At 53.4% G+C, this 55,071-nt stretch carries 58 protein-coding genes, 1 tRNA gene and 2 pseudogenes (1 of these 61 only partly in view); 34 read left to right on the top strand and 27 right to left on the bottom strand.

Annotated features, from left to right (window positions below; genetic code table 11):
• Positions 1-1,250, bottom strand: the 5' portion of a protein-coding gene (locus ABSG49_RS09135; RefSeq protein WP_424025819.1) for a phosphoadenosine phosphosulfate reductase domain-containing protein. Its footprint begins 163 nt before the window's first position; only the first 1,250 of its 1,413 coding nucleotides appear in the window; the start codon lies at positions 1,248-1,250; the stop codon falls past the left edge of the window.
• 147 nt (positions 1,251-1,397) lie between these two features.
• Between ABSG49_RS09135 and ABSG49_RS09130 the strand changes: the two genes are divergently transcribed.
• The 3 genes from ABSG49_RS09130 to ABSG49_RS09120 all read left to right on the top strand — a co-directional run bounded on the left by ABSG49_RS09130 (position 1,398) and on the right by ABSG49_RS09120 (position 3,741).
• A complete protein-coding gene (locus tag ABSG49_RS09130; protein ID WP_424025818.1) occupies positions 1,398-1,658 on the top strand; it encodes an MrpF/PhaF family protein in 261 nt (86 codons plus the stop codon).
• Entirely contained in the window at positions 1,655-2,023 is a 369-nt protein-coding gene (locus ABSG49_RS09125) for a monovalent cation/H(+) antiporter subunit G (RefSeq protein WP_424025817.1), read from the top strand. Before ABSG49_RS09130 ends, ABSG49_RS09125 begins: the two co-directional genes overlap by 4 nt.
• Positions 2,024-3,438: 1,415 nt before the next feature.
• A complete protein-coding gene (locus ABSG49_RS09120) occupies positions 3,439-3,741 on the top strand; it encodes a hypothetical protein (protein ID WP_424025816.1) in 303 nt (100 codons plus the stop codon).
• Between the two features lie 370 nt (positions 3,742-4,111).
• Here ABSG49_RS09120 and ABSG49_RS09115 read toward each other — a convergent pair.
• Positions 4,112-4,183: transfer RNA gene (locus ABSG49_RS09115), tRNA-Gly, on the bottom strand.
• 101 nt (positions 4,184-4,284) lie between these two features.
• Positions 4,285-4,656 carry a VOC family protein gene (locus ABSG49_RS09110; RefSeq protein ID WP_424025815.1) on the bottom strand — a complete coding sequence of 124 codons (372 nt, stop codon included), beginning with the start codon at positions 4,654-4,656 and terminating at the stop codon, positions 4,285-4,287.
• A 150-nt stretch (positions 4,657-4,806) separates the two neighbouring features.
• On the opposite strand from ABSG49_RS09110, the gene ABSG49_RS09105 reads away from it, so the two are divergent.
• Together ABSG49_RS09105 and hemA are read left to right on the top strand one after the other, a co-directional pair.
• Complete coding sequence (locus ABSG49_RS09105; protein WP_424025814.1) at positions 4,807-5,433, top strand: precorrin-2 dehydrogenase/sirohydrochlorin ferrochelatase family protein; 627 nt, start codon at positions 4,807-4,809, stop codon at positions 5,431-5,433.
• A complete protein-coding gene (gene hemA, locus ABSG49_RS09100; protein ID WP_424025813.1) occupies positions 5,426-6,700 on the top strand; it encodes a glutamyl-tRNA reductase in 1,275 nt (424 codons plus the stop codon). Before ABSG49_RS09105 ends, hemA begins: the two co-directional genes overlap by 8 nt.
• Positions 6,701-6,996: 296 nt before the next feature.
• Here hemA and ABSG49_RS09095 read toward each other — a convergent pair whose 3' ends face one another.
• Both ABSG49_RS09095 and ABSG49_RS09090 read right to left on the bottom strand, forming a co-directional pair.
• Positions 6,997-7,596, bottom strand: coding sequence for a nitroreductase family protein (locus tag ABSG49_RS09095; RefSeq protein ID WP_424025812.1), 600 nt, complete (start codon positions 7,594-7,596; stop codon positions 6,997-6,999).
• A 99-nt stretch (positions 7,597-7,695) separates the two neighbouring features.
• Positions 7,696-7,938, bottom strand: coding sequence for a DUF2769 domain-containing protein (locus ABSG49_RS09090; protein WP_424025811.1), 243 nt, complete (start codon positions 7,936-7,938; stop codon positions 7,696-7,698).
• Positions 7,939-8,021: 83 nt separating this feature from the next.
• Here ABSG49_RS09090 and ABSG49_RS09085 point away from each other — a divergent pair, with 83 nt between their 5' ends.
• Positions 8,022-8,753 carry a flavodoxin family protein gene (locus ABSG49_RS09085; protein ID WP_424025810.1) on the top strand — a complete coding sequence of 244 codons (732 nt, stop codon included), beginning with the start codon at positions 8,022-8,024 and terminating at the stop codon, positions 8,751-8,753.
• A 12-nt stretch (positions 8,754-8,765) separates the two neighbouring features.
• Here ABSG49_RS09085 and ABSG49_RS09080 read toward each other — a convergent pair whose 3' ends face one another.
• Entirely contained in the window at positions 8,766-8,894 is a 129-nt protein-coding gene (locus ABSG49_RS09080; RefSeq protein ID WP_424025809.1) for a hypothetical protein, read from the bottom strand.
• 16 nt (positions 8,895-8,910) lie between these two features.
• Between ABSG49_RS09080 and hemB the strand changes: the two genes are divergently transcribed.
• From hemB to ABSG49_RS09050, 6 genes are read left to right on the top strand one after another with little or no spacing between them, the layout of a single operon-like run.
• Positions 8,911-9,873, top strand: a complete 963-nt coding sequence (gene hemB, locus ABSG49_RS09075) for a porphobilinogen synthase (RefSeq protein WP_424025808.1) — start codon at positions 8,911-8,913, stop codon at positions 9,871-9,873.
• Positions 9,863-11,113: a glutamate-1-semialdehyde 2,1-aminomutase gene (gene hemL, locus ABSG49_RS09070; RefSeq protein ID WP_424025807.1), complete on the top strand. Its 1,251-nt coding sequence runs from the start codon at positions 9,863-9,865 to the stop codon at positions 11,111-11,113. The genes hemB and hemL overlap by 11 nt, the downstream gene beginning before the upstream one ends.
• A complete protein-coding gene (gene hemC / locus ABSG49_RS09065; protein WP_424025806.1) occupies positions 11,104-11,997 on the top strand; it encodes a hydroxymethylbilane synthase in 894 nt (297 codons plus the stop codon). The genes hemL and hemC overlap by 10 nt, the downstream gene beginning before the upstream one ends.
• Positions 11,987-12,745, top strand: coding sequence for a uroporphyrinogen-III C-methyltransferase (cobA, locus tag ABSG49_RS09060; RefSeq protein WP_424025805.1), 759 nt, complete (start codon positions 11,987-11,989; stop codon positions 12,743-12,745). Before hemC ends, cobA begins: the two co-directional genes overlap by 11 nt.
• Positions 12,746-12,747: 2 nt before the next feature.
• The gene (locus ABSG49_RS09055; protein WP_424025804.1) at positions 12,748-13,200 is read left to right on the top strand and encodes a phosphate-starvation-inducible PsiE family protein; all 453 of its coding nucleotides are present in this window, start codon (positions 12,748-12,750) and stop codon (positions 13,198-13,200) included.
• Positions 13,197-13,421, top strand: coding sequence for a hypothetical protein (locus ABSG49_RS09050; protein ID WP_424025803.1), 225 nt, complete (start codon positions 13,197-13,199; stop codon positions 13,419-13,421). Before ABSG49_RS09055 ends, ABSG49_RS09050 begins: the two co-directional genes overlap by 4 nt.
• Positions 13,422-13,742: 321 nt before the next feature.
• On the opposite strand, the gene ABSG49_RS09045 is transcribed toward ABSG49_RS09050, so the two are convergent.
• The 3 genes and pseudogenes from ABSG49_RS09045 to ABSG49_RS12275 form a co-directional block, all read right to left on the bottom strand.
• Positions 13,743-13,916 (bottom strand): hypothetical protein, encoded by a 174-nt coding sequence (locus tag ABSG49_RS09045; RefSeq protein ID WP_424025802.1) that lies wholly within the window; start codon positions 13,914-13,916, stop codon positions 13,743-13,745.
• Positions 13,917-14,082: 166 nt separating this feature from the next.
• Positions 14,083-15,258, bottom strand: a complete 1,176-nt coding sequence (locus tag ABSG49_RS09040; RefSeq protein WP_424025909.1) for a proteasome-activating nucleotidase — start codon at positions 15,256-15,258, stop codon at positions 14,083-14,085.
• 216 nt (positions 15,259-15,474) lie between these two features.
• Positions 15,475-15,585 (bottom strand): annotated as a pseudogene (locus ABSG49_RS12275) (hypothetical protein); the annotation flags it as partial.
• Here ABSG49_RS12275 and ABSG49_RS09035 point away from each other — a divergent pair.
• Positions 15,533-16,030: pseudogene (locus tag ABSG49_RS09035) on the top strand (multiprotein bridging factor aMBF1); the annotation flags it as partial. The pseudogenes ABSG49_RS12275 and ABSG49_RS09035 sit on opposite strands and share 53 nt — an antisense overlap.
• Positions 16,031-16,097: 67 nt before the next feature.
• On the opposite strand, the gene ABSG49_RS09030 reads toward ABSG49_RS09035, so the two are convergent.
• Positions 16,098-16,556: a hypothetical protein gene (locus ABSG49_RS09030; RefSeq protein WP_424025800.1), complete on the bottom strand. Its 459-nt coding sequence runs from the start codon at positions 16,554-16,556 to the stop codon at positions 16,098-16,100.
• Positions 16,557-17,307: 751 nt separating this feature from the next.
• Between ABSG49_RS09030 and ABSG49_RS09025 the strand changes: the two genes are divergently transcribed.
• On the top strand, positions 17,308-17,670 hold the full coding sequence (locus ABSG49_RS09025; protein WP_424025799.1) for a hypothetical protein: 363 nt from the start codon (positions 17,308-17,310) through the stop codon (positions 17,668-17,670).
• A gap of 139 nt (positions 17,671-17,809) precedes the next feature.
• On the opposite strand, the gene ABSG49_RS09020 is transcribed toward ABSG49_RS09025, so the two are convergent.
• Positions 17,810-17,989: a hypothetical protein gene (locus tag ABSG49_RS09020; RefSeq protein WP_424025798.1), complete on the bottom strand. Its 180-nt coding sequence runs from the start codon at positions 17,987-17,989 to the stop codon at positions 17,810-17,812.
• A gap of 333 nt (positions 17,990-18,322) precedes the next feature.
• Here ABSG49_RS09020 and ABSG49_RS09015 point away from each other — a divergent pair, with 333 nt between their 5' ends.
• Positions 18,323-19,381, top strand: coding sequence for a zinc-ribbon domain-containing protein (locus ABSG49_RS09015; RefSeq protein ID WP_424025797.1), 1,059 nt, complete (start codon positions 18,323-18,325; stop codon positions 19,379-19,381).
• A gap of 305 nt (positions 19,382-19,686) precedes the next feature.
• Positions 19,687-20,091 carry a pyridoxamine 5'-phosphate oxidase family protein gene (locus ABSG49_RS09010; RefSeq protein WP_424025796.1) on the top strand — a complete coding sequence of 135 codons (405 nt, stop codon included), beginning with the start codon at positions 19,687-19,689 and terminating at the stop codon, positions 20,089-20,091.
• A gap of 65 nt (positions 20,092-20,156) precedes the next feature.
• Here ABSG49_RS09010 and ABSG49_RS09005 read toward each other — a convergent pair whose 3' ends face one another.
• The 3 genes from ABSG49_RS09005 to ABSG49_RS08995 all read right to left on the bottom strand — a co-directional run bounded on the left by ABSG49_RS09005 (position 20,157) and on the right by ABSG49_RS08995 (position 22,687).
• Positions 20,157-20,315, bottom strand: a complete 159-nt coding sequence (locus ABSG49_RS09005; RefSeq protein ID WP_424025795.1) for a hypothetical protein — start codon at positions 20,313-20,315, stop codon at positions 20,157-20,159.
• Between the two features lie 27 nt (positions 20,316-20,342).
• Positions 20,343-21,176, bottom strand: a complete 834-nt coding sequence (locus ABSG49_RS09000) for a slipin family protein (RefSeq protein WP_424025794.1) — start codon at positions 21,174-21,176, stop codon at positions 20,343-20,345.
• A 506-nt stretch (positions 21,177-21,682) separates the two neighbouring features.
• Positions 21,683-22,687, bottom strand: a complete 1,005-nt coding sequence (locus ABSG49_RS08995) for a transcription initiation factor IIB (RefSeq protein WP_424025793.1) — start codon at positions 22,685-22,687, stop codon at positions 21,683-21,685.
• A 457-nt stretch (positions 22,688-23,144) separates the two neighbouring features.
• On the opposite strand from ABSG49_RS08995, the gene ABSG49_RS08990 reads away from it, so the two are divergent.
• The 4 genes from ABSG49_RS08990 to ABSG49_RS08975 all read left to right on the top strand — a co-directional run bounded on the left by ABSG49_RS08990 (position 23,145) and on the right by ABSG49_RS08975 (position 24,794).
• Positions 23,145-23,432, top strand: a complete 288-nt coding sequence (locus ABSG49_RS08990) for a hypothetical protein (protein WP_424025792.1) — start codon at positions 23,145-23,147, stop codon at positions 23,430-23,432.
• A 550-nt stretch (positions 23,433-23,982) separates the two neighbouring features.
• Positions 23,983-24,156, top strand: a complete 174-nt coding sequence (locus ABSG49_RS08985; protein WP_424025791.1) for a hypothetical protein — start codon at positions 23,983-23,985, stop codon at positions 24,154-24,156.
• A gap of 96 nt (positions 24,157-24,252) precedes the next feature.
• Complete coding sequence (locus tag ABSG49_RS08980) at positions 24,253-24,555, top strand: DUF4258 domain-containing protein (RefSeq protein WP_424025790.1); 303 nt, start codon at positions 24,253-24,255, stop codon at positions 24,553-24,555.
• On the top strand, positions 24,552-24,794 hold the full coding sequence (locus tag ABSG49_RS08975) for a type II toxin-antitoxin system MqsA family antitoxin (protein ID WP_424025789.1): 243 nt from the start codon (positions 24,552-24,554) through the stop codon (positions 24,792-24,794). The genes ABSG49_RS08980 and ABSG49_RS08975 overlap by 4 nt, the downstream gene beginning before the upstream one ends.
• Positions 24,795-25,362: 568 nt before the next feature.
• Here the strand turns inward: ABSG49_RS08975 and ABSG49_RS08970 are convergent.
• Positions 25,363-25,560: a hypothetical protein gene (locus tag ABSG49_RS08970; protein ID WP_424025788.1), complete on the bottom strand. Its 198-nt coding sequence runs from the start codon at positions 25,558-25,560 to the stop codon at positions 25,363-25,365.
• Positions 25,561-25,803: 243 nt separating this feature from the next.
• Between ABSG49_RS08970 and ABSG49_RS08965 the strand changes: the two genes are divergently transcribed.
• Positions 25,804-26,448 carry a class I SAM-dependent methyltransferase gene (locus ABSG49_RS08965; RefSeq protein ID WP_424025787.1) on the top strand — a complete coding sequence of 215 codons (645 nt, stop codon included), beginning with the start codon at positions 25,804-25,806 and terminating at the stop codon, positions 26,446-26,448.
• Positions 26,449-26,539: 91 nt separating this feature from the next.
• Here ABSG49_RS08965 and ABSG49_RS08960 read toward each other — a convergent pair whose 3' ends face one another.
• The 6 genes from ABSG49_RS08960 to ABSG49_RS08935 form a co-directional block, all read right to left on the bottom strand.
• Positions 26,540-26,836, bottom strand: a complete 297-nt coding sequence (locus ABSG49_RS08960; protein ID WP_424025786.1) for a hypothetical protein — start codon at positions 26,834-26,836, stop codon at positions 26,540-26,542.
• 473 nt (positions 26,837-27,309) lie between these two features.
• Positions 27,310-27,705, bottom strand: a complete 396-nt coding sequence (locus ABSG49_RS08955; RefSeq protein ID WP_424025785.1) for a response regulator — start codon at positions 27,703-27,705, stop codon at positions 27,310-27,312.
• Positions 27,706-28,440: 735 nt separating this feature from the next.
• Positions 28,441-29,874 carry an MATE family efflux transporter gene (locus ABSG49_RS08950; protein ID WP_424025784.1) on the bottom strand — a complete coding sequence of 478 codons (1,434 nt, stop codon included), beginning with the start codon at positions 29,872-29,874 and terminating at the stop codon, positions 28,441-28,443.
• 13 nt (positions 29,875-29,887) lie between these two features.
• Entirely contained in the window at positions 29,888-31,096 is a 1,209-nt protein-coding gene (locus tag ABSG49_RS08945) for an ABC transporter permease (protein WP_424025783.1), read from the bottom strand.
• The gene (locus ABSG49_RS08940) at positions 31,093-31,758 is read right to left on the bottom strand and encodes an ABC transporter ATP-binding protein (protein WP_424025782.1); all 666 of its coding nucleotides are present in this window, start codon (positions 31,756-31,758) and stop codon (positions 31,093-31,095) included. The genes ABSG49_RS08945 and ABSG49_RS08940 overlap by 4 nt, the downstream gene beginning before the upstream one ends.
• 10 nt (positions 31,759-31,768) lie before the next feature.
• A complete protein-coding gene (locus ABSG49_RS08935; protein WP_424025781.1) occupies positions 31,769-32,935 on the bottom strand; it encodes a COG1361 S-layer family protein in 1,167 nt (388 codons plus the stop codon).
• A gap of 221 nt (positions 32,936-33,156) precedes the next feature.
• Here ABSG49_RS08935 and ABSG49_RS08930 point away from each other — a divergent pair, with 221 nt between their 5' ends.
• From ABSG49_RS08930 to ABSG49_RS08920, 3 genes are all read left to right on the top strand, one after another.
• Entirely contained in the window at positions 33,157-34,008 is an 852-nt protein-coding gene (locus ABSG49_RS08930; RefSeq protein WP_424025780.1) for a TrmB family transcriptional regulator, read from the top strand.
• Between the two features lie 849 nt (positions 34,009-34,857).
• Entirely contained in the window at positions 34,858-35,079 is a 222-nt protein-coding gene (locus ABSG49_RS08925) for a type II toxin-antitoxin system HicB family antitoxin (RefSeq protein ID WP_424025779.1), read from the top strand.
• Positions 35,079-35,339 (top strand): type II toxin-antitoxin system HicA family toxin, encoded by a 261-nt coding sequence (locus ABSG49_RS08920; RefSeq protein ID WP_424025908.1) that lies wholly within the window; start codon positions 35,079-35,081, stop codon positions 35,337-35,339. Before ABSG49_RS08925 ends, ABSG49_RS08920 begins: the two co-directional genes overlap by 1 nt.
• A 39-nt stretch (positions 35,340-35,378) precedes the next feature.
• Here ABSG49_RS08920 and ABSG49_RS08915 read toward each other — a convergent pair whose 3' ends face one another.
• The 3 genes from ABSG49_RS08915 to ABSG49_RS08905 form a co-directional block, all read right to left on the bottom strand.
• The gene (locus ABSG49_RS08915) at positions 35,379-35,750 is read right to left on the bottom strand and encodes a hypothetical protein (protein ID WP_424025778.1); all 372 of its coding nucleotides are present in this window, start codon (positions 35,748-35,750) and stop codon (positions 35,379-35,381) included.
• A gap of 100 nt (positions 35,751-35,850) precedes the next feature.
• On the bottom strand, positions 35,851-36,222 hold the full coding sequence (locus tag ABSG49_RS08910) for a hypothetical protein (RefSeq protein WP_424025777.1): 372 nt from the start codon (positions 36,220-36,222) through the stop codon (positions 35,851-35,853).
• Positions 36,223-36,433: 211 nt separating this feature from the next.
• Positions 36,434-37,084 (bottom strand): flavodoxin family protein, encoded by a 651-nt coding sequence (locus tag ABSG49_RS08905; RefSeq protein ID WP_424025776.1) that lies wholly within the window; start codon positions 37,082-37,084, stop codon positions 36,434-36,436.
• Between the two features lie 210 nt (positions 37,085-37,294).
• Here ABSG49_RS08905 and ABSG49_RS08900 point away from each other — a divergent pair, with 210 nt between their 5' ends.
• Entirely contained in the window at positions 37,295-38,149 is an 855-nt protein-coding gene (locus tag ABSG49_RS08900) for an SAM-dependent methyltransferase (RefSeq protein WP_424025775.1), read from the top strand.
• A gap of 910 nt (positions 38,150-39,059) precedes the next feature.
• On the opposite strand, the gene ABSG49_RS08895 is transcribed toward ABSG49_RS08900, so the two are convergent.
• The gene (locus tag ABSG49_RS08895; protein WP_424025774.1) at positions 39,060-39,752 is read right to left on the bottom strand and encodes a toll/interleukin-1 receptor domain-containing protein; all 693 of its coding nucleotides are present in this window, start codon (positions 39,750-39,752) and stop codon (positions 39,060-39,062) included.
• Between the two features lie 126 nt (positions 39,753-39,878).
• Between ABSG49_RS08895 and ABSG49_RS08890 the strand changes: the two genes are divergently transcribed.
• A complete protein-coding gene (locus tag ABSG49_RS08890) occupies positions 39,879-40,547 on the top strand; it encodes a hypothetical protein (protein WP_424025773.1) in 669 nt (222 codons plus the stop codon).
• Positions 40,548-42,218: 1,671 nt separating this feature from the next.
• Here ABSG49_RS08890 and ABSG49_RS08885 read toward each other — a convergent pair.
• Entirely contained in the window at positions 42,219-45,761 is a 3,543-nt protein-coding gene (locus ABSG49_RS08885) for a hypothetical protein (protein WP_424025772.1), read from the bottom strand.
• Positions 45,762-46,292: 531 nt separating this feature from the next.
• On the opposite strand from ABSG49_RS08885, the gene ABSG49_RS08880 reads away from it, so the two are divergent.
• The 8 genes from ABSG49_RS08880 to aroC are packed head-to-tail and all read left to right on the top strand — an operon-like array spanning position 46,293 to position 54,122.
• Complete coding sequence (locus ABSG49_RS08880) at positions 46,293-47,084, top strand: 2-amino-3,7-dideoxy-D-threo-hept-6-ulosonate synthase (RefSeq protein ID WP_424025771.1); 792 nt, start codon at positions 46,293-46,295, stop codon at positions 47,082-47,084.
• A gap of 3 nt (positions 47,085-47,087) precedes the next feature.
• A complete protein-coding gene (locus ABSG49_RS08875; protein WP_424025770.1) occupies positions 47,088-47,873 on the top strand; it encodes a 2-amino-3,7-dideoxy-D-threo-hept-6-ulosonate synthase in 786 nt (261 codons plus the stop codon).
• Positions 47,870-48,856: a 3-dehydroquinate synthase II gene (locus tag ABSG49_RS08870; RefSeq protein WP_424025769.1), complete on the top strand. Its 987-nt coding sequence runs from the start codon at positions 47,870-47,872 to the stop codon at positions 48,854-48,856. Before ABSG49_RS08875 ends, ABSG49_RS08870 begins: the two co-directional genes overlap by 4 nt.
• 2 nt (positions 48,857-48,858) lie before the next feature.
• Positions 48,859-49,683 (top strand): prephenate dehydrogenase/arogenate dehydrogenase family protein, encoded by an 825-nt coding sequence (locus ABSG49_RS08865; protein ID WP_424025768.1) that lies wholly within the window; start codon positions 48,859-48,861, stop codon positions 49,681-49,683.
• Positions 49,680-50,477: a prephenate dehydratase gene (locus ABSG49_RS08860; RefSeq protein WP_424025767.1), complete on the top strand. Its 798-nt coding sequence runs from the start codon at positions 49,680-49,682 to the stop codon at positions 50,475-50,477. The genes ABSG49_RS08865 and ABSG49_RS08860 overlap by 4 nt, the downstream gene beginning before the upstream one ends.
• Positions 50,474-51,739 carry a 3-phosphoshikimate 1-carboxyvinyltransferase gene (gene aroA, locus ABSG49_RS08855; RefSeq protein ID WP_424025766.1) on the top strand — a complete coding sequence of 422 codons (1,266 nt, stop codon included), beginning with the start codon at positions 50,474-50,476 and terminating at the stop codon, positions 51,737-51,739. The genes ABSG49_RS08860 and aroA overlap by 4 nt, the downstream gene beginning before the upstream one ends.
• A complete protein-coding gene (gene aroE / locus ABSG49_RS08850) occupies positions 51,736-53,127 on the top strand; it encodes a shikimate dehydrogenase (protein WP_424025765.1) in 1,392 nt (463 codons plus the stop codon). The genes aroA and aroE overlap by 4 nt, the downstream gene beginning before the upstream one ends.
• On the top strand, positions 53,124-54,122 hold the full coding sequence (aroC, locus tag ABSG49_RS08845) for a chorismate synthase (protein WP_424025764.1): 999 nt from the start codon (positions 53,124-53,126) through the stop codon (positions 54,120-54,122). Before aroE ends, aroC begins: the two co-directional genes overlap by 4 nt.
• A 113-nt stretch (positions 54,123-54,235) precedes the next feature.
• Here aroC and ABSG49_RS08840 read toward each other — a convergent pair whose 3' ends face one another.
• Positions 54,236-54,733, bottom strand: coding sequence for a hypothetical protein (locus tag ABSG49_RS08840; RefSeq protein WP_424025763.1), 498 nt, complete (start codon positions 54,731-54,733; stop codon positions 54,236-54,238).
• Positions 54,734-55,071: the final 338 nt, after the last annotated feature.

The following is a 55,071-nucleotide window of genomic DNA, read 5'->3' as shown; positions in this document are numbered from 1 at the left end:
GCCATATCGCTGGACGGGCACATGAAACAACCGATCCGGTCGAGCCGGTGCCGGTACAGGGCATTGTACGGTGCCTGCTCCCGCAGGATGTACAGCCAGACATGGAGGGCGGTCCAGTTGTGGATCGGCGCTGCGGAGAGCTGGGTCTGCACGTTCCTGTTCCTCCACACGCGTTCGCTCTGGGCCCGGGCGGCCGACTCGTACCGCCGCTGGCCGATAAAGGAGAGGCATTCCCCCCACCGCTCCCGTATGAGATCGGCAACCGGTGTCAGCTTGCAGACCTTGCAGCACCAGCGGGCATTGACCGCGGGCGGCCCCTGTGTCGCGAAGGTCTCCCAGAATGTGTTGATACCGTTGGTACGGAGTACCTCAAGGCCGAACTTTTCAGCGACCTCCCTGACATTCGTATAGGTTTCCGGGAACTCGAGACCTGTATCGGCGAAGAGCATCGGGACCTTGCCGATCGCCTTCATGACCACGAGCAGGGTTGCAAGACTGTCCTTTCCCCCGGAATAGGAGACGTTTGCCACACGATCAGGGTTTCGTCCGGACACCGATTTCACAAATGCAACGGCTTCCGATTCCGCTGCATCCAGGACATTCGCGTTCGCCCGGACCACGTCATCCCACGTGGCAGGGCCGGGCACGAGCTGCGATGCGATGTTCCGCCGGGTCCGGACAACGGAGCCTTTCCCCATCGCCCGTGCCGTTTCCGCATCCACCTTTGCCCTGCCGACACCGATACAGGTCCCGTCCCGGGCAAGGATGAAGACCTCGTCCCCGGCCCGGATAGTACCGTCGATGGATACCAGCCCGGGGGCGAGGACGCTCATCCCCTGGTCGCGGATGAACGGGACTGCGTCATCGCTCACGACCATGAAACGCTTCGCAGGGGTGAAGAGCCGGCAGGCCTCGGGCCGGGGGACCGGTTCCCACCGGCGTTCGTCCGGGAAATACCGGATAATGCCGGCAATGCCGCCGCCCACGATCACCTCCTCCATCCGGTCCTTGTCGGGCACTTTGTTCAGGAGCGCGATATGGCCCTCCGGTATAAGCGGCGCACCGAAATGATCGTTGTAAATCCGGTTGATGAGCGCGATATCGTCGGGGAATGCAGGGCGTGCATCGCCCGGAGGGGTGACCGGAACCTCGCGGGTCTCGGCACCGCAGGCGCAGTGCTTTGACAGGACCGGTGCGTGACAGGCGTCGCACCAGCGGAGCAGGATTCTGCCAAGATAAGAGGGGCGCATCTCTCCACTCATACGCTTTGTGAAAATAAAAACCAGCGTTCCGTGCAGCAGGGCAACATACCTGCGCGCACGCACTATTTTCGGTTCAGGTGAGGGTACATGCGGGAGTATTGATAAATACCCCTCTTTCCCACAGTTATGGTAGACATGATTGATACCTGGCTGTTTGCCGCATTCTGCCTGGTGCTCCTTATGGTGGGGGTACTCTTTCGCATGCTCCGCACAAAGACCCGGCACGACCGGTACATTGCGGCAATGGTTGCAGTCATGGTCGGTTCTGCGGCGGGACTTACCCTGAGTATCGGGAAGGGGACGCTCCTTGTCCTTGATGTAACGATCGTCCTTGCCCTCCTCTGTTTCGCCGGTATTATTGCAGGGGCAAAGTTCTCCGGGGGTGCCGGTGCATGAGTACACTTGCTGCCGACATCCTTATCTGGATACTTCTTGCGGGAGGTGTCGGGTTTGGGGTGCTGGGGTATGTCGGCCTGTTGATCTTCCCGGATGTGAAAAGCCGGATGTTTACAGCATCGCGTGCCACGCTGATCAGTGTCAGCCTGGTTACCCTTGCAGTCATCATATTTGGTATCAACGGGTTTCTTGGCAGTGGCGGTGACCTGTATACTGCACTGGTTATCCACACCCTCTTCCTGTTCGGTGTGCTGGCAATTGCAAATGTATTCATTTACCGGATCATCCTCGAACAAATCCCGCTCCCAAATTTCTGTCGTGATGAATCCGGTGAGAATAAGCCCGCCGGCAGGAATAAAGAATAATCAGTTTTTTTTTTGAAATCCCGTGTTTTTTTGGGATGTTCCTTTTGCAGGGCGGACAGGATCACGCAGATTGCCGTCCGGATTCCCGGAAAACCCCGACGAGTTTCAGAATGAACTGTTTTTTCATAGTTTTGCGGTGGGTACGTATGAGGAAATAGGTTGTTGATCCAAAAATGTGCGGGCGGTCGCGGTCCTTGCCCCAAAAAATGGTTCCGGCACCCCGGCATAATGCGCGGTTCTCCCCGGAAGAAAAGTGCCGATCCGCGCACTAAATCCTGTGATTATCACGTGAATTTGGAAACCGGGCAAAATCTGAAGGATTGCGCATTTCGTGATGTATCGCTTTGATAATCAGTTTTTATGAAAAAGGTGTCAGTTTCCATTGAACAAAGTGATGGTTTATAGTGATTCTATGCTCAAAAATGCCAATGCGACCAAAATATTTATTAATGGATAAATTAAGAGAAAATATAACCCTTTCCGGTAGGAGGTGGATACCAACATGGCAGCAGCAAAGAAGGCGGCTAAGAAGCCGGAAGCAAAGAAGCCCGCAAAGAAGGCGGCAGCAAAGAAGAAATAATCTTTGCATACAACACGAACACTTTTTTTGATGAAATTTGTTGGAATAGTTTCCTGGAAGATTCATTGTTATTTCATCAATCCGGCGCACTAACACAATTATTTCCTGATCTGTTCCATACTGGTAAAGATCATTTCATTGGTTACGTGACCGGGCCGTGGTCCCATGATCCCGGAACAGGATTTCAACGGACCCTGCTTGAAAATGTCTGAAACTGCAATGCAGTTTCAGCAGCCGCTTGGGAGCGGTTTTTTCAAACAGACTCTTGTTGAAAATTTTTGATCGCAACCCTGATCGCATTTGAAAACCTGATCCGGATCAACCGGACCTCGCAAATTTTTTTTATCAGACTTTGATTGAAAATTTTTGAGCAGACCTTGATTGCAAAAAGTTAAACAGATCTGTATGAATATGGAATCAGAAAAATTACATCCGTCGTGAGAAAAACAGACCCAGCGATCAGACCCTGCTCAAAATTTTTCCGGCAGACCTTACGTAAATTTTTTCCAGCAGACTCTGCTTGAAAAAAGTGGGTACAAAGTCGAATCGATTTTGATACCCACTTGCTGGAATTGCTTCGCAGTGTCCAGCATTTTTAACCGGACCTTGCTTGAAAAATTTTAACCACGCCCTCTCCACCCCTGCTTGAAATCTGCGAGCTGATTAACCAGACCCTGCTTAAAAAATTTTGATCGGACTTTGATTGAAAAAAGTTAAACAGATGTACCTATCCAACACAGAGCGATGCCTTATGCACGCACCGGTTTACCTGCGACCCACATCGGCCCATATTAAAAACGCTACCTTTTTCGCTCCTGCGCTGGTATGATCCCCTATGGCAGCTGCAACTTACGTGATCAAACAGTTCGGCATCGTCAGTGTCGGGAAGTTCTTTGCGATCCTTGGTATCATCTGGGGATTTATTATGGGAATCTTTGTCGCTGCAGGGGTCGGCAGCATGGGATACCTGATGGGGACCCAAGCACTCGGGATTGTCGGGGGCCTTGTCGCTCTGGTTTTCATGATCATAATCGGCGGAGTCTTCGGGTTCATCGGCGGGGTCATTGTTTCCGTTGTCTACAACATCGTGCTCGGTGCGAGTGGTGGCGTGGAGATGGATCTGGAAGTGAAGGGATAGATCTAATTCACTTTTTAATCCTCATTTAGTAGCGATGCCTGACGCGTAAAACGCCTCGTCGGGACTCGAAGAACGCTGATGCGTTCTTCTCTTGTCTCATCTCTGAAGAGACTCGACATTTTACGCTACACACTTACCTGCTTTCGTGCTCAAAACAGGATCTTGCCCGCAGTGGCCCCTATGATGTGGCTGAGCGACTCCAAGTCGAAGCCTGATGGCTTCTCCAATCGCCCCTCGCTGATGCGACGGTCGATTCTGCGGAGCAGGGAGGGGGAAGAATCGCAACAGGAATACCTTTCAGAGATGTAAAATTCCCAAAATAGACTCCGGATAATACGTTCAAGTACCGGAAAAACTGGTGCAGAAAAAGTGCGCCGACCGGGACTCGAACCCGGGTTTAGGCGTTGGCAACGCCTAGTGATAACCACTACACTATCGGCGCAGTGTGCTCTACAATGTGGGAATTCAAATGATTTAAGTATATCGAAGAAAAGGACGGCCGGATGAACCCCGGGCAGGGTGCGGGATTTCGCGGAACGACGGTTATGCAGGCCGCTGCAACAGGCCGAGGATGTTGCCTTCGGTGTCCTTCATGACCGCAAAGAAGCCGACCGTTTCTATCCCGGTCCTTGGCATCACGATGGTGCCGCCGAGCCTCTCTATGTTTGCAAGGATAGTTTCGAGATCCTTTACCAGCACGAAGTTCATGATCGGGCCGGGCACGTGACGCTTGTAGAGACCGCCAGCGTGCATGGTTCCTTCCTCCGGATCACCGGTCTGGATGGTCTGCCGCTGCATTTCCGGGTACGGGAAGTCCGCGGCCGGTTCGATCTTCCAGCCAAGCAGCGACGAGTAGAATTTCTTTGCCCGGTCTACATCATCGGCCGGGATATCGAAGAACCCGATGTTTGCCATGGTCCGGTATGGTACCTCCGGGCAATATGTAATTTTCTTTTCCTTCACCCAAGAAAACCGCAATGTCCTGTGCCTGAGATACCGGCTGCCGGGAAAAACCCGTGATGAAAAAGTAGGGTTTTTGAGTATAATCGCCCTATCTTAGAGCAGATGATCCCTCTCTTTGTGGACTGTTCCGGCAGGCGCATTGTGATCTTCGGAGGGGGGGCTGTGGCCGCACGGAAGGCAGCCTATTTTTCCGGGAATGCCGATATTACTGTCGTCAGCCGGTCGTTTGTTCCGGCATTCGACGAACTGAAAATTACCCGGCAGGAACTCGATCTCGCCAAGGCCACCGGCACGAAACTCGCGCATATCCTCACGGGAGCGTTCCTTGTCATCGCCGCAGTCTCCGACCCTGAGGTCAACAACCGGATCGGCAGGCTCTGCAAGGCAACGGGAATCCTCTTCAACAATGCCAATGGTGAGACCGGCGATGTGATCCTCCCGGCTGTTTCCCATGGCGAGAATTACACGCTTGCAATAAGCACCGGCGGGAACAGCCCGGCCGTCTCCCGGTACATCCGCGAGCAGATCGAGGATACCTTCCCGGCGCTGGATGCGATGATCGCGCTCCAGGATCGGTTGCGGGAAGTGCTGAAAGTCCAGGTGCCCGACCAGAAAAAACGCTCTGCGATCCTCGCAAAAGTCCTGCACGACCCGGCAGTATGGGCCGCTCTTGCATCCGGCCGGTCCGATGTATGGGAAGATATCCGTACGAGGTACCTCCATGGCTGACCCGGTCGTCCCGCTCGCCATTGCCGGCGTGAGCCACCACACGGCCCGGGTGACCACCATCGAGGCGTTCCGGTTTGCCAATGAAGAGGAGTTCCTCGCCGCGGCACGCGACCGTTTCGGCGGGGTACTGCTGCTGCAGACCTGCAACCGTGTGGAAGTGATCGTTGAGGGCGATGCGGCAGCACTCCGGGCATTCCTTACCGGGCATGGCAGGAAGGAGTTCTTCGTCCATGACGGGCCGGGTGCACTGCGACACCTCTTTGCCCTCGCCTCCGGCATCGACTCGATGATCGTGGGCGAGGACCAGATCATCGGCCAGCTCAAAAAGGCGCTCTCGGATGCACAGGAAGCCGGGACCGCAAGCCCGTTCCTCGAGACCTGCATCAACAAGGCGATCCATGTCGGGATCGAGGTCCGGAGGCGCACGCTTATCAACCGGGGTTCCGTCTCCATCGGCTCCGCTGCCGTCCAGCTGGCCGAGGCGGAGATCGGCACCCTTGCCGGGAAACATATCCTCGTGGTAGGCAGCGGCGAGATGGGGCTTCTCGTTGCACAGGCCCTCGCAGCAAAACACCTGACAGCGATGTATGTCGCGAACCGGACCTACAAGCGGGCCGAGATCCTTGCCGGCAAAATTGGCGGCAAGGCCGTGAAGTTCAACGAGCTCTACCACTACATCACGCTCTCCGATGTTGTGATCTCCTGCACCTCCGCCCCGCACCCTGTCATCCACAAAACGGAACTCTCCCATGCTATGAGGGAGCGCTGCTGGCCGGTGGAGGGGCACCCCCGCCCGCTCATCCTCGTCGACATCGCCCAGCCCCGTGACGTGGAAGACGGGGCCGGGACCATTGATGGCGTCCGGCTCTACACGATCGATGATCTCCGGACAGTCAACGAGCAGACCATGACCACCCGGAAGGCCGAGGCGGACCGGGCACACGGTTTTGTCGAGGCCGAACTCGCCCTCTTCCTCCGGCACCTCAACCGGAAATCTGCCGATGAGTACCTCGCCTCGCTCTATACCTGGGCCGAGACCGTGCGGGTCCGGGAGCGGGAACGTGCCATCTCCCGGATGGGGTCACCGGATGAGAAAACAACCGGGATCGTTGATGACCTGACCCGCGTCCTCACCAAAAAACTCCTCACGGACGCGACCTTCTCCATCCGCACGAGCGCCGAAGAGGGCGATCTTGTGGCAGCCGAAGCGCTGGTCCGGGCGATCACCCGCGGCGATCGCATCGAACAGGATCCGCCAAAGGAATGAGCGACGGATCAACCCCAGTCTCCAGATTCTGTATATATCATCGGTCCTCTCTTCTGACACGGGATTGAGGCTTACATCCAACAATAAGGATGAACGCCGCCGCCTCCGACGGGGCGCCCCCGCGGCAGTTCAACGACGGTTAAAAAAAGTGCGAAAATTACCTGCAAATTTATTGAAAACCTCCTTGCCCAGCGAGGCCCCGACGAGGCGGCCGAGCGACTCCCTGCGAAGCAGGGAGGGGAGACATCGTAAGTACTATTACGGGTCACGCTGGTTATTCACCAAAAAAATTCATATCAAAAGAACACTTCTTCCCGGGGAAGCCGCCATTTCGGGTGCGGCTTATCGACCGCATACCCGACGGCACAGAGGACAACCGGGACGTATTCATCCGGCAGGAAGAGGACTTCGGCAAATGCGACCGGGTCGAACCCTCCCATAGGGCACGAATCGATGCCGAGGGATTTTGCCCCGTTCACTGCGTTCCCGAGCGCGATATGGATCTGCTCCCGGGCAAACGTCATGCGCTGCTCCGGGCTCATCGAGCCGATATAGCCTTTCATCATGGCGGCATACTGCTGGACCATCCCGTTGGGAATACCGGTCGCCTCCATCCCTGCGACCACCTTTTCCACCAGGTGTTCCAGTTCCGTATTGGCACAGAAGACGAGGAGATGCGAGCAGGTGGTGATCTGCGGCTGGTCATTGGCATGCGGGCGGAGGTTTGACTTGATCTTGCTTGCCGTCACCACCTTGATCTTCCACGGCTGCAGGTTGAATGCGGAGGGTGAATAGCGGATGATGTCGAGAAGCGCAAACAGTTTCTGCTCGTCGATCATACGGCCGTCAAACTGCTTGGTTGCATACCGTTGCATGACAATATCCTTAAATTCCATGTTCTCTCCAGTCAGGTTCGCTGTCACTGTAGTTCCTGTTGGATTTCCGGATAAAAAAGGGTGAGCCCTGTCATGGGATAATGGGCGATGGCGCCCGGGTCACTGCTGTTCCTGTTCTGCACCTTTGATGCAATAATAGGCTTTTTTCAGGCCGAGAATCGCCCGGACCGGACAGGTAGGACAGATGCACCCTCTCTTCTCAAAGATGCAGTCCGGGCTCTTTCCGGTCACACAGAACAACAGCTCGCTGCCTGCCCGCATGCATTCAGTATAGCTCGGGCAGGGCTCGCAGATGCATTTCCTTTTGTTCTCATCGATGATCTTCTGCCGGTTATCGCTCATTGCTGTCTCCCCTCCATCCTGGTCCGGGATATCATCATCCGGATCAATAACTAGATTATCCCCATCTTCATGATAATTAAATCATGCCTGCCCCGCTTGTAGGAAGAAAGTTTGGCGTCAATATCGTCCCGGTCCCGGACAAGGACACCTGCCGGCAGATCCACGTGCTTGGTATCTCGGGATCGAGCCGCCAGCAGCCGGAGATGAGCAAATCCGAGCGTCTCCTTGACCGTGCTCTCGGGCAGTACCGGGAGTACGGGTGCCAGACAGAATTTATCCGGCTCAAGGACCTGAAAATTTATGATTGCGAGGGAAATTACTCCGAGAACCCGGCGTACTGCACCTATCCCTGCCAGAGCACGCTCAAGTACGAGGACGACCAGATGCAGCGGGTCTATGACGCGGTCCTTGCCTGCGATATCCTGATCCTCGCAACCCCTATCCGCTGGAACAACCATTCGGCGCTCATCCAGAAATTTGTCGAGCGCATGAACACGATCGAGAACCAGTACTCGTGGTTCGGGAACCGGATGATACAGAACAAGGTCGCAGGCCTGATCATCATCGGCCATGTCGACGGCATCCAGCACGTAGCCGGCAACCTCATGAATTTTCTCTCCTGGCTCGGGTTTCATATTCCCGAGGTGGCAATTGCATCCTGGGTGGGGGAAAATGACGAGGACACCACAAAAGACTGGGACCTGATCGAGAAGAACAAGTATACCCGGGAGGACCTCAGTAACCTCGTTGCAAGCGCGCTCAGGCTGGCGTGCGCCCTGAAGCGGCACGGCGCGGAAGAGCGTGCAGGCACGTAAGCGAAACCCCCATCACCTCTCCTGTTTTATCGGACCTGTTCCAGGGGCCCTCTTGTGGCTGCTCATGGATACTATACCATAAATACCATGGATTTTCAAAATGTAATCATCAGAACCAACAGGTGGTGGCACAACGAGCATTTTTCCAAAACGCCGGATGAGGAGATCACGGTCCCGGAATATCCAGCCGCTCCTGCGCGAGATCAGCCTCTCGAAAACTGATCTGATCGCTCCCCTTTTTGTCGACGAACTGATCACAGCCCCCCGGCCGATCGAGGCGATGCCCGGCCAGTTCCGGTACCCCGTCAGCGGCATTGCCGGCGTGGCATCAGCCCTCTGGAAAAAAGGTATCCGTGCCATCCTGCTCTTTGGGGTCCCGAAGGAGAAAGACTCCGGGGGGACGTCCGCGTATCTCCCGGAAGGTGTCGTGCAGCAGGCGGTCCGCAGGGTCAAGGCGGAAGTGCCGTCGATGGTTGTCATAACGGACGTATGTGCCTGCGAGTACACGGACCACGGCCACTGCGGGATCGTGGGCGAGACCCGGTGCGGCCCTGACCTGCTCAACGACCAGTCCCTCATCCTGATGAATAAGATTGCTCTCAGCTATGCCGAGAGCGGTGCGGACATCGTTGCCCCGTCCTGCATGCTGGACGGGATGGTGGGGTCCATCCGGACGGCGCTCGACGATGCAGGGTTCGAGGAAGTCCTGATCATGTCCTATTCCACCAAGTTTGCCTCGGCACTGTACGGCCCGTTCCGGGAGGCGGCCGATTCCGGTTTTACGTTTGGCGACCGCTCGACCTACCAGCTCAGTCCCGGCAACAGCCGCGAGGCATTCCTCGAATCGCAGATGGACGCGGACGAGGGGGCCGACATCCTGATGGTGAAGCCGGCGGGGTTCTACCTCGATGTACTCTCGGAAGTAGCGACGATTGGCCTGCCGGTCGCCGCGTACCAGGTGAGCGGGGAATACTCGATGATAAAGTGTGCCGCGAAGAACGGCTGGCTGAACGAGCGGGAGACCGTACTCGAGAGCCTCACCTGTATCAAGCGGGCGGGCGCCGACCTGATCATCACCTATTTTGCAGGCGAGGTTGCCGGGTGGCTGGATGAAGAATAAGTCGAGCAGCGATCTTTTCGCGCTGGCAAAAACCCTGATGCCCGGCGGTGTCAGCAGCCCGGTGCGTGCAATCAGGCCCTACCCGTTCTATACGACCCGTGCACACGGTGCGCACCTGGAGACCGCGGACGGGACAACGCTCATCGACTGCTGCATGGCCTACGGACCGCTGATCCTCGGACACGCGAACCCGCTGATCCGGAAGGCAATCGAGGGCCAGCTGGAGAAGGGCTGGCTCTACGGCACACCATCTCCCCTTGAACCGGAGTTCGCGAAACTGCTCACGGATGATCACCCGGGCATGGACATGGTGCGGTTCGTCTCGAGCGGTTCGGAGGCGACGATGGCCGCGATCCGGCTCGCCCGGGGGTTCACCGGGAAGAAGGATATCGTGAAGGTCGAGGGCGGGTTCCACGGGGCGCACGATGCGGTGCTGGTCAGGGCAGGGTCCGGTGCGACCACGCTGGGTGTCCCGGACTCGGCGGGTGTCCTTGCCGATCTCGTGGCCCATACGCGGCAGGTCACCTACAATGATCCCGAAGCGCTGGAATCCGTCCTATCAGCCCACGATGACGTCGCCGCGCTCATTATCGAACCGGTACTGGGCAATATCGGGCCCATCCTGCCGCAGGACAACTATCTCCGGGAGATCCGGGAGATCACGAAGGCCCATGACGTGCTCCTGATCTTCGACGAGGTGATCACCGGCTACCGCATCGGCATTGGCGGGGCCCAGGTGAAGTATGGCGTGCGGCCGGATCTGACCACGCTCGGGAAGATCATTGGCGGCGGCCTGCCCATCGGCGCCTTTGGCGGGCGGCGGGAGATCATGGAGCAGATCGCACCGCAGGGCCCGGTGTACCAGGCCGGGACCTTCTCGGGCAACCCGCTCTCGCTTACGGCCGGGATCGCGACCCTGCGGTACCTGCACGACCATGCGTCCTTTTATCAGGATCTCGAACAGAAGACGCGGGGCCTTGAGGAATCCATGGGCGGGATGACGGGCGGCTCGTTTGTCCGGCTCGGCTCGATGTTCAAGTACTTCTTCCGCAGCGTCCCCCCGCAGAACTACCGCGAGGTGAAGGAATGCGATACCGCTGCCTTCGGCGCGTTCTGGAAACGGATGCTGGATGCGGGCATCTTCCTCCCGCCCTCGCAGTTCGAGACCAACTTCCTCTCCGCAGCGCACTCCGACCGCGATCTCTCCGCACTGGCACAGGCGTACACAAAATGTCGATAAAAATCGGGACCCGGGGCAGCAAGCTGGCCCTTGCACAGACCGAGACGGTCATAAAAAAACTGGGCACGCTCGGCATTGAGACCGAGAAAGTGATCATCAGTACGCAGGGCGATACTACCACGCAGGTGCCCCTCCACCAGATCGGGGGACAGGGCGTTTTTGTCCGGGCGCTGGACGATGCGATCCTTGCCGGGACCATTGACTGTGCCGTGCACAGCATGAAGGATATTCCCGCGTACCGGCCGAGCGGCCTTTTCACCGCCGCCGTGCTCAAGCGTGATTCTCCTGCGGACTACATCGCCCACAGGGTGTCACTGGGTAACGTGCGGGTCATCGGGACATCGAGCACCCGCCGGCGCGCCCAGCTCCTCCGGCACGACCCTGACATCACGATCAGGGACCTCCGCGGGAACGTGGACACCCGTATCCGGAAGATGAGCGCCGGCGAATACGATGCGATCATCCTCGCCGAGGCGGGGCTCACCCGGCTTGGGATCCGGATCCAGGGTGAACGGCTCCCCCCGGAGAAGTTCGTCCCGTCGCCTAACCAGGGCACGATTGCCGTGGTCAGCCGGGCCGACCCGTCGCTGATGGAAATACTCTCAGCTCTCGACCACCCGCAGACCCGCACCGATGTGATCATCGAACGGGCGGTGATGGAGCAGCTGGGCGGCGGCTGTTTCACTCCCTTAGGCATCTACTGCCGTGACGGCCACCTCATCGCCGAGGTCCTCTCGCTCGACGGGAAACGGACGGAACGGATCGATACCGTCATTGAGACTGTTGAGCAGGCACGGGAACAGGGCCGGCAGCTGCGGTCGAAAGCACAGGACCTCATCGACGAAGCATACAAAAAACTGGGGATTTTCGTACATGAACGGTAAAGTGTATCTGGTGGGTTCGGGACCCGGAAGCGTTGGCCTCCTGACGCAGCGGGGACGGGATGTGATCGATGCGGCGGACGTGGTGCTGTTCGACCAGCTTCCCGGCGAGGATATCCTCTCAACACTCCCGGCCCGGGCCGAGAAGATCGACTGCGGCAAGTACGGCGGGAAGCATACTCTCGAGCAGGACGAGATCGAGGCACTGATGGTCGACCGGGCACAGAAAGGGAAGATGGTGGTCCGGCTCAAGGGCGGCGATCCCTTCCTCTTCGGCCGTGGCGGGGAAGAACTTGAGACCGTGAGGAAAGCGGGCATACCTGTCGAGATGGTGCCCGGGATCTCGAGCGCCCTCGCCGTCCCCGCGTCGGTCGGCATCCCGCTCACCCACAGGAAATACGCTTCGCAGGTCACGATCCTGACCGGCAACGAGGACCCGACGAAACCGGAGCCTGCGCTCCACTGGGAACTGCTGGCAAAAAGCCACGGGACAATCGTTATCCTTATGGGAGTAGCGAACCTTGCAAAGATTGCAGCAGTGCTGGTGAAGAACGGAAAACCCGACAAAACCCCGGTCGCCATCATCGAGCGGGGCCTGAGGAAAGACCGCCGGGTTACGGCGGGCACCCTTGCGACGATTGCCGCTGTGGCGAAGACGGCCGGTGTGAAACCCCCGGCCGTGATCGTGATCGGCGATGTGGTGAACATGTATGACCCCGCACTGCCGGACCTGATACCCTTCGAGGGATAGGTATGGAATTCGTAGGCACTATTGAAAAGATCGAGAAAAGGATCTATGCGGCACTGATGATTATGCTCATCGTGGTCCTTCTCGCGGCAATCCTCGATCTCATCACGCTTGTTTTCCAGGCGCTCGTGACAGTCAGTCCTGCTGTCGTGGATACCCACGAAATGATTGTGCTGCTCGGTGGGTTTTTACTCGTGCTGATCGGTGTCGAGCTGCTCGATACGATCAAGGTCTACTTCCACGAGAACGCGATCCACGTGGAGATCGTGGTCCTCCTTGCAATCATTGCCGTGGCACGGAAGGTGATCCTGATCGATCCCACGACCGTGAGCGCCTTCGAGTACGGGTTCGAGCTGATGAGCATCGGTGTTATCGTGGTCGGGCTGTCGGCGGGGTATTTCCTGATCAAGAAGGCGGGTATTACGATTGGGCCGGGCCTGGCGGAGAAGAAGGAGTGAAGAATAAGCCTCCCATAGATCCGGTACCACCATTCATCGTTTTTCCTGTTAAAACAATTTCCCGAAATTTTTTTTACCTTATCTCTGATATGATTGATGCCGCCGCCACCCCCGGCGGGAAGCAATCGAAGATTGATATCTTCTCCACAGCCTATGGCTGTCTCCGCGGCGGTTCAGGAACTAACAAATTATTTGAAGGATCACCGACTGCCCCGCCGTGACTCGAAGTTCTCACGACCTTCTCGATTTCGTGGTTCTGATGAACCACTCAATCCCCCGAGAGGCCCTGATGCGGGGGAGACTCGCTGATATCGATTCTCTAACGATTCATAATAAGATATGAACGTATTACCCAATCGAAAAAATTATCCGGATACCTACTCCTGGTAGCAATGACAGGAAAACCTTCAACTAAAAAAAGGGGATTTTATCCGTCCGGTCAGAACAGCGGGTCTTTTCGTACGTATAAGCTGAACACCAGGCATGCTACGGCAAAAACAAGGAGCGGAAGCCCCTCGAGAGCCCGCAGGAATACCCGGTAATCATTGACATTTTTTGTTCCATTCATAGTACTTCCTCCCTTTGAATTCCACAGTACCGGAATACACCGCATACAGGATCCTGTCGAGCGCTTCCTTCTGATCCGGAGTCGGGGGAAAGAGCGGGTCACCGAGCATTGTTTCGATCTGCCGCATCACGTCACCGACATTGGTCATGGGAGGTGTCTCCGTACTGTCGTACTACAACATCGCGGGGGCCGGCTTATATATTCGTAAAATAGGCAGAGGTGATTCCCAGCACTTCCCCATGGATATGTTCAACCCGCAGGTTACAGGATCCGAAAAGATGTATGGAGGTCAAAAAAAGGGGGGGGACTCAAATTTATGCGAACATTGCACCTTCGACATCGACCGGGCTACGGTTGAAGTCGAGGCTGACCTTGGTTATTGCCGCAACGAAGTCTTCCTGTGTGATGGCCGGCCGTTCCTTACGGATCGCAAACATGCCGGCTTCCATGCAGATCGCCCGCAGGTCCGCGCCGTTCTTCCCGTCGGTAAGCTTTGCCACTTCCGCGAGGTTGACATCTTCGTCAACCGTGAGCGCCCGGCAGTGCACCTTGAGGATGGAGAGCCGGCCGTTCTCGTCCGGGAGCGGGATCTCGATGATCCGGTCGAACCGGCCGGGCCGCAGGAGCGCCTTGTCGAGGATATCGATCCGGTTGGTGGCACCGATGATCTTCACGTCGCCCCGGTTCTCGAAACCGTCCATGCCCGCCAGCAGCTGCATGAGCGTGCGCTGGACTTCGCGGTCGCCGGAGGTATTCGCCTCGGTCCGGCTTGCGCCGACTGCATCGATCTCGTCGATGAAGATGATGGTCGGGGCCTTCTTCTTTGCTAAGTCGAAGAGCTCGCGGACGAGCCGTGCCCCTTCGCCGATGTATTTCTGGACCAGTTCCGAGCCCACGACCCGCATGAAGTGGGCGTTGGTCTCGTGGGCCACCGCTTTTGCGAGCAGGGTCTTTCCCGTGCCCGGCGGCCCGTGGAGCAGCACGCCCTTGGGCGGGTCGATCCCGATCTTCAGGAAGAGGTCGGGGCGTTTCAGCGGCAGCTCGACTGCTTCCTTGATCTCGTTGATCTGCTTCTCCAGCCCGCCGATATCCGCATAGTTCTCCTGCGGGGAGTCCACCAGTTCCATGCCGTAGACCTGTGCATCGAACGAACTCGGGAGGAGCTCGACAATGGCAAGCGACTGCTGGTTCAGGGTGCACCGGGCACCGGGTTTTAATTCCTCTGCATTGATGGAGGGCGAACTCCTGACCAGGAACCGGGGGCCCGCGCTGCTCCGGACGATTACGCGGGACGCATCGACCACATCCGTGACCGTGCCGATGATAAGCGGAGGGCTCCGCAGCTGCTCGCTCTCGCTCTTGAGTTTCCGCACTTCCCGCTCGTACCGGATCTTCTGGGTCTCGATATACCGCTTGTCCGCCTCGACCTGCCGGAGCTGTTCCCGGAGCTCGAGGTTGCGGGATTCAAGGTTGCCGACACGCTCCATCATCTGGACTTCGAGATCGTGCTTGTCACTCTCGATCTGAGCGAGCTGCTCGCGGAGCTGTTCCGACAGTGTACGGTATAACCGGTACTCCTCTTCGGGCGTCTGAGGTTCCGTGGTCTGATGGAGGGTGTCGGCCATCTCGTGCCTCAATTAGCTATATAGGGAAACTGCATATAAAGTGTTTGTGAGGAGGCAATCGTCATTCGTGTTTCATTGCATTCAGTGGGCATTTATAGTCTGAAGGCGACCTTCTTGTGAGATTATGCAGTGTGAAATGTGCGGAGAAACCATTCGCGGTGCACCCAAGCTCGTGCGGGTCGAGGGGGCCGAGCTGCAGGTCTGCGCCAAGTGCGAGAAGTTCGGCACCGAGGTCCAGCAGGTCCGGCGCACGGATATTGTGCGCATGGCCCCCGCTGCCCGGCAGGGCAGTGCAAAGGCCCCGGTTGCCGCCCGGTCCCAATACCGGAAACGGGACCTGTTTGACTTTATCGAAGGCGATATTGTCGACGATTATAACGAGCGGATCCGTCGTGCCCGGATCGAGAAGGGGCTTTCCCAGAAGGAGCTCGCCATGCAGATGAAGGAGAAGGAGCACCTCATCCAGAAGATCGAGAACCATGACCTGATCCCCGAGGAGAACGTCCGGAAGAAACTGGAGAAGGTCCTCGGCATCCGGCTGATCGATGCGCCGGAGACAGAGGCGGACAAGAAAGTGCACGGCACCCTTGCCCCCACCCTTGGCGACCTGACGGTCATCCGGAAAGCGAAGAAATAAGAACCCGGGAAAATCCCTGCTGGAAAAAATTCCCGGGGAGGAAAAATTCCATGATACTGAATATTTTTTAACTTTTCTTTGCAGTGCCTGACGTGTCTTCATCGGCAGCGTAGATCAGAGGGCTCTGTTGGCTCTTGACAGATGTGCCCTTATCCCTGCTGCGCCCATATCCCGCGGATGAGTCAATCGGGTTCTTGTCCCCGTACCGTGGCTCCATTTTCATCGTACCATCGTCCTGCATGATCCGGGCCATTGCGGGCTCTGCCGGGACATCCGGCTGGAGTGCGCCCCTGGGCCGGATCAGGGTGCTGCTCTTTGAGGGGGTTGCACCGGACGGGGATGCGGACGAACCCTGCGTAAGTTCCTGACGGCTGCGTTCCCCGTCCTGCCGGGACATCGTCATGGCGATCGCCTTGAAGTCGAGCAGTTCCCCGATCAGTCCATTGACCATCGCTTCCATATCCCGTACCTCTTTCTCAAGTGCTGCGATCCGGGCTTCCGGTACACCGGTTTCTAAAATTTTCATAATCGTAATCAGTTTCTCCTGCTGATCGGGTTCGTACCCGAAAAAATTAATCTGTGCATCCGACTGCGCATATATAACACTACTGATGATCGCTGACATATTAAAGTGAGGAGTAGACCCCCGGTGACGGGCCGGATAGTTGAGATGGCTGATGGGGTGGCGTGAGAGCGATGGGAGGAACCCCGCGATGCAAATTGAGAGGGCACACCCTTTGCCATTTGGTTCCGGGAGAGCAAGTCTCCCATTCCCTTATGTAAAAATTTCATAGTGCTCACTGACCGGGTTTTCCCTTGAGCGATGAGAAAATTATATCGGCCATCCATGCATTGTCGTTAGTAAAAAAGAGGCGGAGATCACGAAAAAAATAAACACGATATTAATCATCGCACTGTGTCTTTCGTTCCTCGTACTGCCTGTAATCGCAGCGAAGGAAGGGCAGGGGATTCATGCCGGTATCACGGTCGGGGCCGCAGAGAATAACGGCCCGTCTCATGGTGACAAGAGTGGTGTAAGCGGGGCTGGAGACAATAACCTATCCGCCACGCCAGCCCTTGAAGTCTCCCGGGGAGATCAACAGGGAGCACAGGACAGGAACAGGAATAACCCGGCAGAGACACCACGCAACATCTCACAAATCCCCGGGCTGAAGAACCAGAGCGGCGGGGATCACGGAGCCTCTCTGCGGAATGCGAGCACGGTCCCGCCGGGTTGGGTAAAGAACCCGAACGAGGTCCGGGATGCAGTCCATACATTGCTCGCCATGGAAAACCGCACGGGAGGCATCGGCCCCCAGGTCTCGGCAATTGCCCGGGAGTTCAATAACTCCGCGAATGCAAGCCAGCAGTACGAGAACCGGATCAACAACCGGGATGCGTTCAGCCGGTTCTTCTTTGGCAGTGACCGGCAGGCTGCAACCGAACTTGCAAACCTGACCGCCCTGAACCAAGCCCGCATCAGCGAGATCGAGAACCTCATGAATACCACGGCACTCGATGCAGATACCCGCTCCATGATGGACGAGGAACTACAGTTACTGCAGCAGAATGTGGCATTTGATCAGCAGCTCTCCACACAGGCAAAACAGGACCGCGGGCTCTTTGGCTGGTTCGGGTGAAGATCGCCGGGCGGAACCCGGTGTGCGAAGGGAGGGTATCCCGCCAAACCCCCATTGCTTTGGTTTTTCCGGAGGGGGTTCTCTCTCCCCCATATTGGGGCGTAAATTTATATCGTGTCTGTTTTAGCTGCGATTTTTCCTATTTGTTACATCTCAATTTTTGGTACATGAATATGCCTATGAGTGCTGCCGCTCCGGTACCCGCAATAACTGCTGCCAGTATTTCCGCTCCTGCAATCTTCAATCCAGCAACCGCTATTATCACGATTATCGCCAGGGCCGTTTTTATTGTCAGATCTTTTTTTTGTTTTGAATTCATACCGAATCCTCCGCTTCATCAGCCAGATGGTAAAGGAGAAACTGGTGTCTTATACAAATTCGTTCACCAGATATGAAATTCTCAATTCATAAAATAAGCCCCGCGATTTATCATCCGTAATTTTCATCCAGATAGGTACCCGGTCACTTCACGCCACAGGTAAGATTGCCCCCCTCCCGGTACAACCCGATCGGGTTGCCTTCAGTATCCACCATCATACCCATCACGCCAGTCCAACGATCTTCTACGACAAAAAACAATGATTTCTCCAGATCTATGAAATGATGAGATCAAATGGAAAATAATATCCTCAAAAAGAATAATTGAAATTTAATGCCAAAATTTTGTCCGAATTGTGGAGAGAGAATTTCGGATAAGGTAAAATTTTGTCCGGAATGTGGAGCGGAAATTAAGTTGTTTTCTGTAGATAAGAACGAGAAATCAACCGTAGATGAGAAATCAATTGCAGATGAGAAACCAGCGGTAGATGAGAATTCAACCTTATATGAGAACTCAACGGCAGATGCCAATAAAAACGACATTAACATTGAAGATAAGACGATTGAGAGAAAACATCGTCCGTCCCGGGTAGCTCTTTACGGAGCGGGGATTATTGTAATTCTTATCCTGCTATTAGCCATCGGAGCTGTATTCTATACGTCTTCCCATGGAATCCCGTCAAATATCCAATCAATATTTAATTTGAATCCTGCACAAACCGGTGTTTCAGCGCAGCAGATGGTCAGTGCAAGCTGTGAGACAGCAGTTACACCAATACCGTCGGTGATCGTGAACGTCACCCAGCCTCCCGTAACCCCAACAGTAATCCCGACCACGCCGGAAACGAAGGAAGAATATATGCATCGCACGGGCGGTATGTATCTTGGCCAGGGGTTCATCATCAACAGACAGAATGTGAGCGGGTATAAGGACCTGAAGGTCAACGTGTCTGTTTACCGGTACCGGTTTTTTGATGGCTTTAACGAAAGCGGGGATGCTGCATCGGGCACGACTGTTTATATTCCCCGTGTCCCGGACCCGGGCGAGAAATTCCTGTTTGTATTTGTAAGGATGGAGATGCCCGGGACGGATGAGACGAATGATCCGAGGATGTGGGGTTTCAGTTCATCATTGTTTGCCATACAATATAACGGATCCCTGATTTCAGAATACTCAAAGCATGTAAAGTGCGAACCGATCAAGGAAATGGAAAATACATGGACACAAAACGGGGATATAAGTATCTCGGATTATGGATATACCAGGGTTGAGAGTATAGCACATCCGACGAGTGGAAATGGATGCAGCTATAATTCATATCTCCGGTTTGGTAAATCAAATGCCTGGGACGGGTACATCATTTACCAGGTTCCCCCAAGAGGCGTCCGATAAGGACCTGATCGTTTCGGCGTCCTTTGGCGGATTTGGGAGTGCATGGTGGTATTTGCAGGGAAATAATTAAAGGACCGGTCGGATATGACAAGAATTTGATCTCCCTCCTCCGGAACAGGCCGGGCGATTGATATGGACGACGGTCTGGCGTGAGGATCGCGGGGCAGAACCCAGGATCATGAGGGGGGGAACACCTCACGGCCATCATTGGACAGGCTCGATTTTGTCAAACACAAAACATAAGCCTAACAAAACACTATGAGGGGGTAACGGCATTCGATGCCTGTAGGAAAGGGAGGAAGACGATGGTGACACTCACTGCGGAAATGAAAGAAGTATTTGCGAAGAATAAACCTTATGCCATTGCCACAGCATCCAAAAAGGGAATCCCCAATGTTGCACCGATGAACACGGTGCAGATTGTTGCTGATGACACAATCTGGATCGGGGACAACTACATGGTAAAGACGCTTGCAAATGTGAGGGAAAACCCCCATATGGCACTCTATATATGGGATCCTGAAAAGAAGCGTTGTTTCCAGATCAAGGGGACTGTAACGGTGAAAACCAGCGGTCCGGAGTATGAAAAGATCAAGGCGCAGATAAAAGCAAAAGGCCCACAGTATCCTGCAAAGGGATTGCTGATCCTGAAAATCACGGAAGTATTCGATTGTACGCCCGGACCAAATGCCGGGAAAAAAATTGAATAATTTTTTTATTTTTCATTTGTAACTATTCAGCCGGATCCTGACGTCGCTGGTAATTGCCCGGGAGTTCAAAACTCCGCGAATGCAAGCCAGCAGTACGAGAACCGGATAAATAACCGGGATACGTTCAGCCGGTTCTTCTTTGGCGGTGACCGGCAGGCTGCAACCGAGCTGGCAAACCTGACCGCCCAGAACCGGGCCCGCATCAGCGAGATCGAGAACCCCATCGGAAATTACGGGAAGTAACTGAGTAATCACTGCGGCTGCTGCTCGTGAACCTTTTGCTCTTTCTCCTCTTTCCCGATCGTTTTTGCAAACGCGATCGTGCCCGTCATATCCCCGAGCGTCATGGTCTGGAGAGCGGTTGACGGCACAATAACGATGGTTGCCTGTCCCCCCTTCAGCCCTTCGTACAGCATGTTCATTGCCCGCAGGTGAAGTGCGGTGGGATTGTGCTCGTAACTCTTTGCAGCCTCTTCGAACTTCTCGGCGATCTGCCGTTCGGAATCCCCGAGAATGACCCGGGCCTGCCGCTCGCGCTCTGCCTGTGCCTGCATGGACATGGCATCCTGGAGTGCGCCGGGGATGACGACATCGCGGATCTCGACGGAAAGGATGCTGATGCCCCACCCGCTCACACGGCTCCCGATCAGCCGCTGGAGTTCGGTGTCAATGGCTTCCCTCCCGGTGAGCATATCGGAAAGGATGGTCTTGCCGATCACGTCCCGGAGTGCTGTCTGCGATGCCAGCGAGATTGAGCCCTGGTAATCCTTGACCTCCAGCGCAGCTTTCTCTACATCGACCACCTGCCAGAAGAGCACGGCATCCACGTTGACCGGGACCGTGTCTTTGGTCAGCGTCTGCTCGGCCGTGAACGAGGTGGTGATCACCCTGAGATCGATCAGGTACGGGACCCTGTTGAGGAACGGGATGATAAGGAACAGCCCGGGTCCCCTGATGCCGACGAATTTTCCCAGGAACAGGACCACTGCCCGCTCCCACTGGTTGGCAATCCGTATCGCCATGGCGAGAATCGCAACCACCACGACCAGAATTACTGCAAGAATCACGAGGGTAAAACTATCCATGTTCAATTCCTCCCGGAACCATCCATCCGGCACTTGTCATATGTTGGACAAGAGCGATGATTATCTGCCGGAGTATATATGTGTGGGGATCGTGCCGTACCTGGAGTGAGGATAGCGGGGCGGAACTCGGAACGAGTGGGGGGGGGTCTGTCGCCAACCCCCTCTCCATTTTGTTTTCAAATGCGATCAGACCCCCCTCCCATGCAGGGCCGGACGGCCCGGAATAAGTGCGTGGTTACCGTCCCGTGAGCACGCTGGCGATCGTCAACCCCGGCGAATCGGATATCCTGTCCTTTATGCGAGCATGAAAGGATCGGGGTAAACGTCTCATTGACGGTTTACGCGCCGGTATCGTAGGTTCTGATACCCTGCGGGAGAGGTGCCCGTCAAACCAGAGCGCCCTAAAGACCGCCATCCTGCTCATTCACGTGGATGAATGGATGATCACGCAGTCCAAAAATTGATCAGGCAGCCACCGGAATCGCGATCAGAATAAAAAACCGGGATCAGAGAATGATCTCGATATCCAGTTTTTCTGCCAGTTCCTTGTACCGGTTACGGATAGTGACTTCGGTCACACCTGAAACTTCCGCTACTTCGCGCTGGGTGCGCCGCTCCCCGCTCAGGATGGAAGCGATGTATATCGCTGCTGCCGCGACACCGGTCGGCCCCCTGCCGCTCGTCAGTTCACGTTCGGAGGCCTGCCGGAGGATCTCAATGGTCCGGCTCTGGACCTCTCCATGGAGGGTGAGACCCGAGCAGAACCGGGGCACATAGTCCAGCGGGGAGGTCGGCAGGAGCCTTAAGCCAAGCTCACGGGAGACGAACCGGTAGGTCCTGCCGATCTCTTTTCTCGAGACACGGGAGACTTCCGCAATCTCATCGAGAGTGCGGGGCACGCTGCACTGCCGGCAGGCGGCATAGAGCGTTGCTGCTCCAACGCCCTCGATACTCCGGCCGCGGATCAGGTTCTTGTCGACTGCGTCACGATAGACCATTGCTGCGGTCTCACGGATGTTCCGCGGCAGGCCCAGTGCGGAGGCCATGCGGTCCAGTTCCGAGAGTGCGAACGCAAGGTTCCGCTCGGTCGCGTTGCTGACACGGATCCGGCGCTGCCACTTGCGGAGACGGTAGAGCTGGGCCCGGTTCTTGGAAGAGATCGACCTGCCGAACGAGTCCTTGTTGCGCCAGTCGATCATGGTGGAGAGACCCTTGTCGTGGATCGTGAGGGTCATCGGTGCACCGGTACGGGCCCGTTTATTCCGCTGGTCGGTATCAAACGCACGCCACTCGGGACCGCGGTCGATGAACTCGTCATCGATCACCAGCCCGCAACTCTGGCAGACCAGTTCTGCCCGCTCACGGTCGTGGGTCAGCTGCCGGCCGCCACACTCCGGACAGGTAGTTTCGGTCTGGCTTTCCGCGTTCTTCTCCTGCTCTCTCTGTTTCGTTCGTGATTTGAACGATTCGCGCTGAGACTGGAGGACTTTTAGTTTTTCAATTTCCTGCATTCACATTTCCCTGACTGATGATCTTTTTGTCTCGTATTTTCTGCTGCATGGGACCGGCATACTGCGGGGAGGCCGCTTTCGTTGTGAAGGGTTTTTCATGGGGCCGTACTGTGCATTTTCCCCCGGTAGTGGACGGTTGTATAAGGGGTCCCGACGTTCCCAAAGAGATCGGTGATCCTGCCGGTTATCTTCATCCTCGGGTCAGTTATATCGTTATAATGTGGGTGGTGCCGGTGTCTGTCACACGACATACTGAGGATCCGGCGCCGGGGTTCTCAATAGTCCGTCCAACAACGTTCACACAATCTCATGGATAAAATGGTGAAGGATCAGTTGGTAGTTTTTATATGAACGGCAGTCCGGTATTTAAAACATTGTGCGTATCGACACGATGACGGCAACAAATGATGCCGGTATCCTTAATATCTCACGGAGATCCTGATCATACGGGAAAGTCATGGGTGTCTTCCGCTACGAGAGCAAATATTCCGCCCCGACGAAAGAGCAGCGGGACCGTTACATGCGGGGGGAACGCGAAGAGCATACGTTCGGGAACGATGGCGAGATTGTCCTCATCCTCTACGATGAAGCCGCATATCTCAAAGATGACCAGGAAGGTGTCCGCATCCTGTTCACGGGTGTGCAGGACAAGCAGAAAGTCCAGGACGAGGTGCGCCGGATGCTCGAAGAGCACGGGCAGAAAGAGCACCGGCCGGATGAGTCCGGGACCGGAAGCGGGCAGTGATCTTTCGCGATATGATGTACCATGGCACGTACCTCGTGTCCGGTTCCCGGGGTTCTGGTGCGTAAGCGGGTATCAACTACGGCATTTCCACACAATAATGCGCATTCACCGGAGTCTGCGTTCATCTGCCTGTTTCTGAATTCGCATGAAATTTTCATTCCGCGGGCATTCGTGCGGATTCACCTCATTCACCGGAATCCACTTCCCTTCCCACGGGTTGAACCGGGCCGGGCAGGACATTTCTTTGACTGCCGATCCATCGAGTCCTGGCACCATCCTGATTTTGATGTATTCACAATCCCTGCAAAAATGATAATTGCCCATCTGCGATCTCCTGTCTGGGGGAATTCACCAGACTTGATGTGGTCTCTTGTATGAATGAGGTTATATGCCTTAGTGTGATGTTGATAGGCCGGCAGAAATGCGTGGGAGGGCAGCCTGGATAAGGATGCTTCTTGACGCCCGCAATGATAAAAAAACGGAACGTACCAAAGGGTCCGGGCGCGAGGGTCACAAAATTTTATTGTCCCGCAGTTCTTAATGTGCAGGTATGTCCCCGGCACTTGTCCCGCCATCCGGTCCGGCCAAGCGGGAGGCGATCATTGCCGGCACGAAGCCCCGGTCCCTCTGGAGAAAGATCCGGCTGGCATTATTTGATCTGGGCATCGGCAGAAAGGTACCCGGTTTTCCCTGGGTCATGTGGATGAGGAATAAAAAACAGTGACGGCTGAGATCTGATTATTTTCACACCCCGGTACCACATTATAAAAAGCTGGACATCCGGTGTTGAATAAGGCAATTGTCATGCATGGAGCGGGAAATGAACGATAAAAAATCTCCGGCATACCGCCGGCTGACATTCCGCATCCATGCATTACGCCAGATGTTCCAGCGGAGAATATCTGATTCTGATATCCGCGAACTGCTCGGGCTCGGCAGGATTATAGAAGAGTATCCCGATGACGTTCCGTATCCCAGTTTCCTTATCTCAGGGATGGTGAACGGCCGCCCGCTTCACAGGGTAATGGCATACAATAATGTAGATCGTGAAGCAATTGTTATCACAGCATACGAACCAGACCCGGATTCATGGTCTGATAACTTTACGCGGAGGAAATCATGAAGTGCGTCATCTGCAAACATGGGGAGACAAAAGAGGGCACGACAACCGTCACGTTTGACCGGGACGGGATGACCCTTGTCGTGAAGGATGTCCCCGCCCAGATCTGCACGAACTGCGGGGAGGATTACGTGGACGAGCATGTTGCCCATGAGATTCTTGCCATCGCGGAACGTATGGCAAAGAGCGGGGCACAGGTCGATGTCCGGAGATATGTTCCCGGCTCCGCCATGCCCTGTTAGTTTCACTCTTTTTTCCATTGCTTTCAAATTTTTTAGAGCGGGCGACCCCCCCACGTGATCGCGGGCGGGAGGAGCTGGTCCGGAAAATCCCCTACCGGGAACGCTCCACGTCCAAAATCACGTGCCCTTGTTTATCCGGCTCCTGTAACATCGCTAAATACGACCTCATTTATTCCCGCCGGAGACCGCCCAATTATTCCCGCCCGGTTCCGCGTTTTTCCGAATTATGACCTCCCGGACACGGGTGTTGGGGGAAAAGAGGTACAACCGGGCCTGCTGCGGGCTCCGCTGTACCAGAATTCCCCCAAGGGTTTTCAGGGGGTAAAAGATCCTTCGCTCCGACGGTGGATCCCTGCCTGGGTACGATGTGGAGGTTCAGGTCTCCAGGTCTCCCGGGTTGGGTAAAAGCCTGAGACGATCAAAAAAAATTCGAGCTTGGTATGGTCGGACCGGTCACCAAAAAATTTCCGTCCCGCGTGCAATCCTCCGGAGAAAAATTCGAAAAAAAATTTACAAAAATCCGCAATGAAAAAATTAAAAAACCGTTGTAATTTGATCCCTGCATTCGTCAGGAGATTATCATGCCACGAACTCTGGTTCTATACCAGACACCGAGTCCGCTTGCGATGGCAAAAAGAATGACGATAACGATGGTGAGGCCGGGCTGACTATCAGGATGTACCACCATGTTGAGGTATATAACCAGTCCCTCCAGAAGGGCAAGGAGGACTACCATCATTGGTAAGTTATACTTCTTTTGCGTCATGCTAACTTCAAGCTACAATATATCTGCTAATTTTAAAGACTTGGTTATTTATTCCCATCCTGATGGTGACGATATTAATTCAGCACATAGAGAATACGTCACAGGGCAGATCAAAATTTCCTTTTTACTTAAACACAGTCAACAGCGTGTGATTAAAAAATTCCGAGGGCAGAAATATATTAAAAATACACTTAATCTCCGGGTCACCATATACATTAAGACGATAGATTCGAGGAATATCATATGAACAGTTTCTGGGAAGAGCGTTTCCATGATGAGGGTAGAATATGGGGCGACAGTCCCAGCCGGACCGCAGTGTATGCAATTGATCTCTTTAAAAAAACCGGGGTACATGAAGTACTTATACCGGGCTCCGGATATGGTCGCAATGCTGATGCATTTTCCCGGGCGGGTTTTGAAGTCACCGGTATAGAGATCTCAAAAACAGCGCTTTCCATAGCGAGGCAGGGATCTCCGGAAGTCCGATATCACTATGGATCGGTACTCGATATGCCCTTAGACAATTCAGTGTATGATGCTATCTACTGTTTCAATGTTCTTCACCTGTTCCGAAAGAATGATAGAGTGGAATTTCTGGAACGATGCTGTGACCAGCTAAAAGATGGAGGGGTAATATTCTTTGTGGTTTTTTCCGATAAGGATTCTAGTTACGGCACTGGTAAAATGGTTGAGGAGAACACCTTCGAGAGCAAACCCGGACGTGAAGTCCACTATTATACTGATGACGATCTCGTTTCTGAGTTCCGTGGTTTTGAGATCATCACAACTGGCATGATGGAGGATCCTGAAGAGCATGGCAAAGAAGGCAAGCACATTCACCTGCTCAGGTATATCTATGCCCGCAAACGAGCAATAATTTGCTCTTGAGAGATCATTTTTCAAAGGAAATGATTGGCAGTCAATTTTTTACTTAATTCGCAGTCAACAGTGTGTTATTTAAAAAAATCTTCCCGGCCATTCACGCAAGCATCTGTCCCGACACAACCGGCTTCCCCCCGCGGTCGATCTCGACCAGCGAGTTCGGCGTGACCAGGAAGAACCTCCACGTCCCGTGCTTGGACCGGAGCCAGAGCTCGGCCGTGATGGCCTTATCCCGGGCAATGATCCGGAGCTGGGCGATCTCTTCTTTGAATTCATCGGCAAGCTGCTGGATTGTCGCGAGGATTGCCGGCGCGAACATGACCCGGCTGAATGTGACCGGGATCTTCGATACGATCGCGATGTCGAAGATCCGCTCCGGTCCGCTCAGTGCCACCTGGACGATGCCGCGGGCTTTTGCGATCGGGATCGCTTCCGCGAGCGCCCGGTGGGGGCGGGGGTCGCGGAGAATTTATTCCCCTTTCCCCTCAATAATCTCGGCAACCTTCTTTCCGGTCTCGATTATCTGGTAATACCGGTCCCTGTTTTCGTCCGGAGTCAGGCATTCCACGAGTCCGACTTTCTCCAGCTCCTAGACGGCCCGGCTCATCGTTGAGCGGGCGACACCGCATCCCCGCCGGCGCCGGGGCTGTGGCCGGGCCGGGGATCGCGTGGGGCACGGGGGCCGGGGAGGGGAATGCCGGCGCACTGACACCAGAAAAACAGCGGCAGTCTGGGAAGAACTCCTGCGCAGGGCACAACAGGGCACGTTCATTTCAGGCTATACCGGGTATCTTGTCCGGTGTGTCAAGCCGGGCTGGTGGCCGATCCTAAATCCGATGGATAACGGTCGGATAAGCGAGGTCCTGATTATTCCTTCCGGACCGCCGGGTGCAGTGCTGCCAGACGTATCACCGTTAACAGATAATGCAGCTGGCCGCGAATAGTAAATCCCCTGGAAAGGATCCAGACAAATGGATACCTGGCCACCACCGGGCCAATGGTTTCGGCCAATTCCAGGGGAGTAAACAGGATGAAGGGCGTCAGATCTCCCTGAGATCGAAGGGTGGCAAGGAGTTCAACCCCGTTCATCTCGGGCATATCGTAATCTGATAAGATGACATCAACCGGTGTGAGCGAGATGTTTTCCAGAAGCTCTCTTGCCGAAGAGAACGCATGCATCCTGATCCCGCCCTGTCGCTGGAAAAGCAGGCAGATCATGAAGGCGCTATGCGAATCATCATAGACATAGGCTACAGATATCATCGGTTCTTCTCCCGATCTGCCGGAATCCGGATATTTCTGATTCGTCTTTTCATTTCATGCATCCCGGGGTAAACTCCCGGTTCCCATCACGGGAGGGTGAACCCTTGCGGGTTTGCGGAATTTTCTCAGTCTTAAAACGACCTGCCCCGTTGTACTAAGCAGCATCGCAGGCAGATCCTGACCCGACACATGCGGCGGCATAAAATTTCGTCCCCGGTATCAGTTGTGCTGGTGATCCCCCGTGCCGGGTAGACGACACTGAGGGTGATCCTGGTTAGATTGCATACCTGGGTATGAGGGGTAAGGGGGTGTCTTGCGGCACCTCCTGATTATTACCGGGAAGGCGTTGGCCCTCCCCGGGAACCCAAATCCGATACTTGCTATTCCATTCTCCTGAATTCATGTTTCGGTACTACCGGGTGTAACGTTCAATGCCGCCGGGTCTGTTCATTATCAGTTACATAACCACTCATCCCCCGCCCGCATCGAATCTTCCGAGACCAGTCTTATATCGATCTGAAGTGTGGTTTCCCGTGTGCCAATTCATTTCCAGTGCATTTAAGCGATATTGGTAATTCCGGCAATAGTATCGTATATTGACGGAAATTTTCCGGTACTTTCCCTTCAGGAATACCAAGCCGTGCGCACATCCGTGCATTTTTTCCCGGGTAATTATAAGTCTCGGGTTTTCATGAGGCATTTTAAGTTCTCCAAAAATCCTTCTGAACCAGACCGTTATGGTACAGTCTCGCTTTTCCTGACATCGCAGACCCACTGGACCTCCAGCTTTGACAAGTATAACCGCGCCCAGACAAATGCCAGCAGACCCCCGGCAACTTCCCCGGCGACTATCCCCCACCAGACGCCCTGTTCTCCCATGCCCATGGGGATTGCGAACAGGTATGCAAAGACTGCGGCAAACACGAGGCTTCTCATGAACGTCAGGAAAAGGGATGTCGGTCCTTTCCCGACACCCTGGAACAGGGAAGACGACAGGAGACCCAGCGGTACAAAGGGATAAAAAAAGCACATGACCCCGATAAACGCGGCAATTGCCGGATAGAGGTGGGCGCTTTGCTGTGAATAGGAGAAGACAGACGCAATAGGGTAGGCAAATATCCCGGTAAGGATACTGACACTGAGTGCTATGGCAAGTCCAAACATAATCGAGAAGGTATGGACAACCCGGATCTTTTCATAATGCCGGGCACCATATGCCGCACCAACAACCGATACTACGGATGTACCGATAGCAACAATAGGAACAATCCCAAATGACACAACCCTGAAGCCCACGGAAAAGACTGCCACCGCATCCGTGGTGGCCACCATAACGAGTATCAGGTTAAGAATGATATTCAGTGCCGACATCAACAGATACTCAACACTGGCAGGGATTCCCACGGACAGGATATCGGAAACCACGCTCCGGCTCGGAATGAAAACCTGCCGGGAAAAGCACACATAGGTATCCTTTTTGATAAAGAACCAGTAACAGAGGACGATCGTTGCGGCAGCAAGGGAGATGATCGTACCCCATGCAGCTCCTGCAATGCCAAGGCCCAGCCCGTAGATCAGGAGGGGGTCGAGAACAATATTCAACAGGGATGCGGCCACCATGGCGTGCATCGTTCTCCTGGCATCACCTTCTGCCCGGAGAATGCCGTAGGCAATGTTGACAAAGAGAATGAAGAACGAACCTCCGAAAAGAACCTGTCCGTATGCTACAGCAAGGCCTGCGGTCTTCCCGGCGCCGAAAAGAAGGGCGATCTGCTCTGCAAAAATGACAAGCGGCAGGGTAACAATAACTGACAGGATGAGAGCGATGAGGAGTGTATGTACTGCACAGTTATTTGCGCCGTTGCGGTCGTTTGCCCCGATCCTTCGCGCAATGGCCGATGTAGCCCCCGCACCGATACCGGTTCCCAGTCCCATGAGAACCATATACAAAGGGGTCATGAAGCCGACAGCGGCAAGTGCATCGGAACCGAGGCCGACAACCCAGATAGCGTTCACAATATTATAACTGGACATCAGGAGCATCGCGATGATCATCGGTCCTGATAACGAGATAATTGCTTTTTTCGGATCACCGGTCAGGATAGTGACACCCTGAGTATCCCCTGTGGAACAGACTTTTTTTTGATCGAAAAAGGAAAAAATTTTCATTGCTGCGCGTTCCTCACTCGTGCCTGAGCGCATCGATCGGGTTGAGGTTCGCTGCCTGCCAGGCCGGGTAGATTCCGCAGAGGAGGCAGATCACGATCCCGAAGCTGACGCCTTCTCCGACAGAGAGTGCATTGGCCGTCGTGAGCAGGTACTTGGTCGTGCCCAGCATCAGGGCACTGACGGCATACCCGGCAAGGACACTTAAAATGCCGCCGACGATACTGCCGATCACCCCGATGATAGCCGCCTCGTAGATGAACATGCTCATCACTTCCCTCTTCTGGGTACCGATGCTGCGCATGATGCCGATCTCCTTGATCCGCTCGTTCACGGACATCATCATGATGTTGAAGATCGAGACCCCGGCAACAACCATGGAGATCCCGCCAATGGCGGTGACGAATGTCGTGACTGTGCTGAATGTCGAATAGATACTGGAGAGTGTTGCCTTGCTGTCCGTCACGCTGACAACCTTGTTGTCCTTGTGCTTGTTGAGCTGTTTCTCTATGTTTGTCTTGATGGTCGCCGTATCGCCTTCCTTCACTTTCACGACCACTTCATCGTAATCCTTGTTCCGGTCGTAGGCATTTTCAAACCACTCCGGGGTTACGACAAGGGCATTGTCCGTGCTGATATCGAAACTCATTCCCCGTTCCTCGATGATGCCGGTGACGCGGAGCGTCCCCTTGCTGCCATCGGTACCGATCGAGATCCGCGAGCCGACCTTGAGATTGTGGTCCTTGGCAAACGTGGAACCTACAAGACAGCCGGAATTCCCGTTGTTGTAATCGCCGGCCTGGAGTTTCATGATGTTCGGGACATCTTCGGCCGGCAACGCGTAGATGGTAGCGACGATATCGTCACTACCCACGCCGATCTTCATGTGATCGGAGGTCGAATAGACAGGGGTCGCCACGTTCGGTGCGACCACCCGTTTTATCTGCTGGAAGTTCTGGTCGCTGATCTTCAGGCTTGCTGAACTGCTTCCCCCGCCGCCCCCCCCGGCACCCATGCCGCCGCCACCACCGCTGTACGGTGAGACGATCACGCTGTCCCCTACGGACTTCAGGCTCTCCGATACGGTCGCAACCATGCTGTTGCCGAGGATCCCCATCGATGCGATCGCAACAACACCGATCACGATGCCGAGCATCGCAAGGGTTGACCGGAGCATGTGGATCCGGATATTCCGCTTGGCAATCTCCCAGAAAATTGCGCTCATGAGGCAATGCACCCGTCAACTATCCGGATCGTCCGGTTCGTGTAATTCGCAACACCGTGGTCATGCGTGACCACGATGATCGTGGCGCCCTTCCGGTTGAGTTCCGTCATGAGCTCCATGATACTTGCCCCGGTCTTCGAATCGAGATTTCCCGTGGGTTCGTCGCACAGGAGGATATCCGGGTCGTTGATGAGGGCGCGGGCTACGGCGACCCGTTGCTGCTGGCCCCCGGAGAGTTCCATGGGTGTATGTGAATAGAGACGTTCATCGAGCTGGACGGCCCGAAGTACTTCCCGTGCCTTCTCCTCATTCACACCTCCTTTGAGCATCTGGGGAAAACTGACATTCTCCATGATATTCAGGAGCGGGAAGAGGTTGAAGTACTGGAAGATGAAGCCAATCTTGTCCCTGCGAAAGCTGGTCAGTTCCTCATCGGACATATTCCGTATCGCCCTTCCGCTCATCGAAATACTTCCGGAGGTCGGGGTGTCAAGGCATCCCATCAGGGAAAGGAGGGTCGATTTTCCGGATCCCGACGGTCCCATGATCGAGATGAACTCACCCCGTTCAACGGAAAACGAGATGTGATTGAGTGCGGTCACATCACCTGCCTTGAGCGGGTAGATTTTGACCACATCCTCAAACTGGATTACCTGTTTCATCAGAATCGCCTCACAGGTTCTTCTTCCGCCGGTAGTAGAGATACCCGCCACACGCAGCGATGAGGATGACGATGGCTATGATCGGTAGAGCGCTTGGCGAATTCTGTGCTTGTGCAGAGTCTGCAACGGTAAGCGCAACATCCTGTTGCGATGTGATCACGTTCCCATCCGTATCCTTGTAGGACATCTGGAGAGGAACGCTTCCTGCGCCGCTTGCCTTGAATGTCACTTCATAGCTGCCGAAATCATCGGGTTTGAGTGCTCCAATCACATAATTCTTGTATGGATCCTGCGGAACTGCCGGTGACAGTGCGGTGACGGAAACCCCGTTCGCGTTTTCGAGGCCGGCATTGGTGATATCACCGGTAATATCATACACACCATTGTCCAGTTTCACCTTCACATTGCTCATCTGCGGGCTGGCTTTCTTTTTATCGGGTGCAAATGAGACCGGCATGTCCAGGGAAACAGTGTGATGGTTGTCCCCGTTATCGTAATTCACGATTATGTGTACGGGAGATTCCGTGGTGGGGGTGATCGAAACGGTATTGTTGACATCTGCACCGGATGCAAGAGCCCCGATGTAATACTTTGAAGGAGTAGCAGTCACACCATTTCCTGATATCTCAAGGACAACGTTCTTCACGTCATTTTCCCGGGGGTTGGCGATCTGTACCACGATCGAATCTTTCTTGTTCTGGGTGAAGGTATCGGGTTTATTGACAATAGTTACCACAAGGGGCGTATTGTCGATCCGCACCAGGGTTTTGTGGTAGAGGTTCGCATCGTAAAAACTCAGAGAGAACGATGGGTAGTAATCACCTTCGGGTGCATCCGCAAGTATGGAGAAGGTGAATGACCGGGTCTGGAGGGGTCCCAGGGTATTTGAGAAATCGTACGTCCCGCTCAAAAGTCTGAGTTTCTCATCATAGAACGTCCCATGATTCAGCACCACGCTGGTATTCGTGTTACTGTTCGTCACTTCATAGGTGACGGTCCCTTTGTCGCCAGTGAAGAACACCGTGGGATCAAAGGTCACGCTGGATACAAAAACCTTGCCTGTAACGGGAGACATGCTCTGGGTCAGGTCCGCGCTCACCACGCCGATCATGGCACTCACGAGCAAAGCGAGGACTATGCCGGAAAAGAAATGAATCGCGCAGATGGGGGATCCCATTCTTCTTCCTGAAAAATTCTCTCTGCTCTGTACCGCTGAGCCCCGGCCGGCCGGGTACACTGAATTTACTGCTTTTCTGAACATTCGCACTTCCTCAATCGTTGGTAGAATGTAGTAGTATTTTTTTTTACTACTTATATTGTAAAGTTTAACGCACATTCATAAAAAGGTATCCAAAGAAGAAGTAAATTTTTTAACAACTGAACGAGCATGGTTACTTGATGGAGAGCATTTCCCAGCCCCTCATAAAATCGCTCAACGATCTCGGGTTATCCAATTATGAGGCAAGCGTATACGCCGCGCTGGTTCTGTACGACAATGCAGAGGCCAAGGAGCTTGTGGATTTTCTGAAAATATCCAAGCCGAGTGTGTATGAGGCGCTGGATCATCTTTCGGAGATGGGACTTGCAGTAAAAAGAGTTACAAAACCGGCCCGGTACAGCGCAATCTCCCCCGAGATGACCATCGACCTCCTGATGGGCAGGCACCGGAAATCAGCGGATCGGGCACTTCAGGCACTCCGGGTGCTGGAAAAAGAGAAAGTCCGCACCGATAAAGAGGATGCCCTCTGGACCATTTACGGGGATGCCAATATTGAATATAAAATCCGTGAACTCTTCGGCAAGGCAAAACGTGAGATCAACTGCATGATAGGAGTGAGGTACCTTCCCTTTATTGAGAATATCAAAATCAGGACTATCTCATTGCATCTTATAGTAATCTCAGACAATCCTGATCTTGAGAAAAAACTGCGGAAACGGTTTCCGGAAAAAAATGCGGATATCCATGTAATTACCACGGCGCAATTCAGAGTTCCTCCGCCATTTGCCCCGCCGGAATTCGAAGAGTTACACAATCAGATGGACGTGGAAAATATTCTTGAACTTTTTATCGATGATGAGGAGAGTCTCATGGTCCCGCCATTTATCTCCGGTAGTGTTTCGGTTCTCAATACAAGGAATAAAGGGGCTGTACTCCAGATGAAAATGTTCAGCCAGCTCAACTGGAAGCGGTTTACCGAAGGGGAGAAATTACCGTTTCCCCCACATCACGCTCCAAAGATGAAAAAATAACCTGACCCCATTTTTTGGACAAAGATCGCGGAATTGATCTGAGCGATGCAGGAAAACCAAAGACCCAATAATAAGTGAGCAGGCCCCGGTGTTGCGGCCAGGCTATCCCGGGTGGGAGCATATCTCTGCCGGCGCCGGGGCGCGGTGGCTGGGCCGGTGGACGTTGGGGGCACGGCAAGCCGGGGATGAGGCCGACGATGCTCCATGCACATCGCGAGTAGGAACCCACACGGTTTTATATCGGAGAGATCGGACCCCCGCCGGCAGGACCCGTTCACGTCGGAACTACATCCGTCCCTGCTTTCGGCACCTGTAACGTTGCTATATATGACCGCTCCCATTCCCGCCGGAGACCACCCAATTGTTCCGGCCCGGATTCCGCGTTTTTGGGAATTATGACCTCATGAAACAGGGGGCCGGGGGAAAAGAGGTACAACCGGGGCTGCAGCGGACTCCGGTGTGCCAGAATTCCCCGGGGATCTTTGGGAAGTGAACGATTCTGCTCTCCGACGGAGGAAACTCGCTAGGCCCTGAGGTAAGAAGGTCAGGTCCCGGGCATCCACGATGAGGTATGAACCCGGCTCGATCCAAACAACCCGGAGCCCTGTGCGTTGGGCCGGTTAGCGGAAAATTTCCCGCCCGCAAAAAATTTCCGGAAAAAATCTCACGAAAAATTTCTCCGGAAAAAATTTACAAAAAATCCGCAGCAAAAAAAATCAAAAAAATTTTCCGGCCGTACTAAACCGGCGTTCCCGATGATTCAGGATTATCAGGGATTACTTAACCAAAAAATGGTACCGGTGCCGGCAGCAAAAAAGAATTAATGCATGAATACCTGATGATAATTATATGAAAACGATCCATGTTCCCATCATTATCGAAACGGATGAGGACGGGATCTTCATCGTATCCTGCCCGCAGTTTAAAGGTTGCCACACCTTCGGCAAGACCATTGACGAAGCACTTGCACGGATCAAGGAAGCGATCGAGCTCTGCATGGAAGATTCGCAACCGGAATCTCTCAACACCTTCGTCGGATTTCGTGAGGTCGAGATCGTACAGGGTGCGTGATGCTTCCCGTCATGAGCGGGAAGGAACTTGTCGCTTTTCTTGAACATATCGGTTTTTCCACCATCCGTCAGCGTGGTTCCTATGTCCGTATGAAATCGGACGACGGGAGGTATACGACCATCCCCGTCCACGCGGGCGAGGATCTCCCGAAGGGGCTCATAAGAAAAATTATCCGTGACGATCTCGAGATGACACTCAGGAATTCTCTGAAGCGTTCAGAAAATACAAAAATTAATCTGACTGCTACCGTGCCGGCCTGATAGTCCGGGATAAAAAAAAATCAAAAATTTCCAGCCGACTCACCCAAGCGTCTGTCCCGACACAACCGGCTTCCCCTCGCGGTCGATCTCGACCAGCGAGTTCGGCGTCACCAGGAAGAACCGCCACGTCCCGTGCTTTGACCGGAGCCAGAGCTCGGCTGTAATGGCCTTATCCCGGGCAATGATCCGGAGCTGGGCGATCTCTTCCTTGAAATCTTCGGCAAGCTGCTGGATGGTCGCGAGGATCTCCGGCGCGAACATGACCCGGCTGAACGTGACCGGGATCTTCGATATGATCGCGATGTCGAAGATCCGCTCCGGCCCGCTCATCACGAGCTGGACGATGCCACGCGCCTTTGCGATCGGGATCGCTTCTGCCAGCGCCCGGTGTGGGCGGGGGCCGCGGCTCATGGGGGGCGCCTCTCTTGGTTTGTTTGTACTTTCATGATGTGTTACCTCCTTTTTGTTTTTCCGATAGGTTCGTTAGAACCTAGAGGATGAGAAGAACGCGTCAGCGTTCTTCGAACTCGTCAAAGGGCCCCGTGACATCAATTTTATAGATCTGGATACTTAAAGCGCTTTTATTATAGAACGATATTTCCGGAAAACCGAGCGCGGTGCGGGCGATCCGAAAGGATCGGGGCTTGTTGACCGCTTTGTTTGAAGGTACCTGAAAGGTACCTTCGGGGGATTCTCCGCTTTCATTTTCCGGTTCTGTGACCTGCTCCTCGTCATCGGCTTCCCTTCGAAGGTCGGCTGATGCCTCCTTTCTCTTCCTCCAGGTTCGAAGAACTCTGTTCAGGAGAAAATTTCGATCTTCTCCTGCTTCAGGTCTGATGACGCTGAAGCATTCTCTTGTTTCGAGTTTGATGACTCTCAACATTCTAACGAACCTGTCAGATTTGACAAGATGTATGTGACTGCTATAGGAAATGGGCTTGGCTGAATAAATTTTCCGGAGGGAAATCCGGGGATGGAAACCTTGGGTTGGGAGTAAACGGGGCGCGAATTTTCGAGATCGGGTTTTGCAAAAACGGGATGGGACCGGGGTGAACCAGGCCCTTGAAGGCAGCAGGAATATCCGGATATTCCGGTTATGAATCTTCCCGGACCAGCCGGGCTCCAAGTTCGTACGCCTTCTTACAATCCAGCGGGAACTGTTTCTTGTGCCGTTTCATCTTTGCCTCAGGATCAAACCGGGGTGCAACAAACTTCGAATAATCTTCGAACTGCAGTGTGTCGGTGACAAAAAAGGACTCGCACGATCCGAAGATCCGCTCCATTGCCATCTCCGTACCTTTTGCGTACCGGTCAAAACCCATCTCTTTTACCATCTCGGCCGTTGCCCCGGCCGTGTAGATGAAGGCAGTCCGGATCTTTCTCCCGAACAGCGAGGACCGCTCCGCATCGTAGACGGAGTACTGGAACATCAGCCGCTCAAGGAAACAGCGCGTGACACCCGTCGTGATCCCATAGTAGATGGGCGAGCCGATCAGGATTGCGTCGGCTTTCTCAATCTTCTCGAAGATCGGCTTAAGATCGTCCTTCACCGGGCAATGCCCGTAGTTCTTCCCGCCGGCCCGCTTGCAGGCAAAACAACTGATGCAGCCGGTGAAGTCAAGGTCGTATAAGTGGTAGAGTTTTGTCTTTGCCCCTTCCGACTCCGCACCTTCCAGTGCATGCTCAAGGAGTTGTGCGGTGTTCCATTTTTTCCGGGGGCTCCCGTTGAATGCAAGAAGTTTCATAGATGGCTGTTGGGGTTTGCGGGGATAAAAGGGTGAGGATGTGGCAGGAATTTTTTTTTGTGCAGGGAAAGATGCCGTAATTTTTACTCAGAGCCCGACAGGAATATCACACGGGATCGCGATTGATACCCGTATTTTCCGTGGCGCAATAATCTGCTGTGGTTTTGGGAGAGCGATTGCTGCCAGAATGGCAGCAAGAGCTTGAGAAGAATGCCGCAGGTATTCTTTGAGACGGAACGCGAGGGGCGGAGGGGCTACGGGGGGATGCGATGTCGGTATATTCCTATAATTCCACAACTTAGTAAAGGAGGTTGTATATTGGACATCCCACGTATCTTCACCATTACCGAAAGTGCTCACCGCATCCATAACCCGTTCACACCGGAAAATCTCGCCACTCTCGGCGCAGCGCTGCGCCTGGAAACGGGGACTCGTGTGCTCGACCTCGGCAGCGGTTCGGGCGAGATGCTGTGCACCTGGGCACGCGATTACGGGATCACCGGCATCGGCATCGATATGAGCCAGTTGTTCACCGGGCAGGCAAAACTCCGGGCTGAAGAACTCGGAGTCGCCGATCGGGTCGGGTTCATCCACGGCGACGCTGCCGGCTACGTTGCCGGCGAAAAGGTCGGTGTGGCAGCCTGCCTCGGTGCCACGTGGATCGGCGGGGGAGTTGTCGGCACCATCGGGCTTCTGGCGAAGAGTCTCCGCCCCGGAGGAATCATCCTCATCGGCGAGCCCTACTGGCTGCAGGTACCCCCGACGGAAGATGTTGCCCGGGGATGCGGTGCCAATGCAATCTCCGACTTTCTCATGCTTCCGGAACTTCTCGCATCTTTTAGCGACCTCAACTACGACGTTGTGGAAATGGTTCTGGCTGACCAGGAAGGCTGGGACAGGTACGAAGCAGCCAAGTGGCTCACCATGCGCCGGTGGCTCGAGGCGAATCCCGACGACGGCTTCGCGAAAGATGTCAGGGCCAGACTGACGTTGGAACCAAAACGCTACGCCACGTATACGCGCGAATACCTTGGATGGGGTGTGTTCGCGCTGATGGCGCGGTGATGTGAGGCAGCGGGGATATTCGGCGGATTGTCAACGGCCGTGGCGGCTGAGCTGCACCCGGCGGGTCGTCAAATTGTGAGTTCGGGTTTAAATACGGAATACCCATGCAACAACCCGAACCGTTGATGCTGTAGGGGGTACCACCCCCCTGCCTAAAATTTTTGTAGGATCCCCACCCCCCTCCACCTTTTTTCAAAACCGGATGAGACCCCCCGGCATGATGGTGGGGGTGGGGGAAGGTACCCCCCTCCTATGGCATAACCGGGGGGGGCCGATACGATCCGGATTAGGATTCCAGACCACGGGAGATTTTCCGTGGCGCTGTAATCCTCTGCGTTTTTGGGAGGCGGAGCTCAGGGGCGGTGGAGTGGGCGAGCGGGGCGGGATCCATGAATGTGAAGGGGGGTCTGCCGGACACCCCCCCTCCATTATTTTTTAAATTCGATCATACCCCCCCTGGCATGGGGTGGGGGGGTATGGCTGATACCCCTCCCCCCCTTTGGCCGGATCATACCCCCCCTTATCATTTCTGCGTAGCCATCCCGCGAACCCCCTTACGCCGGCAGCCGCGGGAAATGCCCATGAAATCCGGTGTGCAATGTTGCGTACTTCCCAAAATTGAGGTGGGGGGTATCCGGCATACCCCCCCTCCCCCTTGTCTCCGGAATCGATCAGACCCCCCCACCCGCTTTGTGTTTGGCTGAGGGGGACCCCCCCCCTCCATCACGGGGTCGGGCTGCATAGCTCAGACGGGCGGAGGGGGTGAATGGGGTGTTGTAGCTGAGAGGTGGGGGGGTATGCGGGAGACCCCCCCTGGCATGATGAGGGAGTGGGGGCCGGTAAAAAATTGGGAGGGGTGCTGCAGTCCCTGTGAAAGTGTTCCTATGGTGGAGCAATTACCGGAAAAATCTTATGTTTGTCCTGTTTGGATTAATCGAAGATTGTTATTGCATCCAGGACACCTGAATTCATACTCAAAAGGAACATGAACATGGTAAACTCTTTTACAGTAGATACATTGTGTGCTTATTCCCATAGGTCGAAGATTTTGTTTTGTCCCCATAATTAATCCAAAAAAACCGCCAAGAGCTGCTCCAGCAACCGCTGCATCTTCCCGCTGACGTGGGGATGCTAACATTGTTCCGCCAATCGCACCAAGAAATCCAAATGCCGCTGCACTTGAAAGCATTTGAGAATCATCGTACGATTCAATAATTGCACGTAAATATGCAAGCGACTGTTTAATATCCACATCAATCGGAACAAAATGAGTGAATCCCGGTATTACAACATTAATCTTACCAAAATCCGATGTTGGTTCAAAAACCCAAATTTCTTTTCCGAGAGACGCCGCTAACCCAGATTCCCATACAATCCAATCTCGGGTGTGAGAAATATCATTCACATTTTTACTTAATAAAATAAACACTGCCGTTGCATTTTTTATTTGGTTTCGGATATCCTCGGGATTTACAATTTTCCCATCCATCATTTTTTCAAATTCCATGAAAACGGCTCGAACGGGAGTAGAGCCAAACGCCATCGAGAATAGGGAAATAATTTCTTTATCTTTTTGGCTATGGGAAACGAAAATATGGGACATTGATATAATATATTCTTTTATTATCAATTAATTTTTCGAAAATTTCTCAACAACCTCTATTGATCCACAAAAAGAATGTTTGGAAATTTAGAAATTATTTTCATATGATTAATCATTATCTGAATTATGCCGCAGCAGAAGTGGACTGAGTATGCTTTTGAAAGAATGGAAGAAAATGAAAATTTTTTAAAATCAAATCTTGAAAATGATGAAGTTATTGAATTAATAAATGATGCAATAGACATTATTTCACAAAAATCTGAAAATAAAAATTTGTGGACCAAATCATCAAAATATTTCTTCTCACATCCGATTCTATTACCTTCTTCATATGCTATTAATACTCATCGGCTAACTGGGAATCTTCCAGCTTGCTTCCGAGAACTACGATTTTTATTTGAATCATTAGCATTTTGTCATTATGCCGAAAAAGAATTTCCAAATGAAGATTTTTTTATCGAACAGATGAAAAATTATAAAATTTTTTTAAAAAAACAGAAACCCAGAAAGACAATTTCTCAATTGTTAGTTGATTTGGGAAAAGATACCGGAACAGAATCCGAATTAAATCGAGTATATGAGCGATTATCCAATGAATGGGTACATACGCTAGGGTTTGCCGAAAAAGTCGTAGCTCTTACTTCTGATAATTTTCAATTACCCTCATGGGCATGGATTTTGCCAATAAGTCTTGATGAAAAAGATTTACCGGTAATAATTGAATTAAATGATTATATCGCAATTTTTAGGAAACTTTTACGAAAAACTAGCTACATAGACGAGAAAGCATTTTAAAAAACTTTTTAGATGGAAGGATTTGTTTTTTCTCAGGGAACTCTATAGCTGGTCAATTAACGGAAAAATCTCAAAACCGACAATCTATCCAATGAGGCCCCATTGAGGCGGCCGAGTGACACCTGAAGGGGGTGGGAGGAAATCGCTACAGGCGCCGGGGCTGTAGCCGGGCCGGTGTGGGGTGGGCCTCCTCGAATTGTATGTTCAAGGGTTACGAGTACTGGAATCATCGCCCCTACCCACCTTCCCCTGCCAGTTGACCTGATGGCGTCGCCCGGGATTGTGGAGAGGGGTCTCGCTCCATTCAGATTTGATTTTCCGATCGGATTTGGAATAAAGATGGGGGTAAACCTTGAAATTTTTAAGAAAATTCGTTTCGCTCGGTTATATTTGGTCAATTGGTTCGTATTTTTTTAAATATAACTCACCAGCGATAGTGGTTATTATGATTATGATCATTTCTGTAAAAATAAAGAAGATAATGGAAGGAAGATCCATTTTTGGACGAAATGTTTCGATTAGCACCATAATGTTATAGTTGGGGATAGAAAAAACAGAGTAAATTATACTAAAATATAGTAAAACCAGAGTTCCAACAATAAAAGAGAAATAAAATGAGCATATCTGATCTTTAAAAAAACGAATTTTTTTGATAGTTAATAGATCCGGGGTTAGCGATTTCGAATAAACATCATAACTTAAAAATGATAGAAGTCCGGGTAATTTCGGAGAATCTGTTATCCAATTGCGTGTTGGATTCGCTAAAATTCTCAAAGTCAGAAGTAATGTTGGAATTGATAGAAGGATTGGAATGAAAACAGGGTCGATTGGATTGTGTAATGTGGAGATACTCGCAATACTTTGATTTATACAACATGAAGGGTTGGTAGCTGACTGAAAGGAATTGTAAATGTACTCCAAGACTAGACACAGAGTGAAAATGATTAAAATATTGGCGCCGAAAACCTTCCAAATTTTTTTGGAGAAACGTTCCCCCGATGCGCATAATGGATAGGAATCAGGTTTGTTTTTTGATATTTTATGATAGATACCGAGATTAAAAACGCTATCATAAATTTGTGGCACCCATATTAGAGCAACTAAAAGAGGGGCAATTGTAATAATCAATACAAGATCTATCCATACCAACGCGAGGATTCCAAACACTTTAAGAATCGGTAAAAATGGGAGAAACATTGGCGAAATTTGGGATATTAATAGTAGAGATATGAAAAAAAACGGGAAGTTTAATGGCACTAAGAAAAAGATCGCCATTAAGGAAAAATCCATAAATCCCATTTGCTCAAAACCTATTTAGAAATTCTGTTCTAAAATAAAAGATAATTAGATACAATTTGAAATTAATTCAAAAGGTTGCCAATTATTCTCTTAATGCCTAGTTAGAAATGTAACTGCAAAAAAGGGGGCTGATTTGAGAGAAGGGGCTTTAAGAATCAGGATTTCACAACGGAGGATTAGGATGGGGTGGACGATTTTCTCCGGGTCGGAGGGATAATTGCACCGATTCCAGTCAAAGGTTTCGCCATTCATACTCAGAATCCAATGGTTCTGACAGGTCTTCGGAAAGTGACGTATTTATCTTCGGATTGGGCACTTTCTCATCTTCTTAAAAGTTGACAGAAATCTCGGTAATCAATCTTTTAGATAATATTAGAGATCAAATGGGTCAACTTTTTCCGCCCGTTCAGCATCGTGTTCATATGACTTAGCAAGTTTTTTCAGGGCTTCTGCTAACCTGAAAAACCCCCGAGACTCAGCTTGTTCAGCATCCTGTCTATACTTATCTTCGAGTTTTTTTTCTTCTTTACCTTCAGAGTAAGTGAAAACACCTCGTGAATTGAGGAGCGCAACCCTAAATCCTTCTCGAATATTTTCAGTATCTTTTTCGTTTAGAATCTTTGCGGCAGAACGATGGATGAATAAACCATCGGGATCTTTCGGTGTATAAATAAGAACTTGTCCGAAGTGAATCATCGCAATTTCAAGATGACCTGATTTCATACATTCTTTTTTAACGGCATTATACCATTTCTTTAAACCATCTCCGTCAAAACTTCCATCAGATTTTGTTCCTGGCGGGATTTTCCATCCATCCGACAAGCGATAAGCATTCAACGCAATAATTTTCTCTTTTTCTGTTAATTCAACAGGTTTATCTTTATCTTTCTTGGATCGGAAAGCGGTGCGAATAACTTCACAGAAGAATTTTGGGTCATTTGCAAGTTTGGATTCGAGAGATTTGGCAGAAACACGACTTCCGGGATGATCTATGAGCGGCAGATATGCCCATTCAACTGAAAAAAGATCTTCTGGATTTGTTCCGGAATCATCTTGAAGCGCTTTAATAAGTTCTGATATTTCATATTCATCAATTTGACTAAGAGCTTTTATTGAATTTATCGACGCCAATAGAGTTTTAGTGGTTAATTCCGGATTCAAAATTTTTGTTTGGTTCCATTTAAAAAAAAGGAGTGAAATCGCAACATTGGATCTATCATATTTCACAAGGCGCTCTACAACAAATTTCAAATTATTTTCATCTAATTTGATAAACGACGCATTCACAGAGGCCCAGTATGTTTTTTCATTCTCACCTAACAACTGAGAAACACGGCTCCAGGTTTCAGAGGAACTGGGTAAATAGCTTAAAAATAATCCTATCTGGGTCGGAGACCACAACGACATTTCAAAATTGTCAACCCATCCCCATTTCAAAGAATAAAATCGGGCTCTTACATATCCTTCTGCGAATCGAGCGTGTGGTGTTCCAATAGGTTCTAGTAAAGATGGAAGTATTTTTTCGTCGGCATGTTCAGATATGAGGGAACCTAGTGAAACGCCCACACTCAACGCGTCATTTACCTCATCGGCAAATTTGATTACTGTATCAACTCCCCCAAATTGAATAATGTCCTCAATTGCTTTTCGATGGAGATATTCCATTTTTTGCTGTAGTTCTTCAAAAGATAATTTATCATCGAATAGTTCAAAGGCTGTTCTCGCATTGAAAAGTGGTTGATGATAGAAATACGGAGATAATGGGGAAATTTTGTCTCCAACCGATGCAATTTTATCTACGATCTCGGGTTTCATGGCCCATTCGGTATCTGCATATTTTCTATGTTTAGAAACGACATGAGTTAGTTTATCCCAAAGAGGAAGTTTGGCAGCATCGGGTAATGATAAAATTTTCTTAGAGCTTAGATATTTTAACAAATCATTAAACGATTTAAGAGGTAATTTTTCGATATGATCAATCAGGATTTCCACTTTTTTAGGATCCTGTTTTGCGAGCTTCGTTGCCAATTCCGAATAATAACGAATTTGCTCCCAATATTCTTTTTTGGTTATTCTTTTTTCACAGCCCTCGTTCAAAAATTTGCGCCATTCAGGTTTTCGTGAACCTGATGTTGTCTGGTGAGATTGTGGCAATAGGGAAATTATAATTTCCCATGCGATTTGGGGTTGTTCTTGTATTAACGTTTTAATGGCAATTTTTCTTTTTACCATCGGCGCACATGTCTGGGGAAGCCATGGTAGAAATATTGCAGTCAAAGAATTGCGTGGTCGATTTCCCCATCTCCCTCCAGGATCCTTGACGGCAAGTTCACCTAATGTAATAACAGACCGAACTAAATATTCTGGATCCCATGCCAGCGTTTCAAGAGCCCAAAGGAGTCCGGCCATGTATGTTCTACCAAAAATTTCCGAACTTTCGTAAGCAAACATCGATTCAAATGGGCAAGGATTACATTCCATCGCTTTGTCGACAGCATCAAGAAATTCTTGTGGAGAGGATTCCGCTAATAATGGCAATAGATCATTAAGTGTTGCCCATCGAATCCAATCGGTTTCTGATAAGATCTTTCTTGCCGTAATTGTTGCCGTTGTCTCACTTTTTCCAATCGAGCATGAGCTAAAAGATGCAGGATAACTTCCAATAATTGCCAAACCTTCTGCAAGACCTTTTCGTAAAAATGTGGAATAAGTAAGTACTTTTCCTTCAATTCCTGCGATGATCTGTTCATTAGGTGGTAAATCGATTTTTCGATCATTTTCTCCGAGAACCGTTATTGCTACTTCCGAAAAACGATCCAGATATTCATCAAATATGCTCGGGCCAAACTTATCCAATAATTGAAGGCGGTTATCAATGTACCATTTACCATTTTTCAATCGGTATGGTGATTCTGGTTGGGATGCGGCTTCTCGTATTATTTTTATCCAATCGCGATATGGCGAACCTGCAATCAACGAGATGGCTTCCCGATCTTTTTCAGATGAATCGTCCCATGAACCAATCAATAATGCAATAGCTAAATCCGAGGCATCCTTCCTTGATGCCACATTTATGATAATTTTCGGAGGAGGTGTTGGAATGAATTTCTTGGGAATTGTCTTTGATACTTTTTCCTTGAATTCGTCGCGGATGTCGTGCGGAAATGTCTCTTTGGTAATTATCCCAGCATTCTGGTTAATATATTTGACCTCATCCATGACTTGATACCAAATCTTTTGAAAATTTTCAGGTGAATATTGACCAATCAGGGTATGTAAAAGAGAAAGGGTGACTCCGGTCTTAATATCCAAATCATATCCTAGCAGATAGAAATGTTTTAAAAAACACCACAATTGATCATCGGAAATCATTCCTTTATTTGATTTTTCCAGTTGTGTTCTGAAGGCTTCAAGTTTTGATCTTTTAAGTTTACTACTGAAATTTGCCATTTCGACTTTATTGATAAAATCGCTTGAATTCTCTGAATATCGGGCTTCCTCTAACAGCCAACGCACATTTTCAATATCAGCTGCACTTAATGGACCGGTAATAAGGGCTATAACGTCGGAATTGGAATTAAAAATTTTTGGGTTGTTAAAATCGTTCCATGCGGCATCTATTACTTCAGAAAAAATTGGATTATTCTTGGTAATCTGGATTGTATGTTTAATTTGACCCAATATTTTAGTTTCAGATCCTTTTGAATCATTTACAAAAATAATTAGATCGTCTGTATCATACCCAAGATACTTACCTTGAAGTTTGATTTTTTTAATCGGATGTAACGGAAGGCATGGTGCATATCCACCGGTTAATAATAGCACTGCAAAGGCGGATTGGACATGATTTTCAAAATAAACTCCACTACCGCTAACTGATAAGGGATTACTCAACTTTTTCGTCGATCCTTCCATTAGACAATCCTGTAATGTTCTCTCTAACAAATGAAGCGATTAACCTTTCGAATATTGTATAGGGTTAATCATTGTCAGGGTTAGCCATCTTCAAGATATTCAAAAAAACTTTGGCAACCGTGTTTCGACTGAGGAATTCTCGGTAATCTCTGATAACGAACAAAACTTCCTTCCTCCTACACTCCCGCCATTTCGAAGAACCCTGCGGGTTCTTCTCCTCCTCCTGGCTTAATAGCCAGTCGGACCGTGCTACACTGTAGCACACACAGTTAAATACAAGCACTCCAATACAAATAGAGCATGCAGGACGAGTGCCACCGCATTCATGAGGGTCTTTTCGCCCGTGAATGTCTTTATCTCCGTTAGAACACCCGCCCGCTGCATCGTAAAAACCGTTTCTGAACTATTGCTTGACGCCGGTACGTCCGCGTATCGCGTCTTTGGCTATTTTGGCTTTTATTTCTGGTATTGAGTAAGCCCTCTGGTTTGCGCTCAAAACTTGTGTGAATGCAGGGGGAGGTTGTTGTTGTTATGAGAGGAAAGGAAATCCGTCTGGAAAGGATCATGAACCGCAATACGAAGAAGACCGTCATCGTACCGATGGACCACGGGGTCTCGAACGGGCCGATCCCGGGCCTCATCGACCTCGGGCAGGCCGTGAACCTGGTGGCGGAAGGCGGGGCGAACGCGGTGATCGGCCACGTGGGACTCGCGCTCCACGGCCATCGCCAGGGCGGCCGGGACGTGGGGCTGATCCTGCACCTGTCCGCGAGCACGATGCTCGCGCCGGACCCGAACGAGAAGGTGCTTGTCAACACGGTGCAGAACACCCTGAAGATGGGCGCCGATGCGGTCTCGATGCATGTCAACATCGGGGCAGAGTCCGAGGCGAAGATGCTCCAGGACCTCGGTGCGGTCGCGGTCGAGTGCATGGAATGGGGCATGCCGCTCCTCGCGATGATGTACCCGCGGGGCAAGAACATCAAGACCGCAAACGACCTCGAGCAGGTGAAGCTGGCGGCCCGTGTCGCTGCGGAGCTCGGCGCCGACATTGTGAAAACCGTATACACCGGTGACCCGGAGAGTTTCCGCGAAGTGACGCGGGGATGCCCGGTACCGGTCGTGGTGGCCGGAGGTTCAAAGACCGATGACCGCACAACATTGGAATTAATCGAGGGTGCGATGGCGGGCGGGGCGGCCGGGATCTCGATCGGGAGGAACGCCTTCCAGCACCGGACCCCGGACAAGTTCGTGCGGGCAGCGGCCTGTATCGTGCACAAGAACAAGAGCGTTGAAGAAGCGCTGGAAATTCTGAAGGTGTAAAAAATGATTGGAAAGGAGATCAGGATTGAGAGGATCATCAACCGGAACACGAACCGGGCGGTCATCGTACCGATGGACCACGGGTTCTCGATGGGACAGATTGACGGACTGCTGGATATGACAAAGGTCATCTCAGACGTGAGCGACGGGGGTGCGAACGCGATCGTGCTCCACAAGGGGCTCGTCAAGCGCGGGCACCGGAAGCACGGCCGCGACATCGGCCTGTTCATCCACCTCTCGGGGAGCACGTCCCTCAACCCGGACCCGAACGACAAGGTGCAGGTCTGCACCGTGGAGGAAGCGATCGCACTCGGCGCCGACGCGGTCTCGATCCATATCAACCTCGGCTCGCCCAACGAATCGAAGATGCTCGAGATCGGTGCAAATGTTGCACGGGACTGCACCCGCTGGGGGATGCCGCTCCTCACCATGATCTACCCGAGAGGCAAGGGGATCGACTCCTTCTCGCCCCAGTCGGTCGGGCATGCAGTCCGGGTAGCGGAAGAGCTGGGTGCGGACATGATCAAGACCAACTACCCCGGTGACCCGGAAGCCTTCCGGAAGATCGTGAAGGCCTGCTCCGTGCCGGTATTCATTGCCGGCGGCGAAAAGACCGGCGACCTCGAATCCCTCAAGATCATCCGGGACGCGGTCTCCGTCGGCGGGGCAGGGGTCTGCGTGGGGAGGAACGCCTTCCAGCGCGAGGACACCAGGGGATTTGTCAGGGCGCTCTGCCAGGTGGTCCATGACAATATCGACCCGGAGAAGGCACTGGGGAAGAAGAGATGAAGCAGTTCTGGGTTGACCTCAGGCCCTGGAACAAGGAGGTCGCCACCACCGCGATCGAGAGCGGGGCGGATGCACTCGTCGTTGACCGGGCGGAGGATGTCCGCAGGCTCGGGAGGATCACGACCATCGCGCCGGACGGGGACATCAGGCCGGGCACTGACATCGCTGAATGCACGATCACGGACAAGGAGAGCGAGAATGCCGCGGCACAGGCAGGAAAGAACAAGCCGGTCATCGTCACCACGAGCGACTGGACGGTGATCCCGCTCGAGAACCTCGTCGCCCAGTCGGACCACATCGTCGCCCGGGTAAAAGACAAAAAAGAGGCGGAACTTGCCCTGCACGTGCTGGAGAAAGGGGTGTATGGCATCCTGCTGAAGACCAGCGATCCGGCCGTTGTCAGGTCGGTGGGGGCGCTCCTGAAGGCATCCACCGGCACGGTTGCGCTCGTGCCCTTCACGGTGACGAAGATCCACCCGGTGGGAATGGGCGACCGGGTCTGCGTGGACACCTGCTCGATCCTGTCGGACGGGGAAGGCATGCTGATGGGGAACACCTCGTCGGCGATGCTGCTCGTCCATGCCGAGACGCTCGAGAACCCCTACGTGGCCCCCCGCCCCTTCCGGGTGAATGCCGGGGCGGTCCATGCCTATATCCTCATGCCGGACGGGAAGACGGCGTACCTCTCCGACCTGATTATCGGAGGCCAGGTGCTGGTCTCCGATGCAAAAGGGACGGCGCATTCCGCGGTCATCGGCCGCACCAAGATCGAACGGCGCCCCCTGCTGCTCGTTGAGGCAGCCGCCGGCCCGGCTAGGGTGAGCCTGATCCTCCAGAACGCCGAGACGATCCGGCTGGTCGGGGAGGACGGCAACGCGATCTCGGTGGTCCAGCTGAAGGTCGGCGACACGATACTCGGCAGCATACTCGAAGGCGGCAGGCATTTTGGGATGGCGGTCAAAGAGACCATCCGCGAGAAGTGATCATGAAGGCAGGTATTATCGGCGGCACCGGGAAGATGGGACAACTCTTCGTCCCGGTCTTCGAACAGGCGGGGTACGAAGTACTGGTGAGCGGCAGGAGAACAATCCTGACAAATGCGGATCTGGCACGGCAGTGCGAGCTCATCATCGTCTCGGTCCCCATCCGCGATACCGTGCGGGTGATCGAGGAGATCGTCCCGCTCCTTGCACGGAACCAGCTCCTCTGCGACTTCACATCGCTCAAGGTTAAACCTGTTGAGGCGATGCTGAAATCGAAGGCAAACGTGGTCGGGCTCCACCCGATGTTCGGGCCCACGGTCAGTTCGTTAAAGAGCCAGACTATCATCGTCTGCCCTTTACGGGTGGAGGAACACCTGCTTCACCGGCTCGTTGCAGTCTTCCGGGCAGAGGGTGCACGGTGCACCCTCACGACGCCGGAGGAGCACGACAGGATGATGGCCGTCGTGCAGGGCCTCACGCACTATGTCACACTCTGCATGGCCGAGAGCATCCGCCGGCTGGGCATGAACATCGACGCAACGCGGGAGTTCACGAGCCCCGTGTACCAGATCGAGCTCTCCCTTGTCGGCCGGCTCCTCTCGCAGGACCCGGACCTCTATGCCGACATCCTCCAGCAGAACCCCTATATACCGGAGGTGCTCGAAGCCTGCCGGTCATCGGCAGGAGACCTTGCAGCGATCATCGGCTCGCACGACCCCGAACTGTTCCGTGCATTTTTCACACGGAACAACCGTGACTTCGGCCCCTTCTGCGACGAGGGACAGAAGATGACCGATGCCCTGATCGAGTGCATGGTGAATAAATGAAGATCATCACGCTCGGGCCCGAAGGGACCTTTTCCCACGAACTTGCCCTGAAGATGGCGGGGAAGGCTGAAAATATCGTCCTCCTCCCCACCATCCACAGCATCATGTCTGCCGTGGCACGCGGCGAAGGCGACGGGATCGTACCGATGGAGAACTCTGAGGCCGGCGGGGTCGGCGAGACCCTCGACGGGCTCTCGAAGTTCCCCCTCTTCATCACGGCCGAGATGTACCTCCCAATCCGCCACAACCTTGCATCCCTGGTCACGCTGAAGGAGATGCGCGTCATTTACGCACACCCCCAGACTGACGAGCAGTGCAGTGACATGATCGAGAAGTGGGGCCTGCCGGTCATCCACACGAGCAGCAATGCATCGAGCGCCCGCGAGGCCAGGAAGACACCCAATGCCGGCGCGATCCTCTCGGAAACAGCAGCAGCGCTCTACCATATGCCGATCATCGTGAAGAACACGGAGAACAGCGAGTGGAACACCACGCGTTTTGTCCGGATTGCCGCAACACCGTCCCGGCACAAACGGCCGGAGAAATGCAGCATCCTCATCGACCCGGATGAGGACCGGTCCGGGCTGCTCCACGACCTGCTCGGGGCGTTTGCCAGCCGCGGTATCAACTTATCAAGGATCGAGTCGAGGCCGTCGAAGCGGGGGATCGGGAACTACGTCTTCTTCCTGGATTTCTCGTGGTCTCTTAAGACTGCCGGGGCGCTGGCAGAACTGAAGAAGATCACCACGGTCAAGGAACTCGGCTGTTACCGGAAGATCGGGGTCCCGCCATGAACGTGGCAATCCGGCGGACGGGAAGCGTTGACCTGAAGGCAACGGCACCACCATCGAAGAGTTACACGCACCGGGCACTGATCGCCGGGGCGCTGGCTGCAGGAGAGACAATCATCAACAACCCGCTGGATGCTGATGACACGCGGTTGACGGTTGGCGCACTCCGGGCGCTTCGGGTAAAAGTGAACGAGCGTCCCGGGCAGATTATCGTAAGCGGCTGCAACGGGGATATCCCGAATGCCCGGACAACAACGCTCGATCTCGATAACTCCGGTACATCCTTACGCCTGCTGGCGTCCCTCGCGCTCCTCTGCCGGCACCCGGTGGTTGTCACCGGCAGCACACGGATGCAGGAACGCCCGATCGGGCCGCTTGCAAAAGCACTCGCTGCCCTTGGCGGCACGGTCGATTACCTGGACGTGGCCGGTTTCCCGCCCCTCCGGGTCAGCGGCCGGCTTGTCGGGGGCAGTGTCCTGATTGACGGATCGATAAGCAGCCAGTTCATCTCATCGATCCTGATCGCAGCACCTTATGCCCGGGGTGAAGTGGAGGTGATCATCCCGGCTCCCCCGGCTTCAGCATCGTATCTCGACATTACGGTTGATGTGATGCAGGCATTCGGCGCCCGCGTGCAGAGGAACGGGTATGAACGTTTCCGTGTCAGCACCACGGAGCGCTACACGGGCCGGGAGTATCAGGTCGAAGGCGATTATTCGTCCGCGTCCTACTTCTTTGCCATTGCCGCGATCTGTGGCGGCAGGGTAACGGTTGACAACCTGGTACCCGACAGCGTACAGGGCGACCGGAGGTTCCTTGACGCGCTCGGGGCAATGGGATGTAAGGTGACGTTTTCAGGCACCTCGGCAACTGTCGAGCGTACCGGGGATCTTCATGGCATCAGCTTCGACATGTCGGCATCCCCCGACACCGTCCAGACCCTCTGCATGGTCGCTGCGATCTGCACCTCTCCTACCACCATCACCGGTATCAGTCATTTAAAGTTCAAGGAGAGCGACCGTATCAATGGGACAGCAGAGCGCCTCAGGGCACTGGGCGGTGACGTGACCGTTGGCGACGACCGGATCACGATCCGTCCCGTCCCGCTGCATGGCGGGACCATCGACCCGGCCAACGACCACCGCACCGCGATGAGTTTTGCCGTGCTGGGCCTGGGGATCGGGGGAATAACGATAACGGATGCAGAGTGCGTGAACAAATCGTTCCCGGGGTTCTGGGACCGTCTTGGAAACCTCATACCATGAAGAGAATCATACTGACCGGCTACCGCGGGACCGGGAAGACCGAGATCGGGAAGCAGCTTGCGCAGATGAACGGGGTACCGTTCCTCGACACGGATACGCTGATCGAACAGAGGACCGGGCGTTCAATTCCCGATATCTTCCATGAAGACGGGGAGGAGCGGTTCCGGAACATTGAGCGGGACGTGATCGCCTCCCTCCCGCCAGCCGATATCGTCATCGGGACTGGCGGGGGTGCTGTGGTAGACCCGGCAAACATGGAACACCTCCGGAAAGACAGCAGCCTCGTCCTCCTCATTGCCGATATCGATACCATCGAACAGAGAATAGTACGTTCGCCCCGCCCGCCCCTGACGGACCTGCCGCTCCGGGAGGAGATCGCGGAGATGATGGACCGGCGGAGGCAGCATTACTACGCCTCGTCCGATCTCTGCATCGATACGAGTGAGACGACCCCTGCGGCAGCAGCGGAGAAGATTGCCGGCCTGCTGAAGACCGGCGTCCCCACCGCAGCAGCACGGGCGGAGGGGCTTGCTTTCTTCCGGGGAGGGAGGATCCCGGCACCTTCATTGCAGCGGCTTGAACAGATCCTGGCAGACCCGCCGGCAGACCCGCAGATGAGGATACTCGGTGTCGCGGGATATCCCTGCGCCCACAGCCGGGGCCCGCACCTCTTCAATGCGCTGTTTGACGAGTTCCATCTCAACAATTTCTACACGTTCTTCGAGGACCCGGATATCGGCAGGATCATGAGCATCGCGCGATCGCTCAACGTCAAGGGACTCTCGGTTACCATCCCGTTCAAGCAGGACGTGATGGAACTGCTCGACGAAGTGGACGAGCACGCGGCACAGCAGATCGGCGCCGTGAACACGGTGGTCTTCTCCTGCGGGTCTGCCATCGGGTACAACACGGACTGGCTGGGAGTCAGGAAGCCCCTCGTCTCCCTGAAAGGCGTAAAGGCGGTGCTGCTCGGGGCCGGCGGGGTTGCGTCTGCTGCTGCCTACGCACTCGTTGACCTCGACATGGACGTGACGATCCTGAACCGGACCCCGGAGCATGCGAAGCTGCTCGCGCAGCGGGCCGGCTGCCGGTGGGCAGCATGGGATACCTTCGACAGTATCCGGCCGGATCTCGTCGTGAACGCGACGCCGCTCGGCATGGAGCCGGATGAGAGGAGCCCGCTTGCGGAGGAGCAGCTGTATCCCGATCTCACCGTATTTGACCTGGTGTATACCCCGCCGGTCACGCCGCTGATCGAGCGGGCGCAGGCAAAAGGGTGCAAAACCATCACCGGCACCGGGATGTTTGTCGAGCAGGCACGAGAACAGTTTTACCTCTGGTTCGGGATCGATTTGCCCCCGGAGACCCTCAGGAAGTATATTCCATGAACACGTTTGGCACGAATTTCCGTATCACAACATTTGGCGAGAGCCACGGTGCCGCGGTCGGCGTAGTAGTCGACGGCTGCCCACCCGGCATGGCACTGGACGAAAACGACATCCAGCCGCTCCTCGACCGCCGCCGTCCGGGCACGTCCTCTCTGGTCTCGCCCCGGCAGGAGCGCGATCGTATCGGGATCCTCTCGGGCGTCTTTGAAGGGAAGACCACCGGCACGCCCATCGCGATGATGGTGAAGAACGAGGGGGCGCATCCGCATGATTACGAAGAACTCCGGACGCTCTTCCGCCCGGGCCATGCAGATTTCACGTACCAGCAGAAGTATGGCATCCGGGACTACCGGGGCGGGGGCCGGAGTTCCGGGCGCGAGACCATCGGGCGCGTGGCAGCCGGTGCGATTGCCATGAAGTACCTCGCAACAAAAGGGATCGCGGTCTCCGGAAGGATCGTATCAGTCCATGGCAGGACCGGGGCCGGCGAGATCGAGGCCGAGATCCTCGCGGCAAAGAATGCCGGCGATTCCGTTGGCGGCACTGCCGAGATCGTTGCGACCGGCTGCCCGGCAGGACTTGGCGATCCGGTCTTTGGCAAGCTGGATGCAGCAATCGCCGGCGCGATGATGGGCATCGGTGCGGTGAAAGGTGTCGAGATCGGCGACGGGTTCGCCGTTGCCGGCAGGTTCGGGAGCGAGAACAACGATCCCATCTCAAAGGACGGGTTTTTAAGTAACCATGCGGGTGGCATCCTCGGGGGCATCTCCTCCGGGCAGGACATTATCGTCTGCATCGCGGTGAAACCGACGTCTTCCATCGCAAAGCCCCAGCGGACCGTTGACATCCACGGCAATGATGCAGAGATCACGGTCAAGGGCCGGCACGATCCCTGCATCGTCCCTAGGATTATCCCGGTGGCTGAAGCGATGCTGGCGCTGGTGCTGATCGATGCAGTGCTGGAGCAGGCAAAGTACCGTTCAAAAGGTGAATGAGCCACTCCACGATCATTTTTTTACCCATCCAGCCGAAGGCCAGAGGGTAAATTATCCTATAGAACCTGCTCCTCAACGATGCCGGGGAAAAGAGAGAAGAGGAGGGATTTTTGTTATATACGGGCAGCAAATACCTGCTCGTCCATCACCTTGTAGCTGGTACCGGCAGACATCACGTATACCACGCACCGGTCGCCCTCACGGGTTCCCTGTGCAATAATCTCGTCGCCCGGTACGGGCCTCTTCTTCCCGTCATCCATCACAAATTCCTGGTAGGTCCCGTCAGCGGCATACAGGTGCATCAGGATCTTCTGGGTAAACATATCCCCCGGACCGCCCTGGTAGAGTAATGATATTTTGGATGTCGGGCGGTCTTTTGTGAGCAACAGGTTCACCTGTTGTGCGGAGGGCATGAGCTGGACAGGCCCGGTATCCGGATTAACTGCCGCGGTAGTCACGGACACTGTCGGGGCGGTTGTGGGAGAGGGCGTGATCATTGTCGTCGATACCGGAGTTGTTGCGGCGGGTGTCGTGTTGTCTGAAGAGCAGCCTGAAACGAGCATAAAGAGTATGACCACGAGTGCAGGGATCACAAGGATGGAAGACTTCATGCCGGAAGACTTGCAGTGTTTTCCTATTTGTGGTTTGTGTCGAATCCCGAAGGGATGAGACACGAGAAGAACACGCACTGTTCTTCGAATGTCGCCATCCGTCATCCTCTCATCGCCACATTTCGAAAATATCTGGCGATATTTTCTCTTCTTCCTTCGTCAGATTCCGAAAATATCTGGCGATATTTTCTCTTCTTCCTTCGTCAGATTCCGAAAATATCTGGCGATATTTTCTCTTCTTCCTTCGTCAGATTCCGAAAATATCTGGCGATATTTTCTCTTCTTCCTTCGTCAGATTCCGAAAATATCTGGCGATATTTTCTCTTCTTCCTTCGTCA

Origin of the sequence: Methanoregula sp., from assembly GCF_049510175.1 — an archaeon.
GTDB lineage: Archaea > Halobacteriota > Methanomicrobia > Methanomicrobiales > Methanospirillaceae > Methanoregula.
The sequence above is the reverse complement of the archived record's forward strand: the minus strand, read 5'-3'. Positions and strand labels throughout refer to the sequence as shown.

Bases quoted from the DNA above. Each gene is read 5' to 3' on its own strand.
- ABSG49_RS09090 (WP_424025811.1), bottom strand. From the start codon at position 7,938: ATGAGCGATAACCGGCAGAAGATCATCGATGAGAACAAAAGGAAATGC.
- ABSG49_RS08895 (WP_424025774.1), bottom strand. From the start codon at position 39,752: ATGTCCCATATTTTCGTTTCCCATAGCCAAAAAGATAAAGAAATTATT.
- ABSG49_RS08905 (WP_424025776.1), bottom strand. From the start codon at position 37,084: ATGAAACTTCTTGCATTCAACGGGAGCCCCCGGAAAAAATGGAACACC.
- hemC (WP_424025806.1), top strand. From the start codon at position 11,104: ATGTCGATAAAAATCGGGACCCGGGGCAGCAAGCTGGCCCTTGCACAG.
- ABSG49_RS09095 (WP_424025812.1), bottom strand. From the start codon at position 7,596: ATGGAATTTAAGGATATTGTCATGCAACGGTATGCAACCAAGCAGTTT.
- ABSG49_RS09120 (WP_424025816.1), top strand. From the start codon at position 3,439: ATGGCAGCTGCAACTTACGTGATCAAACAGTTCGGCATCGTCAGTGTC.
- ABSG49_RS08965 (WP_424025787.1), top strand. From the start codon at position 25,804: ATGAACAGTTTCTGGGAAGAGCGTTTCCATGATGAGGGTAGAATATGG.
- ABSG49_RS09055 (WP_424025804.1), top strand. From the start codon at position 12,748: ATGGAATTCGTAGGCACTATTGAAAAGATCGAGAAAAGGATCTATGCG.
- ABSG49_RS09130 (WP_424025818.1), top strand. From the start codon at position 1,398: ATGATTGATACCTGGCTGTTTGCCGCATTCTGCCTGGTGCTCCTTATG.
- ABSG49_RS08870 (WP_424025769.1), top strand. From the start codon at position 47,870: ATGAAGCAGTTCTGGGTTGACCTCAGGCCCTGGAACAAGGAGGTCGCC.
- ABSG49_RS08885 (WP_424025772.1), bottom strand. From the start codon at position 45,761: ATGGAAGGATCGACGAAAAAGTTGAGTAATCCCTTATCAGTTAGCGGT.
- ABSG49_RS09000 (WP_424025794.1), bottom strand. From the start codon at position 21,176: ATGGATAGTTTTACCCTCGTGATTCTTGCAGTAATTCTGGTCGTGGTG.
- ABSG49_RS08940 (WP_424025782.1), bottom strand. From the start codon at position 31,758: ATGAAACAGGTAATCCAGTTTGAGGATGTGGTCAAAATCTACCCGCTC.
- ABSG49_RS08915 (WP_424025778.1), bottom strand. From the start codon at position 35,750: ATGAGCCGCGGCCCCCGCCCACACCGGGCGCTGGCAGAAGCGATCCCG.
- ABSG49_RS08900 (WP_424025775.1), top strand. From the start codon at position 37,295: ATGCCGCAGGTATTCTTTGAGACGGAACGCGAGGGGCGGAGGGGCTAC.
- ABSG49_RS08875 (WP_424025770.1), top strand. From the start codon at position 47,088: ATGATTGGAAAGGAGATCAGGATTGAGAGGATCATCAACCGGAACACG.
- ABSG49_RS09015 (WP_424025797.1), top strand. From the start codon at position 18,323: ATGCCAAAATTTTGTCCGAATTGTGGAGAGAGAATTTCGGATAAGGTA.
- ABSG49_RS09045 (WP_424025802.1), bottom strand. From the start codon at position 13,916: ATGACCAATGTCGGTGACGTGATGCGGCAGATCGAAACAATGCTCGGT.
- cobA (WP_424025805.1), top strand. From the start codon at position 11,987: ATGAACGGTAAAGTGTATCTGGTGGGTTCGGGACCCGGAAGCGTTGGC.
- ABSG49_RS08930 (WP_424025780.1), top strand. From the start codon at position 33,157: ATGGAGAGCATTTCCCAGCCCCTCATAAAATCGCTCAACGATCTCGGG.
- ABSG49_RS09085 (WP_424025810.1), top strand. From the start codon at position 8,022: ATGCCTGCCCCGCTTGTAGGAAGAAAGTTTGGCGTCAATATCGTCCCG.
- ABSG49_RS08995 (WP_424025793.1), bottom strand. From the start codon at position 22,687: ATGCAGGAAATTGAAAAACTAAAAGTCCTCCAGTCTCAGCGCGAATCG.
- ABSG49_RS08880 (WP_424025771.1), top strand. From the start codon at position 46,293: ATGAGAGGAAAGGAAATCCGTCTGGAAAGGATCATGAACCGCAATACG.
- ABSG49_RS09010 (WP_424025796.1), top strand. From the start codon at position 19,687: ATGGTGACACTCACTGCGGAAATGAAAGAAGTATTTGCGAAGAATAAA.
- ABSG49_RS09125 (WP_424025817.1), top strand. From the start codon at position 1,655: ATGAGTACACTTGCTGCCGACATCCTTATCTGGATACTTCTTGCGGGA.
- ABSG49_RS08950 (WP_424025784.1), bottom strand. From the start codon at position 29,874: ATGAAAATTTTTTCCTTTTTCGATCAAAAAAAAGTCTGTTCCACAGGG.
- hemA (WP_424025813.1), top strand. From the start codon at position 5,426: ATGGCTGACCCGGTCGTCCCGCTCGCCATTGCCGGCGTGAGCCACCAC.
- ABSG49_RS08945 (WP_424025783.1), bottom strand. From the start codon at position 31,096: ATGAGCGCAATTTTCTGGGAGATTGCCAAGCGGAATATCCGGATCCAC.
- ABSG49_RS08935 (WP_424025781.1), bottom strand. From the start codon at position 32,935: ATGGGATCCCCCATCTGCGCGATTCATTTCTTTTCCGGCATAGTCCTC.
- ABSG49_RS08910 (WP_424025777.1), bottom strand. From the start codon at position 36,222: ATGTTGAGAGTCATCAAACTCGAAACAAGAGAATGCTTCAGCGTCATC.
- ABSG49_RS08985 (WP_424025791.1), top strand. From the start codon at position 23,983: ATGTCCCCGGCACTTGTCCCGCCATCCGGTCCGGCCAAGCGGGAGGCG.
- ABSG49_RS09005 (WP_424025795.1), bottom strand. From the start codon at position 20,315: ATGGGGTTCTCGATCTCGCTGATGCGGGCCCGGTTCTGGGCGGTCAGG.
- ABSG49_RS08990 (WP_424025792.1), top strand. From the start codon at position 23,145: ATGGGTGTCTTCCGCTACGAGAGCAAATATTCCGCCCCGACGAAAGAG.
- ABSG49_RS08865 (WP_424025768.1), top strand. From the start codon at position 48,859: ATGAAGGCAGGTATTATCGGCGGCACCGGGAAGATGGGACAACTCTTC.
- ABSG49_RS09080 (WP_424025809.1), bottom strand. From the start codon at position 8,894: ATGCTCGTTGTGCCACCACCTGTTGGTTCTGATGATTACATTTTGAAA.
- ABSG49_RS08840 (WP_424025763.1), bottom strand. From the start codon at position 54,733: ATGAAGTCTTCCATCCTTGTGATCCCTGCACTCGTGGTCATACTCTTT.
- aroA (WP_424025766.1), top strand. From the start codon at position 50,474: ATGAACGTGGCAATCCGGCGGACGGGAAGCGTTGACCTGAAGGCAACG.
- ABSG49_RS08860 (WP_424025767.1), top strand. From the start codon at position 49,680: ATGAAGATCATCACGCTCGGGCCCGAAGGGACCTTTTCCCACGAACTT.
- ABSG49_RS08925 (WP_424025779.1), top strand. From the start codon at position 34,858: ATGAAAACGATCCATGTTCCCATCATTATCGAAACGGATGAGGACGGG.
- ABSG49_RS08920 (WP_424025908.1), top strand. From the start codon at position 35,079: ATGCTTCCCGTCATGAGCGGGAAGGAACTTGTCGCTTTTCTTGAACAT.
- ABSG49_RS08890 (WP_424025773.1), top strand. From the start codon at position 39,879: ATGCCGCAGCAGAAGTGGACTGAGTATGCTTTTGAAAGAATGGAAGAA.
- aroE (WP_424025765.1), top strand. From the start codon at position 51,736: ATGAAGAGAATCATACTGACCGGCTACCGCGGGACCGGGAAGACCGAG.
- ABSG49_RS08955 (WP_424025785.1), bottom strand. From the start codon at position 27,705: ATGATATCTGTAGCCTATGTCTATGATGATTCGCATAGCGCCTTCATG.
- hemL (WP_424025807.1), top strand. From the start codon at position 9,863: ATGAAGAATAAGTCGAGCAGCGATCTTTTCGCGCTGGCAAAAACCCTG.
- ABSG49_RS09040 (WP_424025909.1), bottom strand. From the start codon at position 15,258: ATGATGGAGCGTGTCGGCAACCTTGAATCCCGCAACCTCGAGCTCCGG.
- ABSG49_RS09030 (WP_424025800.1), bottom strand. From the start codon at position 16,556: ATGAAAATTTTAGAAACCGGTGTACCGGAAGCCCGGATCGCAGCACTT.
- ABSG49_RS08970 (WP_424025788.1), bottom strand. From the start codon at position 25,560: ATGACGCAAAAGAAGTATAACTTACCAATGATGGTAGTCCTCCTTGCC.
- ABSG49_RS08980 (WP_424025790.1), top strand. From the start codon at position 24,253: ATGAACGATAAAAAATCTCCGGCATACCGCCGGCTGACATTCCGCATC.
- aroC (WP_424025764.1), top strand. From the start codon at position 53,124: ATGAACACGTTTGGCACGAATTTCCGTATCACAACATTTGGCGAGAGC.
- ABSG49_RS09105 (WP_424025814.1), top strand. From the start codon at position 4,807: ATGATCCCTCTCTTTGTGGACTGTTCCGGCAGGCGCATTGTGATCTTC.
- ABSG49_RS09110 (WP_424025815.1), bottom strand. From the start codon at position 4,656: ATGGCAAACATCGGGTTCTTCGATATCCCGGCCGATGATGTAGACCGG.
- ABSG49_RS08975 (WP_424025789.1), top strand. From the start codon at position 24,552: ATGAAGTGCGTCATCTGCAAACATGGGGAGACAAAAGAGGGCACGACA.
- ABSG49_RS09020 (WP_424025798.1), bottom strand. From the start codon at position 17,989: ATGAATTCAAAACAAAAAAAAGATCTGACAATAAAAACGGCCCTGGCG.
- hemB (WP_424025808.1), top strand. From the start codon at position 8,911: ATGAGGAGATCACGGTCCCGGAATATCCAGCCGCTCCTGCGCGAGATC.